Origin of the sequence: Streptomyces sp. NPDC086549 (genome assembly GCF_044746205.1) — a bacterium.
Classification (GTDB): Bacteria; Actinomycetota; Actinomycetes; order Streptomycetales; family Streptomycetaceae; genus Streptomyces.
This window is the reverse complement of the sequence record NZ_JBIVBS010000012.1, coordinates 1-55,803: the sequence shown is the minus strand read 5'-3', so window position 1 is coordinate 55,803 and position 55,803 is coordinate 1. Positions and strand designations below refer to the sequence as shown.

Here is a 55,803-nt window from a genome sequence, read left to right as displayed (position 1 = left end):
TCGAGAGTAGGTTGAGCGAAGGGCGCCTGACGGGTGAAAACCCAGTTCAGGCGCCTTTTCGCATGCGCCTAGAAGAAGCCCAGCTTCTTCGGCGAGTACGACACCAGGAGGTTCTTGGTCTGCTGGTAGTGCTCCAGCATCATCTTGTGCGTCTCGCGGCCGATCCCGGACTGCTTGTACCCGCCGAACGCCGCGTGCGCGGGATACGCGTGGTAGCAGTTCGTCCAGACGCGGCCCGCCTGGATGGCCCGGCCGGCGCGGTACGCGGCGTTGATGTCGCGGGTCCACACGCCGGCCCCGAGGCCGTACAGCGTGTCGTTGGCGATCTTGATGGCGTCGTCGAAGTCGTCGAAGGAGGCCACCGAGACGACCGGGCCGAAGATCTCCTCCTGGAAGATCCGCATGCGGTTGTCGCCCTCGAAGATGGTCGGCTGGACGTAGTACCCGCCCTTCAACTCGCCGTCGTGCTCGATGCGTTCTCCGCCCGTGAGGACCTTGGCGCCCTCCTGGCGGCCGATGTCCAGGTACGAGAGGATCTTCTCCAACTGGTCGTTGGATGCCTGGGCGCCGACCATCGTGTCGGTGTCGAGGGGATGTCCCGTCTTGATCAGCCGGGTGCGGGCGACCGCCGCTTCGAGGAACTCGGCGTAGTGGCCGCGCTGGACCAGTGCCCGGGACGGGCAGGTGCAGACCTCGCCCTGGTTTAGCGCGAACATCGTGAAGCCTTCGAGGGCCTTGTCCCGGAAGTCGTCGTCCTGTGCCCAGACGTCGTCGAAGAAGATGTTGGGCGACTTGCCGCCGAGCTCCAGTGTGACCGGCTTGATGTTCTCGGAGGCGTACTGCATGATCAGCCGCCCCGTCGTGGTCTCGCCGGTGAAGGCGATCTTCGCCACCCGCGGGCTGGACGCGAGCGGCTTGCCCGCCTCCACGCCGAAGCCGTTGACGATGTTCACCACGCCCGGCGGCAGCAGGTCCGCGATCAGACTCATCCAGTAGTGGATGGAGGCCGGGGTCTGCTCGGCCGGCTTGATGACCACCGCGTTGCCCGCGGCGAGGGCAGGCGCCAGCTTCCAGGTCGCCATCAGGATCGGGAAGTTCCACGGGATGATCTGCGCCACGACACCGAGCGGCTCGTGGAAGTGGTACGCCACCGTGTCGTCGTCGACCTGGCTGAGCGAGCCCTCCTGCGCCCGGATCGCGCCCGCGAAGTACCGGAAGTGGTCGATGGCGAGCGGGATGTCGGCCGCCAGTGTCTCGCGCACCGGCTTGCCGTTCTCCCAGCTCTCGGCCACCGCCAGGGGTTCGAGATACGCCTCCATGCGGTCGGCGATCTTGAGGAGGATGTCGGACCGCTCCGTCATCGATGTACGGCCCCAGGCGGGAGCGGCCGCGTGCGCCGCGTCGAGCGCCCGCTCCACGTCCTCGGCGGTGCCGCGCGCGATCTCGGTGAACGGCTGCCCGTTCACCGGGGACGGGTTCTCGAAGTACTGTCCGCGGGCCGGCGGTACGTACTCGCCGCCGATGAAGTGGTCGTAGCGCGCCTGATAGGAGACGATCGCGCCCTCGGTACCGGGCGCCGCGTAACGGGTCATGCTGGTCTGCCTCCTTCAGAAGCGCTGCCCGCCGTTGGGCAGCTCTCGCCGGGAGGGTAGGAAGGCGGACGTTGCAACCACGTTGCGCGGTGGCTCGGTATCAGTGCCGTGTCGGGTGGCCGGGCATGGCCAGCTCGGACTCCAGGGCCGCCAGGCGCGCGAGTACCGCCGCTGTCGGCCGCACCGCGGCGAGCGCCCGCCATACCTGGAGGTCGTCCTCGCCCCAGGGTGCATGCGCCCAGTCCGCCAGCAGATCCGGATCGCGGCGGGCGATCAGCGCCGTGCGCAGACCGTCGGCGAGCCGCCGCCTGAGCCGCACCACCGCCGGGGCCTGTGAGGCGGGCAGCAGCGGACCGGAGTAGGCCGCCGCGGCCGCGGTGACCGCTCCCGCCTCCAGACGCCGTTCCACCACGGCGAGGTCGGAGTCGATCGGAGCGGTCAGCCGATACGGCCTCGACGCGAGCAGCCCGGGACCGAGCAGTCTGCGCAGCCGGGCCAGCTCGGCGCGCAGTGTCACCGGCGGCACCGACTCGTCCTCGTACAGGGCGCACAGAAACTCGTCGCCGGTCAGCCCCTCCGGGTGGCGGGCCAGCAGCACCAGGAGCTCGCTGTGCCGAGGGCTGAGCCTGATCCGGCGGCCGTTCAGCACGAGCTGGGCCTCGTCACGGCCCAGCGCCGTCAGACCCGGCGTCTCGCCCGCGGGCCTCGGCGGGGCGAGCAGCGCAAGGTGCGCCTCGGCGGCACGCGCCACCGCCTGCACGAACCCGAGGCTGTGCGGATGGGCCAGCTCGTCGCCGCCGGTGATGTCCACGGCGCCGAGTACCCGACCGGTGTGTGGATCGTGCACCGGTGCGGCCGCACAGGTCCACGGTTGCACCCGGCGGATGAAGTGCTCCGCCGCGAAGACCTGCACCGGTCGGCCGACGGCGACCGCCGTGCCCGGCGCGTTCGTCCCGACCGCGGTCTCCGCCCAGCGCGCGCCCGGAACGAAGTTCATCCGGTCGGCCCTGCGCCGGGTACTCGGGTGGCCCTCGACCCACAGCAGCCTGCCGTGCGCGTCGCACACCGCGAGCAGATGCTCGCCGTCGGCCGCGAACGTGCCCAGCAGCTCGCGGAACAGCGGCATCACCCGGGCCAGCGGATGCTCCGCGCGGTAGGTTCCGAGCTCCCCGTCCATGAGCTCCACGCTCGCGGTCCCGTCCGGCCCCACGCCCGCCCGAGCGGAGCGCCGCCACGAGTCCGCCACCACCGACCGCACCGGCCGTGGCACCGTGCCGGCCGTGGTGAACGTCTCGTGCGCGCGGCGCAGCACACGGATATGTTCGGCAGGGTCGGCCCCGGGCTCCAGGGCCACCCACGGATCGGACACCTCGGCCTCCCCGGACGGCGATGCGGCTGAGGACATCGTCACTCGGGGTGTTCGCGAGGACAACCGTTTCGACCTCGGCCTAGGAGAGATTGACCAGTCTGATGTAGCGGGGCCAGTCCCAGTTCGGTCCCGGATCGGTGTGATCCGATCCGGGCACCTGGTAGTGCCCGATGATGTGGTCCCGGTCCCTGGGGATGCCGTACTTGGCGCAGATCGCCGCGGTCAGCTTCGCCGACTCCTCGTACAGGGCGTCGGTGAAGTAGGCGGGCTGATCCACCCAGCCCTCGTGTTCGATGCCGACGCTGCGGGTGTTGTAGTCCCAGTTCCCCGCGTGCCAGGCGACGTCTGCCTCGCGTACGCACTGCGCCACGTGCCCGTCGGCGGAGCGCACGACGTAGTGCGCGGACACCTGCTTCTTCGGGTTCTGGAAGATGGGCAGCGTCTCGTCGTACTTCTCCTGCGTGACGTGGATGACCACGCGGTCGACGCGATAACTGTCGGGGCGGTCGGACTCCGTGTAGTTGGAGGTGCTGGCCGGCTGCCACTCGGCGAGCGGGTAGTCGACGGCCTGGGACTGCGCACCGGCCCGCGCGTCGGGGAGCAGCGCGTACGGGACGGCGGCGAGGGCCGCGCCCTTGAGGAACCGTCGCCTGCTGCAGAGCGGTCTTGCCCGGTCCATGGTCGGTTGCCTTTCACGAGTGAGGGGGTGTGCGGCGGGCACCGAGGTCGATGGTGCCCGGGAGCAGAGCGTCACGGTCAGCCCCGGGGGGTCTGTGCCGTCTCACGCGGCCGGGCGTGCAGCCCGCGGTAAGTCTCGCGCTCCCACGGCCCGTCCTTGCGGAGCCTGGCCAGGCACGTGTAGTTGGTGTCGCACACGGTGGCCAACGGCGATCACACCGTCTGGGTTGCGAGTCGGCGGCGTCCGCCACCGCGACCTCCCGGCGGCTGCGCCTCGCATGAATCACCGTACGACGCCGTCGGGTTGGGCGGAGGGGAGCCTCCTGGTTCGGTGGACGACGCCGCCACTGTGGACAACTCGGCCACCCGAACGGGTGCGGTGGCCCCGGGATCAGGCCGAGGGCGTCGGCCCTGTGACGCCCTTGTGACCGGAGGAGTGGCCTCCGCCACAGCCGTGCCCGGTCGCATGCTGATCGACTCGGCGGATGATGCGAGCCACCGCCGTCCGCCTGTCCGCCGCCCTCACCGGCCTTCTGCTCCTGACGGCCTGCGGTCAGGGTCTCGGCTCGGCCCGCCGGTCCGGCAGTTCCGCGTGCGGCGCCGGGTTCTCATCACGGCCTGCCGCCTCCCGTACGCCCTCCGCCGCGGAGACGGGTGGCGTCAGCATCACCGACCCGGGCGGCGGATCCCACGAGTGCGCCACCTTCCAGGTGACCAACCACGGGACAGAGCCCTTCACGTACACCATCACCTTCAAACTCCTTTCCGACGCGGGAGCCGCGCCACAGCTCAGCTCCCGGACGGTGCCGTCGGTCGGGCCCGGCCGGACCGTGACAGGCACCGTCGATCCGCGTACGGATCCGCAGGACGCACCGGAATGGTCGCGCGCGGAGATCATGAAGGTGAGGAGCGTCCCCGTCGACGAGGTGCCGGTCGAAGGGGGTCACTGCCCGTCCTCGGGGGTGCGTCTGTACGCCGACGAGGGCGACGCCGCGATGGGGCTCCGCGTGGTGACACTCCATCTGGAGAACTGCGGGGCGGACACCTATCGAGTCGATGGCTACCCCCGGGCGAGCCCGCTCGGCGAGGACCACCAGCCGGTGAACGGTGTGCGGGTGCTCCACGACGGCTCCTCCATCGCCGGCGGCACCGGAGCCGACGGTCCGCCCCGGCCGCTGGATCTGAAGCCCGGTGAGCGCGCGTACGCCGGTCTCGTATGGCGCAACACCGTCCTCTCCGGCACGCCGGTGAACGCCCCCTACGTCAGGGTGTGGGCCAAGCCGGGTGCCGCGCCGGTGATGGTGACACCGGAGCTGGACCTGGGGACGACGGGGAAGATGGCCGTCGGCCCGTGGAAGAAGGGCGCGCAGTAGGCCGCGTAGAAAGGCACGTCGAGGCGCGCGGACGGGGACGTCGGGGATGCCGAGGTGCGGACAGAGGGGCGCGCGGAGGGGTACGCGCCCGGTGTCACAAGGGTGTCCCTTCCCGGAAGTACACGGGCGTCCCGGACAGAGCGGCCGCGTGCACCGCGGTGAGCGTGGACAGCCGGGCGGTGAGCCGCACACCGGCCAACTACTCGTGCCTCCACTCGCCTCCCGGGTCGAACGACGGATCCTTCCCGCATCCCACCGGGCAGGAACCCCGTGGCGCGGTCCCCGTGTCAGACGTGCTCGGCCACCGCCGCCGGATCGTCGAGGACGGCCCGGACCACCGAGTGCGCGGCGCCCAGCAGCGGTCCCTCGGGGCCCAGCCGTGACACCGACACGGGACAGGCGGGACCCGCCGTCCGGCCGGCCAACTCGTGCTCCAGCGACGGCAGGAGCCAGGGTGAGAGCCCGGCCAGCGCGCCGCCCAGCACCACGGACTCGGGGTCGAGCAGGTTGACCGCACCGGTCAGGGCGATCCCGAGCGCCGTACCGGCGTCCCGCAGGGCTCGCCGTACGCCCTCGTCGCCTTCCTCCGCGCGCTGGGCCAGCAGACCGACGAGGTCCTCACCGGGTTCCAGGCCGGCCGCGCGCAGGACCGCCTCCTCGCCGGCGTACTGCTCCAGGCACCCGCGCCCGCCGCACGGGCACGGCGGTCCGTCGGGCCGGACGGGCACATGCCCCAGTTCTCCGGCGAAGCCGCGTGTGCCGCGCAGCAGCTGCCCGTTCACGACGACCGCGGCACCGATGCCGATCTCGGCCGACACGTGCAGGAAGTCGCCGGGCGTGCCCTCGCCGAGCCAGAGCTCGGCGAGGGCGCCGAAGTTGGCCTCGTTGTCCACGGTCAGCGGGACGCCGGTGGACAGCAGGGCGCCGAGGTCCGTGTCGTTCCAGTCGAGGTTCGGGGCGCGTACGACGGTACGGGCGTCCCGGGCCACCAGACCGGGCACGGCGACGGCGAGCCCGGCGGGCCACAGCCCCGCCTGCTCCGCCTCGGCCACGACCCGGCGGACCAGCGCGGTGAGCTCCTGGATCACCGGTCCGGGAGCGCGTCCCCGGTTCGCGCCGTGCCGCACGGCCCGCGCGCGGACCTTGCCGCGCAGGTCGACCGCGCACACCGCGAGATGGTCGACCCCGACCTCCGCCCCGATCCCGGCCGGACCGTGCCCGCTGACGGCGAGCGCCGATCCCGGCCGGCCCACCCGGCCGGGCCGCTCGGGGCCCAGCTCCTCCAGCAGCCCGGTGCGTATCAGCTCGTCCACGAGGGTCGACACCGCCGCACGTGTCAGACCGATGCGCGAGGCGACCGTGGCACGCGAGAGCGGCCCCTCGGCACTGACGGTGTGCATCACCCGGGCGAGGTTGCGGCGGCGCATGCCCTGCTGGGTGTCGGGCAGAGCGGGTCCGGAACCGGCCGGGCGGGCCTCGTGCAGCGGTGCGGTCATGCCTCGGTCAGTCCTCGCTCCGTGTCCCCGACAGGCGTCCCCTGCCGGTGTCCGTCGGTCGGTGCCGGTCAGTGGGCGTCCGTCCCCCGCTCCAGCAGCGGGGCCGCGTCGGAGAGTACCCCGGTGATCCGGGCCAGTGTCTCCTCGTCCCGCTCCACGGCGTCCAGCACCGGCCCGGCGGCCGTGTTCCAGCGGCGGGCGACCGCTGCCGGGTCCTCGCCGGTCAGCAGACCGGCCGCCTGGGCCGCGGCGCCGAGCGCGACCAGCTCCTTGGCCTCGGGTACCTGTACCGGCCGCCCCGAAAGCCTGCGTACGGTCTGCTGCCAGGCCGTGCCGCGGGCCCCGCCACCGATCAGCAGCAGTGGTGCGCTCCGGTCCGCGTCCTCGTCGAGCACCAGGTCCAGGGCGCCGAGCAGCGAGTGGACGGCGCCGTCGTAAGCGGCCTGGAGGAGCTGCCCGGCCGTCGTGTCGTGGCGCAGCCCGTGCAGCAGACCGGAGGCGTTCGGCAGGTTCGGGGTGCGCTCGCCGTCCAGGTACGGCAGGAGGGTGACCGCGGTGCCGGGCTCGACGGCCTCGCGGTCCAGGCCCAGCAGGGCCGCGACGCGGTCGACGGCGAGGGTGCAGTTCAGGGTGCAGGCCAGCGGCAGCCAGTCCCCGTGCGCGTCGGCGAAGCCCGCGACCGTGCCCGTCGGGTCGACGGGGCGGTGCTTCGAGACGGCGTACACCGTGCCCGAGGTGCCGAGGCTCAGCACCGGGGTGCCCGGGCGCAGCCCGAGGCCCAGCGCGGCCGCCGCGTTGTCGCCGGTGCCCGGCGCGACTAGGGTGCCCTTGGAGAACGGCAGGTCATGGCTGTCGCGCACCGTCCCGGCCACCTCGCCCGGCCGCACGACCCGGGGCAGCAGCGCGGGGTCGAGCCCAACGTGCCGGAGGATCTCCTCGTCGTACGACTCGCTCGCGGACGCCCACCAGCCGGTGCCGGAGGCGTCGCCGCGGTCGGTCGTGCCCTGACCGGTGAGGCGCTCGGTGAGGTAGTCGTGGGGGAGCCGCACGGCCTTGGTGGCGCGGACCGCGTCCGGCTCGTTCTCGGCGAGCCAGGCCCACTTCGTGACCGTGAAGGAGGCGCCGGGGACGCTGCCGGTGTGCTCCGCCCAGGTCTTGGGGCCGCCCAGTTCCTCGACCAGACGGCGGGCCTGGGGTGCCGAGCGCACGTCGTTCCACAGCAGGGCGGGGCGAACCGGTTCGCCCCGGTCGTCCAGGGTGACCAGGCCGTGCTGCTGGCCGCCGATCGACACCGCGGCCGCCTCGTGGGCCGCGTCACCGCACTGGCGCAGCGCCTCGCACAGCGCGTCCCACCACTGACGCGGGTCGCTCTCCCGGCCGGCGCCGGAGGAGACGGTGTGCGGTGCCTGGCCGCTCGCCACGACCTGCCCGGTGGACGCGTCGACGACCAGCGCCTTCGTGGACTGGGTGGACGTGTCCACGCCGACGACGAGCGGACCCTCGGCTGCTGACATCGGGCTCTCCCTTTTCCGCGGCTCGCGGGATCTGACCTGGTGTTTTCTGATGTTCCCAGGGAGTGGCGACCGGTACGTCACCCCTTCGAGGACATCTTGTCCCTTCCCAGGGACGCGACCGCATACTAATTTGTAAACGGCCATGACGAAATAGTCGAAGCAAGCAAGGAGCCGCGGCATGAACTACCAGCCCACCCCCGAGGACAGGTTCACCTTCGGCCTGTGGACCGTCGGCTGGCAGGGAAGGGACCCGTTCGGCGACGCCACCCGGCGCGCCCTCGACCCGGTCGAGACGGTGCAGCGCCTGGCGGAACTCGGTGCCTACGGCGTGACCTTCCACGACGACGACCTGATCCCCTTCGGGTCCTCGGACACCGAGCGCGAGTCCCACATCAAGCGTTTCCGCCAGGCCCTGGACGCGACCGGCCTGACCGTGCCGATGGCCACGACCAACCTCTTCACCCACCCGGTCTTCAAGGACGGCGCGTTCACCGCCAACGACCGCGACGTACGCCGTTACGCGCTGCGCAAGACGATCCGCAACATCGACCTGGCGGTCGAGCTGGGCGCGAAGACGTACGTCGCCTGGGGCGGCCGCGAGGGTGCCGAGTCCGGCGCCGCCAAGGACGTGCGCGTCGCCCTCGACCGCATGAAGGAGGCCTTCGACCTCCTCGGCGAGTACGTCACCTCGCAGGGCTACGACCTGCGCTTCGCCATCGAGCCCAAGCCGAACGAGCCGCGCGGCGACATCCTCCTGCCCACCGTCGGCCACGCGCTCGCGTTCATCGAGCGCCTGGAGCGGCCGGAACTGTACGGCGTCAACCCCGAGGTCGGTCACGAGCAGATGGCCGGGCTGAACTTCCCGCACGGCATCGCGCAGGCCCTGTGGGCGGGCAAGCTCTTCCACATCGACCTCAACGGCCAGTCCGGCATCAAGTACGACCAGGACCTCCGCTTCGGCGCCGGTGACCTCCGGTCCGCCTTCTGGCTGGTCGACCTCCTGGAGAGCGCCGGCTACGACGGTCCCCGGCACTTCGACTTCAAGCCGCCGCGGACCGAGGACTTCGACGGCGTGTGGGCGTCGGCCGCCGGCTGCATGCGCAACTACCTCGTCCTGAAGGAGCGTTCGGCCGCCTTCCGTGCCGACCCGGAGGTCCAGGAGGCGCTGCGCGCCTCGCGACTCGACCAGTTGGCGCAGCCCACCGCGGCGGACGGCCTGCAGGCACTGCTCGCCGACCGCGCGGCCTTCGAGGACTTCGACGCGGAGGCGGCCGCCGCGCGCGGAATGGCCTTCGAGCAGCTCGACCAGCTGGCCATGGATCATCTGCTGGGCGCGCGGGGCTGAACGCACGCGCGCGTGCGGCGTCCGGGCTCACGGCTCCGTACCCGCGTGGTCCGCTCCACGCGCGTGTGCCGCTGAGCGACCCTCGCGCGGAATGCTCCGGAATCATGCGATCCATGGCATGAGTCCGTATCAACTTCCGCGCGGGGGTCGCGTCATGCCCGGTACGAGGCGAGTCTTGGCGGTATGGCCATGCCGCCCGTACCGCCCCACCCGCCGGACGACACCCCGTCTCCGGGCGGTGGCTTCGGACCCCCGCCCGGAAGCTATGGCCCACCGACCGTCGTCGGCGGGACCGAACCTCCGATGAGGCGCCGGGGCCCGCTGTTCGCGCTGCTGGCCGTGCTCGTGGTCGCCGCGGCCGTCGCCGCGGTCGTGCTGATGGCCTCCGGGGGCGACGGCTCACCGGACAAGAAGCCGCCCGCGCAGAGCGGCGCGAGCACGAGCGGCTCTCCCCGGCCCTCCTTCAGCCTCCCCACTCAACTGCCCAGCAGGCTGCCGACGAAGCTGCCGAGCGGGCTGCCGTCGCAGTTCCCCACCGAGGTGCCCAGCGACCTCGAATCGATCCTGCCGTCCCTCGTGGGTGAACTTCCCTGACGGTCAGGGCCGGTCCTGGACGCCTTCGGGCAGCCGGACGTACGTCACCGTCGTCTCGATGCCGCTGTCGACCAGGCGGCCCTGTGCGTCGAAGGCGCCGGTGCCGTCCGTCATCCCGAAGTCGTTGTCGTTGATGAGGGCGAGCGTGTCGTGGTCCACGCGCGCGACGCCCTCGATCTTCCCCGGCACACCGCTCACCGTGCCCAGGTCGACGACGAGCCGCTTGCCGAGCACCGGGACACCCGCGGCCGCCGGGTCCGCCAGCTGCTCCAGTGACGGGGACGTCGTGTCGTCGTCCCAGGGACCGCCGAGGATGTCCGCCTCGCGCCCCAGCTTCACCAGCTGCAGCCGGGCCGCCTTGTCCGTGCGCTCTTCGACCAGCAGCCGGTCACCGCCCACGGCGACCACCGACGAGATCTTGAGTTCGGACGTGTCGTCCTCGCTCGGGTCGACCACGTTCACCGGGTCGAACCGGTAGGCGTACTCGGCGGTGACCGCCTTCTTCTTCGGTGAGAACCGCAGCAGACGCGTGGTGCGCGAGGCGTCCCCGGCGTTCGCGTCCGGCAGGGAGAGCGGGCTCTGCAGGGCCATCACCAGGTCTCCGCACGGCAGTTGGGCCAGTCCCTCGAACCCACGGTTGATCTTCCGGTGCAGCAGCACGGACGGCAGTGCCTCCACCACCGGGTAGTCGGTTCCCGTCAGGTTCAGTCCCTTGGGCACGTAACGCGTGAGCACCTCCCCGCGCGCGGAGACGTGGATCAGCGACGGACCGTACTCGTCGACGAGCCAGAAGCTCCCGTCCCCGGCCCGCACGATGCCCTCGGTGTCCAGACCGTTCGGGTTGTACGGCAGCGCCGTCTTCGCGTCATAGGTGTACGGCGCCTCGTCGCGGCCCCGCAGGTTCGGCAGCCCGGTGACGGCCTTCCCGGACGAGGTGGTGACCGGGATCGCGTCGAGCACCTCGACACGGTCTCCGGACACCCGGATCTTCACGATCGCCGGGTCGAAGCCCGGCACCGGGAACGTACGGCGCTTCTTGCCGTCCACCTTGATCTGGCCGTTGGGGCCTCGGTCGGTGACCGTCCAGTACTCGCCCTTGCGGCCCGCCGGGTAGATGTCGCTGCCGATGCCGCCGAGGTCCACACCCCGGTCGTCGTCCACGCTGCCGGGCAGCAGGGCGTTGCTGAACGCGCCGAGCGGGATGTCCCCGAGCGTCGCCGTGCGGATGACGTGCGCGGTGTCCCCGGACGGTGCCGCGGCGGCGGTGCCGGCGGCCACGAGCGCGGCCGCGAGGACAAGGGGCAGGCATGTCGCGACGGAACGGTTGACGCGGCGCCGGTCGGTGGCGTGCGGGGACATCGGGCCTCCTGGGAACAAGTGCGTTGACAGCGGACACATTTGGGTCCCTTGCGGAACGCGGTGCGACCGACGGGTGAACGGAGAGCGTCGTCCACTCGTCGGTCGCGGGCTCGGGGCGTGACGGACAATCAGATCCGATGGAGCGTCAGAGGCCTTTGCGCATTCCGGACTTCTGCGCGACTCACGGCATCGCGGGCTCGCCAGTGCCTCGGGATTAGCTCGCGGCGCTCAGGCCTGTTCCGACGGCTCTTCCTCACGTGCGAGCCGGGCCGTCGCCAGTGCCGTCGCCGGATCCCGTACCGCGCCTCCCGCGGGCATCCAGAGGCCGCCCTCCTCGTCGTACGGCCACCAGTGGCCGTCCCGCCCCAGGCGCAACTGAATGCCCGCTCCCAGGACCGTCCACCAGTTGCCCGACGCCCGCAGGGACGGCCGGTCGTCCTTCTCCCAGGCCGCTTCGAGGGCGGCACGCGCCCGTGCGAGCGTTTCCCCCGCCACCTGCCACTCCTCGTCGAGCACGGTCAGCGCGGCCGCGCCACCGTGGCGCCAGGCGCGCACGGCCGTCGTCAGCCCGTCCCGGCCGCGCCCCGACCCGTCGGCGAGCCGCTCCGCGACGGCCCCCGGAGCGCCGACGGCCAGGCGCACCGCGTCCTGGGCAGGCGTCAACTCTGCCGCGGAGCAAACCGGTTCCCGCTCGGCGCGCAGTGCCTCCGCGAGCAACCGGTGTGCCTCCTCGGCGGTGCGCGCGGCCAGGTGCTCCAGCGCCACCGGGTCGACTCCCGGGGCGGGCGGTGTCCCGGCGCCCAGGGACGGCGGTGCTCCGGGCGTGTCAGGGAGGCCCGGCAGCCCGGGCAATCGGGGCAGGATGTCTCCGGCCGCCCAGGCTTCCGCGGCATCCACCCCGTCCGGTTCGGCGGCCTGCTCCCCGGACGCGGCGCCACGCATCCGCAGGGCGTCGAAAAAGGCGCCTTTCCCCCGGCCCCGCATCAGCAGCAGGACGAACGGATCCTCGTCCAGCAGCCGCGCCACCTGGTGGCAGAGCGCGGCCGTGTGCCCGCAGTGGTCCCAGGCACCGCAGCCGCACTCCGGCTCGAGGTCGCCCAGGGCCGGTAGCAGTTCGATCCCCATGGCCGCCGCGTCCTCGACCAGGTGCGGGGGCAGCTCCCGGTCGAGCAGTGCCGCGACGTGCCCGGCACGCTCGACGGCCAGGTCCAGGAAACGGGTCCACTGCTCCTGCGGCAGCTCCGGCAGCAGGACATCGGCCCGGTGCGTCGTGCGGCCCGGCTCCCGCACCACCGCCGTCACCCGTCCCGGGCGCACCGACACCGCGCCCACCGCGCCCACGCGCGCGAGCCTGCGCCCCGTCCTGACCTGTGCCGCGTCCAGCGCCGTGTCCTCCAGTGCCCGCAACCAGGCCCGGCCCCACCATGTCCGCGCGAAGCCCCGCCCGCGCGCGGGCGGCAGCGGGGGGAACGTGCGCTCCGTGTCGGTGTCGTACGGGCTCATCGCGCCTCCCCGCGCAGCTCCACCAGATCGGCCAGTTCCGCGTCCGTCAGTTCCGTGAGCGCCGCCTCACCGGATCCGAGCACCGCGTCGGCCAGCTCCCGTTTGCGGCTCAGCAGCTCCGCGATGCGGTCCTCGACCGTTCCCTCGGCGATCAGCCGGTGCACCTGCACGGGCCGGGTCTGGCCGATGCGATACGCGCGGTCGGTGGCCTGCGCTTCCACGGCGGGGTTCCACCAGCGGTCGTAGTGCACCACGTGCTCGGCCCGGGTGAGGTTCAGGCCCGTGCCAGCGGCTTTCAACGACAGCAGGAAGACCGGCACCCCACCGTCCTGGAACCGCCGCACCAGCGCCTCGCGTGCGGTGACAGGCGTGCCCCCGTGCAGCAGCTGCGACGCCACCCCGCGGGCCGTCAGATGCCGTTCGAGGAGGCGGGCCATCCGCACGTACTGCGTGAAGACCAGAACGCCCGCTCCCTCGGAGAGGATCGCGTCGAGCAGCTCGTCCAGGAGCTCCAGCTTCCCCGAGCGACCCGCGATCCTCGGCCCGTCCTCCTTGAGGAACTGCGCCGGGTGGTTGCAGATCTGCTTCAGGCTGGTCAGCAGCTTCATGATCAGACCCCGCCGCGCCATGTCGTCGGCAGCCCGGATCCGCTCCAGCGTCTCGCGCACCAGGGCCTCGTACAGGCCTGTCTGTTCCTCGGTCAGTGCCACGGGGTGATCGGTCTCGGTCTTCGGCGGCAGCTCGGGCGCGATACCGGGGTCGGACTTGTGGCGCCGCAGCAGGAACGGCCGCACGAGCCGGGAGAGCCGTTCCGCGGCGGCAGGGTCCCCGCCGCCTTCGACGGACCGCGCGTACCGGGCACGGAAGGTGCCGAGGCGGCCCAGCAGCCCGGGGGTCGTCCAGTCGAGGATCGCCCACAGCTCCGACAGGTTGTTCTCCACCGGGGTGCCGGTGAGTGCCACACGCGCGCGTGCGTGGATGGAGCACAGGGCCCGCGCGGTCGCCGAGTACGGGTTCTTCACGTGCTGGGCCTCGTCGGCGACAGCCATGCCCCAGGGCACCTCGCCGAGTCGCCCGGCGTCCAGGCGCATGGTGCCGTACGTCGTGAGGACGAACTCTCCGTCGGCCACCGCGTCGAGGCTGCGCCGGGGGCCGTGGAACCGGCGCACCGGTGTGCCGGGCGCGAACCTCTCGATCTCGCGCTGCCAGTTGCCGAGGAGGGACGCCGGACAGACGACGAGCGCGGGACCGGCGGCCGACGCGTCCGTCTGCCGGTGCAGATGCAGCGCGATCAGCGTGACCGTCTTGCCGAGGCCCATGTCGTCCGCCAGACAGCAGCCCAGGCCCAGGGAGGTCATCCGGGCCAGCCAGCCGAGGCCCCTCAGCTGGTAGTCGCGCAGGGTGGCGTCGAGGGCGGCGGGAGGGACGACCGGTTCCCGCGTCTCCGGGTCCGCGAGACGTTCCCGCAGTTCCGCAAGCCGTCCCGTGGCCCGTACGCCGACACGGATGCCGTCGACCTCCGCCGAGCCGGTCAGCGCGGTGCCGAGCGCCTCGATCGGGGTGACCTTACGGTCCTGCAGCTCGTGGGCGCGGCGTGCTTCCCGGGGGTCGACCAGGACCCAGCGGTCGCGCAGCCGCACCAACGGGCGCTTCGCCTCCGCGAGACGGTCCAGTTCCTCACGCGTCAGTTCCCGCCCGTCCAGCGCGAACCGCCAGCTGAAGGTGAGCAGAGCGTCGGCGGACAGGAACGACGGCAGCTCCGCCGGGCCGTTGTCCCGCCCGCTCCCGCCGTCCGGCGCACCGATGTCCGCATGCGTGGACAGCTCCCGCGACAGCTCCTTCGGCCAGTGCACGTCGACACCCGCCGTGGCGAGGGCGCGGGTGCCCTCCCCGAGGAGCTCGGCCACCTCGTCGTCCGCGAGTTTCACGGCGTCGGGCACGCCCGCCGAGAGCAGGGGCGTCAACGGCGGCCAGGCGCGCGCCGCACGGCGCAGCGCGAGCAGCGCGTCCATCCGCGCACGCGGGCCGAAGGCAGTGGCGGAAGGACCGGATTCCGTCCACACCTCGACGGCGTCCGCGACGGCCGGCGGCCCGCTCACGGTGTGCACCTGGAGCACGGCACGGAACCGCACAGGAGCATCGTCGGGGACCTGTACGTCGTCGTGTACGGCGTCGCCGAGACCGTGCGCTTCGACGCGGAGCGAGAGGCGTACCCCCGCGTCGTGGCCCGCGGCGACGTCGTCGGCCCAGGCACGCTGTCCGGGCAGGTGCTGTGGCTGGGGCGCCGCGTAGGCCGGGCCGCCCGTCACCAGCGGCGCGGCGGGGGAGCGGGGGAGCGTGTCGGCCACCGCGTCCAGGAAGGCGCGCAGCAGCCGCTCGGGGTCCGGCAACAGGGGCGGCCCGGCGGTGCCGGGCACCGGCACGGCATGGGCTTCGGGCGGCATGGCGGCGGCGAGTTCACCGACGAGCTCGGCGTCCCGGGCGGACAGGGGTCCCACCCGCCAGGTGTCCTGATCAACCGGGGACAGGCCCGGCAGCAGCAGACCGCGTGCCAGGAGGTGCAGGGCCAGCACGCCTGCCGTGCCCCAGAAGACCGTGGCGCGGTGTCCCTCCGGGGCGGCACGCGCGCGCGTGAGGAACGGCAGTGCGGCGCGCACGGGTAGCCGCACCGCGGGCACGCGCACCGGCTGGACCCCGTCCCTGCCGGGCAACAGGACGGTCAGGTCCGCGTCGGATCCCGACGCCACGGCCGGAGGAGCCTGGCCGTCGGGCCGCCAGAAGCAGACGCTGCCCGTACGTGCGGGGTCGGCCGGGACGAAGACGGCGCAGCAGCGGGCCAGTTGGGACATCTCGGAGGACGGTGCCGTGGGAATCCTCTGCACAGCTCTGTTGCACTCCTCAAATTTGACTACTTGGCTCGGGGTCGCCGAGGCTACAACACGGCGACGGACGATCCGGAATGGCTAGGCTGTGATCTGAGCCACTTCACCGAGTGTTCGATCCGCCGGGTGGCTGCCGGCACTCAGGGACGAGTAAGGGGCGCGTCTCAGGGACGTCTCAGGGTTGCGGTCCGGAACCGCGGGAAGCGCGGCCCCGTTTTCAGTGCAGAGAGTGGCAGTGGCCGCGAAGGAGGCGACGCTCATGTCGAAGAACGCGAAGATCGCCGCAGGGGGTGTGGCGGTCGGGCTCATCCTGTGGTTCTGGCTGCCCTGGTGGGTGGCGTTCCTGATCGTGGTGGGAGTCCCGGCGGCGGCGTACCTCACGCTGGACCCCTCACAGCGCCGCAGGCTGCGCCGCGTCGCGCGCAAGGAGCTGGGCCGCTGAGGAGCTGGGGCCCCGGAGTGTCCCCGTCCGGCGCGCAGGAGCCGGTCACGTCGCCGCCCTCGGGTCTGCCGACAGCACGGTCCGGGGGCGGCGCGGTGCCGGGCTGACCTCGTCGGCGCCGCCGACGGACGCCACGAAGCGCCGGAGACGCCGTTCTGACCCCCCTGGCCCGACGCGAGGTGCACGTGCCCGTGGCGCCCGGACGCTGTCCCGGTGCCCTCGTCGTCCCCCTGGACCGGCGCGGTCGACCCCGCGGGGTGACGACGGTGGCTCAGGACCGACGAGGGAGGCTCCGGCCTCGCACTGGCGACTCCGGCCCGGCCGCCGCGGAGATCGGCCCGTGGCGGCTCAACTGGGTCGTACAGCCATCTTGTCGAGTGCCTCCAGGAGGCCGGGGAGCTCCGGGCCCCGGCCGATCGGCAGGACCTCGCCGGGCTCCTCGTCCAGCAGCACGAACGCGATGTCGTCGGTACGGGCGACCATCGACCAGCCGGGGCCGTCGGCGCGCAGTGTCCGGGCGTCGCCGGGCGCGAACGACGAGCGGACCCGGCCGAGAGGCGGCGGCGTGTCCACATACGCGTGCGCTTCCGCCAGGACCCGCCGGACTCCGCGGTGGCCCTTCGGCGTGTCCTTCTCGCCGTCGGGCTCCGCATCCCCCGTATCCGCCGACGCGCTCCCCGCCGCCAGGAAGTCGGCGTCGCCGATCTGCTCCCGCCACACGGCCCACTGCAGCGCGATCTCGTCGGCACCCAGGCGCCGCTGGGCCGGGCCCCAGTTGCTGGTGTCCGGCGGGGCCAGCGGGGCCCGTTCCGCGACATCGGGGCCGGGATCGTGCGGCGCAGGCACGCCCGGAGCCGCGACGGCGACCGCGAGGGGCCAGCCCGGCAGCGCTGCGACGACCGTGCGCTCGTCCGGCGACAGGTCGTACTCCATCCCGCAGTCCCAGGACGCGATCGCGACCGCGACCAGCGAGACGTCGTCGATGACGACCGTCCAGCGTGCCCCGTCGCCGTCCTGGCCCAGCACCAGGCCGTACCCGTCCGCGCGCGGCGCGAGCTCCAGTGCCGCGCAGGCCTCCGGATAGTCGTCGCCCAGCACGCTCGGGAACTGCGCCGGCGTCAGCAGCACCGCCGTGAGCACGTACAGCGCATCGTCCGCGGCGGCGACGGTCACCTCGTCCGTCCCGGCCATCCCAGCCTCCCCAGTGGTTCGTCCATCGGCGCGCACCCTAGTGCGAGCGGAAGGCGCTTGTCACGGCTCCCCCTCACACCCGGAGCTGCAGTTTTCCGCCAGGAGGGGGCGAAACGCCCGGATCGGCGGCTCAGGACACGGGCAGACCGAGGAGGTCACGGGCCACCGTGCGCGGCGACTCGTCGCGCTCGCGGGCCAGCGCGATCACGGCTCGGCAGGCCAGCTCGTTCACCCCGAACGACAGCGCCTCCGGCGACACCCAGGCCGCCGCCTCGTCGATCCGGTCCTGATCGTCCTCCGCGCAGGCCGACACATAGGCGGCCGCGGCCTCGAACAAGTTGTGTGCGCGTCTCTCGCTGCCGTCGGCCGCCTGCGCGCGCGTGGAGGAGCGGAATCCGGCGACGTACGTACGGATCCTGTCAAGCATGCGGACCACCTTCCCCCTGCGTGGTTTCGACTCCGATCGTTCATCTGCTCCTATTCAACACAGAGTTGGAGCCTCGACGGTAGGAGGGGACGAAAAGGTGAACTGCTGTGGCGCGACAGGGCTCTCGGTGGCCGGCAACATCGAGTGAGGCGATGGTGTCGCGCAGCCGTGCGCCGGGCGCAGGACAGGGGGCGTGCTCAGCTCTCCCGGATCGCCAGCGCGAGGAAGCGGGTGTCCTCGTCGGCATACGACGTCATACGCCAACCGGAACCGGCCAGCAGAGGACGGAGGTTGGCTTCCGCGCGCAGGTCGTCCGGGGTGGTCTGCCGCCCCTGGCGCGCCGCCAGGGCCGCCCGGCCGATCGGATGGAACAACGCCAGCGCGCCGCCGGGCCGCACCACGCGCGCCAACTCCCGCAGGTTCTCGGTGGGATGGGGCAGATGCGCGATGAGGCCCGCCGCGAACACGGCGTCGAGGGACTCCGACCGCAGCGGCAGCGCGGCGACGTCGGCGAGCAACAGCAGGCCGTCGCGGTCCCTTCCGGCGCGTACGGCTGCCTGGAGCATCTCCGGGGTCAGATCGACCCCCACGACCACGCCGGAGGGTCCCACGGCCGCGCGCAGCGGGGGCAGGCCCCGCCCCGTGCCGCAGCCGGCGTCGAGCACCCGGTCTCCCGCGCGCAGTCCGAGGTCGGCCACGGCAGCCGCATAGGCGGGGCCGTCGTCGGGGAACCGGCTGTCCCAGTCGGCCGCACGGGCGCCGAAGAACTCCTGGACGTGTGTGTGGTCGTCACTCATGTTCCGCATGATCCCTCACCAGCACGGATGGCGTCTCGGCGTACACGTTCGAGCGTGACGCGATCGTTCCAGCTCACCGGTGTGTCATATTCCGACAGTTTTCGAAATGCGCCCCCTTTGTGCACCCGTGCTCCCACTAGCGTCCCGGGGTCATGGGACACCTGGACCACGCCGCCCTCGGCTGGCTGACGCCCGTGCTGTCATACGTGATGGCCTGCATCGGCGCCGCACTGGGACTGCGCTGCACCGTCCGTGCGCTGGGCACCACGGGGCGCTCGCGCCGCAACTGGCTCGTCACCGCGGCCTCCGCCATCGGTACCGGCATCTGGACCATGCACTTCGTGGCCATGCTCGGCTTCAGCGTCGGCGGCACCGACATCCGTTACGACGTGCCGCTGACCATCCTCAGCCTGCTCGTCGCCATGGTCGTCGTCTGCGCCGGCGTCTTCGCCGTCGGCTACAGCCAGGACCGCACCCGGGCGCTCTTCCTCGGCGGCCTCACCACCGGGCTGGGTGTCGCGAGCATGCACTACCTGGGGATGGCGGCGGTACGGCTGCACGGCGCCATCACCTACGACCCGGCGCTCGTCGCGCTCTCCGTCCTGATCGCCGTGGTCGCGGCCACCGCGGCCCTGTGGGCGGGGCTGAACATCAAGTCGCCCGTCGCGGTCACCGTCGCCTCCCTCGTCATGGGGGCGGCCGTCAGCAGCATGCACTACACGGCGATGTTCGCGGTGAGCGTGCGCGTCATGCCCTCCGGCTCGGTCCTGCCCGGGGCCACGGCGATGCAGTTCATCTTCCCCCTCGCCGTCGGCCTCGGGTCCTACCTGTTCCTCACCTCGGCCTTCGTCGCGCTCTCGCCGACGGCGGGCGAGCGCGAGGCGTCCGCCTCGGCCCAACGGCCGGTCGAGAGCGCCGCCGCCCGTTAGCGGGATCCGGCAGGGCGTGCCCCGAACCACAACCGAGCGAGGAGGCCATGCGTACATCCCGTAGGACCCCCCCAGAAGGCGCGGAGGCACAGTCCCCGCCGCCCGCGCGCGGCCGCCGAGCGCATGCCGGACCGCCCGCCGACGAAGGCACGGACGACTTCGCTGGCACGGTGCCGGATCACGCGCCCGCGGGCCCCGGGCGATGGCGAATACGGCCCCGGACCGTGCGGGCCAAGGTCGTCTGCCTGCTGATGGTGCCCGTCGTCTCCCTGCTCGCCCTGTGGGCGTACGCCACCGTCAGCACCGCCCAGGACGTCTCCCGGCTGCGGCAGTCCCAGCGCGTCGACTCCGAGCTGCGGGCCCCGATCTCCGCCGCCGTCACCGCCCTGCAGGCCGAGCGCGCGGCCGCGGTGCGATACGCGACCGAACCGGCCGCCGGACAGGGCGGCAGCCTCCGGGAACTCGCCGCGCGCACCGACCGGGCCGTGGCCGGACTGCGGCTCGGGAGCGACCACACGGTCGCCGACAGCGAGGAACTGCCCCGCGTCGTCGCGCAGCGGCTGGAGACTTTCGTCACCGGAGCCGAGCATCTGCGGACGCTGCGTGCGGCGGTGCTCGACCGCCGCGCCGGCTGGGACGAGGCGTACGGACAGTACACGCAGACCATCGCGACGGCCTTCGGCGTGGACGGCGCCCTCACCGGCATCCAGGCGGACGACCTCGGCTCCGACGCGCGCGTGCTGCTCGAGTTCTCCCGCGCGGGGGAGGCGTTGGCACAGGAGGACACGGTGCTCGCCGGCGCCCGCCTCACCGGCGGTCTCGCGGGCGAGCGGCTGCGGCTGTTCACCGGCGCCGTCTACACGCGCCGTACGCTCACCGCGTCGGCCGTCGCGGACCTGCCCGAGGCCCAGCGTGCCGCCTGGCGGGACCTCGCCGGCAGCAGCGCCTACACGGCGGTCGGCGCCGTCGAGGACAAGGTCCTCGCCAGTGCCTCCGGGGCCCGCGCTGTCGACGCCGCTCCGGCCGCCACCTGGGACGCGGCCCACGCGCGTGTGCGGGACGGCATGCGGGCGATCGAGACGGACGCGGCCCGCACCGTCGCGGGCCGTGCCGACCCGTTCGGGCGGGGTCTGCTCACCCCGGCCGGCGCCGCCGTTCTCTTCGGGCTCGCCGCCGTCGCCGCCTCGCTCGTCATCTCCGTCCGTATCGGGCGCGCTCTCGTGGTCGAACTGGTGAGTCTGCGCAACAGCGCTCTGGAGATCGCCCGCCGCAAACTTCCCGAGGCGATGAGGAAACTGCGCGCGGGCGAGGAGATCGACATCCAGGCCGAGGCGCCGTCCGGACCCTCCGCGGAGGACGAGACCGGCCAGGTCGCCGAGGCCCTGGGCACCGTGCACCGCGCCGCCCTGCGCGCCGCCGTGGAACGTGCCGAACTCGCCAGCGGCATCTCCGGGGTGTTCGTCAACCTGGCCCGCCGCAGTCAGGTCCTGGTCCACCGTCAGCTGAGCCTGCTGGACAGCATGGAACGCCGTTCCGAGGACCCCAACGAGCTCAGCGATCTCTTCCGGCTCGACCATCTCACCACCCGCATGCGACGCCACGCCGAGAGCCTGATCATCCTCTCCGGAGCGGCACCCGGACGGGCCTGGCGCATGCCGGTGTCCCTGATCAACGTGGTGCGCGCGGCCGTGTCCGAAGTCGAGGACTACGCGCGCGTGGAGGTACGCCAGCTCCCCGAGGCCTCCGTCATCGGCACGGCCGTCGCCGACCTCACCCACCTGCTCGCCGAGATCGTGGAGAACGCCGCCCAGTTCTCGCCGCCCCACACGCGCGTGCGCATCACCGGCGAACCCGTCGGCAACGGCTACGCCGTGGAGGTAGAGGACCGGGGCCTGGGCATGGGGCAGGAGACGCTCGCCGAGGCGAACCGGCGCATCGAGCAGTCCGAGGCACTCGACCTGTTCGACAGCGACCGCCTCGGGCTCTTCGTGGTCAGCAGGCTCGCCGCGCGCCACGGCATCAAGGTCCACCTGCGGACCTCGCCCTACGGCGGCACCACCGCCGTGGTCCTGCTGCCCACCGCGCTCCTGCACGGCGTGGCGGCGGAACGTTCCCCCCGCTCGTCGGCGGACGTGGAACGGGCGGCGGAACACGAGTACGCACGCGTGTCCGGTGCCGCCCCGGTCCAGGAGGCCGTCGTCGCGTCGAACGACCGGCCCGCTCTGGCGGTAACCGCCCCGGCCCCCGAGCACACCCCGACCGAGGACCCACCCCCCGGAGTGACCACCTTGCGGCTGCACCGCCCACCGAACGACTCCGAGGGCTCCGACAACCTCCCCCGCCGAGTACGGCAGGCGAACCTCGCCCCCCAATTGCGCACGCAGCGCGCCGAGGAGCCGGACCGCCCACCGGCCTCCCACGACGACCGACGCACCCCCGAACTCGTCCGGGACCGCATGACGGCCTACCGCGACGGCTGGGCGCGCGGCGGCGGCAGGCAACCGGGCCGGGGTGCCGCCCCGGATTCAGCATCGGGCACCGACAGCAGCGAAGGAGACCCCGCATGATCCAGGACCCGAACATGAGGGCCGCCCAGCGATCCGGCGAACTCGACTGGCTGCTGGACGACCTGGTGGTGCGCGTGAGCGAGGTACGGCACGCCGTGGTGCTCTCCAACGACGGCCTGGCCGTCGGCGCCTCGACCGATCTCCGGCGCGAGGACGCCGAACACCTCGCCGCAGTCGCCTCCGGATTCCACAGCCTCGCCAAGGGCACGGGCCGGCACTTCGGAGCCGGCGGCGTGCGTCAGACCATGGTGGAGATGGACGACGCCTTCCTCTTCGTGGCCGCCGCGGGGGACGGCTCCTGCCTGGCCCTCCTCACCGCCGTGACGGCCGACATCGGACTGGTCGGGTACGAGATGGCACGGCTCGTCAAGCGCGTCGGCGAGCACCTCTACGCGCCGCCGCGCATCGCCGCACGGCCGCCGGCCGCCGGATGAACCGAAACGGCGGTCGGCACCGATGACCCAGGACATGAAGGGCGACCCGCAGGAGCCGGGCAGTCAGTGGTACGACGGCGAGGCCGGCCCCCTGGTCCGCCCGTACGCCATGACCGGCGGCCGTACCCGACCCGGCCCCACCGGAGTGCGGTTCGACCTGATCGCACTCGTCACGCTCGACTCCGGCGCGCCCGCCGTCGACGACCACGCCACGCTCGGGCCCGAGCACCGGGCGCTCATCGACCTGTGCCGCACGGAAACGCAGTCCGTCGCCGAACTCTCCGCGGGCGCCGACCTCCCCGTAGGGGTCGTCAGGGTGCTTCTCGGCGACCTCCTGGAACTGGGCTGTGTCACGGTGAGCCGCCCGGTTCCTCCGGCACAGCTGCCCGACGAGCGGATCCTGCGCGAGGTCATCGAGGGACTGCGGGCGCTGTAGATGAAAAGTCAGAACCCATCGCGACGCGGCAGCGGGCCGCACCCCGTTCCGTCATCAATCGGGCGGGAGTCGGTCACTTCATGACGGTACCGATGCAATCCCCCGTAATGGAGCGGAAGTTGTCATGATGCTGACTTCGCGCACAGACGTCGACCACAGCCGGCACTCCCGAGAGAAGTGATCATGGTCTCCGAGCACTCCGACGCCACGGAAGGCGACACGTCCGCCCTGGCGCTGAAGATACTGGTCGCCGGCGGATTCGGCGTCGGCAAGACCACCCTGGTGGGCGCGGTCAGCGAGATCAGGCCGCTGCGTACCGAGGAACTGCTCAGTGAGGCAGGCCAGTTGGTGGACGACACCGACGGGGTGGAGCGCAAGGTCACCACGACCGTCGCCATGGACTTCGGGCGCATCACCATCCGCGAGGGCCTCTCCCTGTACCTCTTCGGCACGCCGGGCCAGGACCGCTTCTGGTTCCTGTGGGACGAGCTGTCCCAGGGAGCCCTCGGCGCCGTGGTCCTCGCGGACACCCGGCGACTGGAGGACTGTTTCCCGGCGGTGGACTACTTCGAGCACCGGCGCATCCCGTTCGTCGTGGCCGTCAACTGCTTCGTCGGCGCGCGCGCCTACGGCGCCCACGACGTCTGCCGCGCCCTCGACCTCGACCGGGGAACACCCGTGGTCCTCTGCGACGCCCGCGACCGGGACTCGGGCAAGGAAGTGCTGATCCGCCTCGTCGAATACGCCGGGCGGATGCACACCGCCCGGCTCCTCGACTCCGTGGGCTGACCGGCCGGCGGCCTCAGTCCGACACGTCCGTCTGCGCCACCACCTTGTCGATGGTGACGCGGACCACGAGTTCGCCCGGAACGCCGTTGCGGGCGCCGAACTCCTCCGCGCGCTCCTCACCCATGTACCGCGCCCCGATCCGGGTCGCCCAGTGCCGTACCTCGTCGAGGTCCTCCGACAGCCGGGCGCGGCCGTTCAGGACCACGAAGTGGAACGGCGGCCGGTCGTCGTCCACGCACAGGGCGACCCGCCCGTCACGGGCGAGATTGCGCCCCTTCACGGTCTCCTTGCCGGTGTTGAACACCACCTCGTCCCCGTCCAGCAGAAACCAGATCGGTGCCACATGCGGGCTCCCGTCGGCCCGTACGGTCGACAGCTTGCCGGTGCGGGTGCCGTCCGAGACGAAGGCCCGCCATTCCTCGTCGGTCATCTTCTGTGCCATGCCCCCATCCTCCTTGCCCGGACGGCGGTCGTGGGGAAGGCTGGCGAGGAGATCCTCCGGCCAGGGGGAGACATCACACGGGGAGACGGAGCATGGCGCAGAACCAGGGACTCGGCTGGCTGCTCGACGACCTGACCGAGCGCGTGGAACACGTACGGCACGCGCTGGTCCTGTCGAACGACGGGCTGGTGACGGGAGCGAGCACGGGCCTGCGCCGCGAGGACGCGGAGCATCTCGCCGCCGTCGCCTCCGGACTGCACAGCCTGGCCAAGGGGTCGGGGCGCCACTTCGGCGCGGGCAGGGTGCGCCAGACGATGATCGAGTACGACGACGCCGTCCTGTTCGTCACCGCGGCCGGCACCGGCAGCTGTCTGTGCGTGCTCAGCGGCGCGGAGTCCGACATCGGTCAGATCGCGTACGAGATGACCCTGCTCGTCAGCCGGGTCGGCGAGCACCTCGGCGTGGACGCCCGGCACCCCGAGCGAACTTCTGCCGCAGACCTCTGACCTGCTCATTCGTCGTTCCCCGTGGAGTTATCCACAGGCTCGCCACGCGAATCGCCGGACCGGCTACGGTTTTTTCACGGCGAACGCACACGGCGCGAGCCACCGACTCCACGGGGGAGTACGACCATGTCGGGCACCACCATCACGCAACCCCACCCCCTTACCTGCGCGCCGAGCCGGGCCGCACGCGAGCTGAGCCTGAAGCGGGGCGAATTCGACCTCGGCGTACACCTCGGTCGTATCCGGACCGTGCCCGACGAGGGAGGGGGCGGGGGCCGCCGGGTCGAGCGCGCCGAGATCGACCGGCTGCGCTCGCAGGAGGGCTTCCCCGAAGCGCTCCGTGAGGGCGTCAAGGCCGTGGGCACCACGGAGGGGGCGAACATCATGGATGTGCCGGTCACCAGGTTCACCCGCTTCGCGCGCCTGGGCCTGATCGTGCCGGTGAAATTCTATTTGAACCGCTATCGAGCCGTGGTCTGGCTCTATCTGGCAGAGGAACTGCGGCAGTTCGCGGCCGACGAGAAGAACGCGCGCCTGCTGACCGGCCGTATGCCCGAGGTGCTGTGTTCCCAACTGGGGACGGGACTGGATCTGCGCGCCCGCAACTGGCGCGGACGTCACCTCGGCTTTCTGCTGCGGCAGGCGCAGAACCCATGGGAACGCGCGGGGGCTGTCGCCGCCTTCCTCGACCTCGCCCACATCGCGGACGTGGTCAAGGACCCGTACGAGCGCTCCCATCTGAACCGGTTCCGCCCGGCGCCGCCCGCGCACGGGACACCGGGATCGCCCGCCGCGCACCTCGCCGAGAAGATCATGACGGCGGACGACCTGGACGAGATCGGCTGGTTGAGGAACGACCTGGCCCGAGGCGTGGAGGAGGCCCGTGCGTATGGTCCCGCACCGCGCCCCGCACCCCGAAACCTCCCACCGACCGTCCGGCCTGCCCCGTCGGCGCCCCGATGTGACGCACCCGCGGCCGAGGCGCGGGAGCGGCCCCGCGGGCTGCTCGGTCGGCTGCGCCGCGGAAGGGCTACAGCGCTCTGAACAGACCTTCCTGGACCACCGAGACGAGCAGGCGCCCCTTCAGGTCGTAGATGCGCCCACGTGCCAGACCGAGGCCTCCCGTAGCGATCGGGGACTCCTGGTCGTACAGGAACCACTCGTCCGCGCGGAACGGCCGGTGGAACCACATGGCGTGGTCCAGCGAGGCCATGTCGAAGTTCCGCGGGCCCCACAGGGGTTCGACGGGAATGCGGACCGCGTCCAGGAGAGTCATGTCGCTGGCGTACGTGAGCGCGCAGGTGTGCTCCAGCGGGTCGTCGCCCAGGGGGCCGACCGCGCGCATCCACACCGCGCTGCGCGGCTCGGCGCCCTTGATCTCGTGGTCGTTCCACCGCAGTCGGTCGACGTAACGGATGTCGAAGGGCTGGCGGCGCGCCATCCGCTCCAGTTGCTCGGGCAGGGCACCCAGATGCTTCCGGATCTCCTCCGTGACCGTCGGCAGGGACTCCGGGTCCGGCACCTCGCGGGCGGGCGGCAGCTGGTGCTCGAAAGGTCCTTCCTCAGGCTTGTGGAAGGAGGCGGTCAGATTGAAGATCGTGCGGCCCTGCTGCACCGCGGTGACGCGGCGGGTCGTGAACGACAGCCCGTCCCGGACCCGCTCCACCTGGTACACGATCGGCACGCCCGGCCGGCCCGGCCGCAGGAAGTACGCGTGCAGCGAGTGCACCGGGCGGTCACCGTCCGTGGTGCGCCCGGCGGCGACCAGCGCCTGGCCCGCCACCTGGCCGCCGAAGACCCGCTGGAGGGACTCCTGGGGACTGCGGCCACGGAAGATGTTGACTTCGATCTGCTCCAGGTCGAGCAGGTCGACGAGTCTCTCGGCCGGGTTCGTCATGGGTGGGATTCTCCTGTGTTCACAGCTGGCCGACGTCGGTCACGCGGACGACCGCGCGGCCCTCCGCGTCGGAGGCCGCGAGGTCGACCTCCGCGCTGATGCCCCAGTCGTGGTCGTCGTTCGGGTCGTCGAAGATCTGACGGACGCGCCACAGCCCGTTCTGCGGCTCCTCCTGGATCACGAGCAGCTTGGGGCCGCGGGCGTCGGGGCCGGTGCCCAGGTCCTCGTACTCGTCCCAGTACTTGTCCATCGCCTCGCCCCAGGCCTGCGCGTCCCAGCCGGACTCGGCGTCCATCTCGCCCAGCTCGTCGACCTGGTCGAGGGCGGCGAGCTCGACGCGGCGGAACATCGCGTTGCGGACCAGCACGCGGAAGGCACGTGCGTTGGTGGTGACCGGCTTCACCTCGTCGGCCCTCTCCTGGGCCTCCTCGGCGGTCATCTCCTCCGGGTTGGCCAGCTGTTCCCACTCGTCCAGCAGGCTGGAGTCGACCTGGCGCACCATTTCGCCGAGCCATTCGATCAGGTCCTGGAGGTCCTCCGACTTGATGTCGTCGGGGACGGTGTGGTCCAGGGTCTTGTAGGCGCTGGCCAGGTAGCGCAGCACGATGCCCTCGATGCGGGCCAGCTCGTAGAAGGACACCAATTCCGTGAAGGACAGAGCCCGTTCGTACATGTCACGGATGACGGACTTCGGCGACAGCGGATGGTCGCCGACCCAGGGGTGACTCTTCCGGTAGGTGTCGTACGCGTGGAAGAGCAGTTCTTCCAGCGGCTTCGGGTAGGTGACGTCCTGGAGGCGCTCCATGCGCTCCTCGTACTCGACGCCGTCGGCCTTCATCGCGGCGACCGCCTCGCCGCGCGCCTTGTTCTGCTGGGCGACCAGGATCTGCCGCGGGTCGTCCAGCGTGGATTCCACGACGGACACCATGTCCAGGGCGTAGGACGGCGACTCCGGGTCCAGCAGTTCGAACGCGGCGAGCGCGAACGTGGACAGCGGCTGGTTGAGCGCGAAGTCCTGCTGCAGGTCGACCGTGAGACGGACGATGCGCCCCTCGGCGTCCGGTTCGTCGAGCTTCTCGACGATGCCGCCGTCCAGCAGGGAACGGTAGATGGCGATCGCGCGCCGGATGTGCCTGAGCTGCTGCTTGCGCGGCTCGTGGTTGTCCTCCAGGAGGTGCCGCATCGCCTCGAAGGCGTTGCCGGGCCGGGCGATCACCGACAGCAGCATCGTGTGCGTCACGCGGAAGCGGGATGTCAGCGGCTCGGGCTCAGACGCGATCAGCTTCTCGAAGGTGTTGTCCGTCCAGCCGACGAAACCCTCGGGAGCCTTCTTGCGGACGACCTTGCGGCGCTTCTTCGGGTCGTCGCCGGCCTTCGCGAGCGCCTTCTCGTTCTCGATGACGTGCTCGGGCGCCTGCGCGACGACGAGCCCGGCCGTGTCGAACCCGGCCCGGCCGGCCCGGCCCGCGATCTGGTGGAACTCACGGGCGCGCAGGGTGCGCACGCGGTTGCCGTCGTACTTGGTCAGGGCGGTGAACAGCACGGTCCGGATGGGGACGTTGACGCCCACGCCGAGGGTGTCGGTGCCGCAGATGACCTTCAGCAGACCTGCCTGTGCGAGCTTCTCCACCAGGCGCCGGTACTTGGGAAGCATGCCGGCGTGGTGGACGCCGATGCCGTGGCGGACGTACCGGGACAGGTTGCGGCCGAACTTGGTGGTGAAGCGGAAGTTGCCGATCAGCTCGGCGATCTTGTCCTTCTCCTCGCGCGAGCACATGTTGATGCTCATGAGCGCCTGCGCCCGCTCCACGGCCTGTGCCTGGGTGAAGTGGACGATGTAGACGGGCGCCTGCCTGGTCTCCAGCAGGTCGGTGAGCGTCTCCGTGAGGGGGGTGAGCTCGTACTCGTAGGAGAGGGGCACCGGGCGGGTCGCCGAGCGGACCACCGAGGTGGGGCGGCCCGTGCGGCGGGTGAGGTCCTTCTCGAAGAAGGAGACGTCGCCGAGCGTGGCCGACATCAGGATGAACTGCGCCTGCGGCAGTTCGAGCAGGGGGATCTGCCAGGCCCAGCCGCGGTCGCCCTCCGCGTAGAAGTGGAACTCGTCCATGACGACCTGCCCGACGTCCGCGTTCTTGCCGTCGCGCAGCGCGATGGACGCGAGCACCTCGGCGGTGCAGCAGATGACGGGCGCGTCGGCGTTGACGGACGCGTCGCCGGTCAGCATGCCGACGTTCTCGGTGCCGAAGAGCTTGCACAGTTCGAAGAACTTCTCCGACACGAGCGCCTTGATCGGGGCCGTGTAGAAGGTGACCTCGTCCCGGGCCAGGGCGGCGAAGTGGGCGCCCGCGGCGATCATGCTCTTGCCGGAGCCGGTGGGCGTCGACACGATCACGTTCGCCCCGGAGACCACCTCGATCAGCGCCTCCTCCTGATGGGGGTAGAGCGTGAGACCGCGCTCCTGGGCCCACGACTCGAAGGCTTCGTAGAGGGCGTCGGGGTCGGCGGTCGGCGGCAGCTGATCGATGAGGGTCACGCACCCATCTTGCCTGGCCTCCCGGCCGATGGGGGAATCGGCTGCGAGTGCGAAGATCACGGCAGCTACGCTGTGGCGCCGACGGAGCGTCAATGCACCCGGTCAACTGGACAGCGGCACACGAGGAATGGGGCGGGGAACGGCCATGATGGGACCAGCACACTCACTGTCGGGAGCAGCCGCCTGGCTCGGCGTCGGAGCGGCTGCCGCCGCGGCCGGGCATCCGATGCCCTGGCCGGTCGTCCTGGTCGGTGCCCTGATCTGCGCCGGCGCGGCGCTCGCCCCGGACCTCGACCACAAGGCGGCCACGATCTCGCGCGCCTTCGGGCCGCTGTCGCGCTGGCTCTGCGAGGTCGTCGACAAGCTGTCGTACGCCGTCTACAAGGCGACGAGGAAGCAGGGCGACCCGCGCCGCTCCGGGGGGCACCGCACGCTGACGCACACCTGGCTGTGGGCGGTACTGATCGGTGCGGGCTGCTCGGTGGCGGCCATCGCGGGAGGCCGCTGGGCGGTGCTGGCGATCCTGTTCGCGCACATGGTGCTGGCGATCGAGGGCCTGCTGTGGCGGGCGGCCCGCGGTTCCAGCAGCGACGTCCTGGTCTGGCTGCTGGCCGCGACCAGTGCGTGGATCCTCGCGGGCATCCTGGACAAGCCGGGGAACGGCTCGGACTGGCTGTTCACGGCGCCCGGCCAGGAGTACCTGTGGCTGGGGCTGCCGGTGGTGCTCGGGGCGCTGGTGCACGACATCGGGGACGCGCTGACCGTCTCCGGCTGCCCGATCCTGTGGCCGATCCCGGTGGGCCGCAAGCGCTGGTACCCGCTGGGGCCGCCGAAGGCCATGCGGTTCCGGGCGGGCAGCTGGGTGGAGCTCAAGGTGCTGATGCCGGTGTTCATGCTGCTCGGGGGAGTGGGCTGCGCCGCCGCCCTCAATGTGATCTGACGGCCGGGCCGCGGTCAGGCAGCCCCTCCGCCCGGGCCGGAGTCCCGCTCTGCCCCGCCGTACCGCCGCTCGAAGGCTGCGACGCGGCCTTCCGAGTCGACCGTGCGGGCCTTGCCCGTGTAGAACGGGTGGCTCTCCGAGGAGATCTCGACGTCGACCACGGGGTACGTCTCGCCGTCGTCCCACTCGATGGTCTGGTCGCTGGTCGCGGTGGATCTGGTCAGGAAGGCGTATCCGGCGGAGCGGTCGCGGAAGACCACGGGGCGGTAGTCGGGGTGCTTGTCCTGCTGCATGGATGCTCCTCGCAGGGTGCGGTCGGTGGGCAGGGAGCACCGGGGTCACCCGTAGAAGGTGTCCTCGTCCACGATGTGCATCGCGGCCTCCTCGGCGGAGGCGCCCGCGCCGTCGATACCGACGTCCGTGGCGACCAGGGCGCTCTCCTCGTCCTCGTGCGCGCCCTCGTCGGGTGCCACGAGGCGGCCGGAGCGGAGGGCGCCGACCTCGTTGTCCAGGGCTTCGCCGTCGGTGCCCTGGATGTCGCCGATGCCGTCGTCGTCGGGCGCGGTGAGATCGGGCAGCTCCTCGGCGAGGCGCTGGTCGAGGGTCTCGCCCTGGTGGCGCTCCGCCGCTGTCACGCCGGTGTGCTCCACCGCCCACGGCCGCTCGGGAGGGGACCAGCCCCGGTCGAGGGGATCGCCGACACCGTCGTCGACCAGCGTGTCCTCCACGTCGAGCAGCCCCGAGTCCTCGCGGATCTCGGATCCATCGGGCTGGTAGACGTCATCTCCCCATCCGTCGGCGCTGTCCACGGGTACCTCCAGGTGACAGGGACGGCCCGTTCTCACCACGATCGGCAAAGGGCCGCCGGCACACGCGGCACGAATACCCGGCTCGAACCGGACGGTTCCCGGGCGTCCCCCGAACCGGTGCCGCTATCCAGCCTTCCACCCCTGTTCGGCACCGCGCAACGTCACGGGCCCTGGCCTGCGCGTGCGCATCCGCACCACGGTCCCGGGCGGCTCGCCGCACGGCCCCACACCGGGAGGACATCCTCCTGTCCGGGCCCGTCGCCCCCGCCTCGCAGCCCTGCTCGGGTACCTGCCCCGACCCCGGCCAGGTGTCGTGGGCTCCGGCGGCCTGGGCCGGGACTCGACAGTGCCGCTCCGGTCCTGGCGCGGCTTGCGGCAGCGCCCGGCGCCGGGAGTCCGTGTGCCCGGTCCGACCCGACCCGACCCGGCCAGGCCCGGCCCGGTCCGACCCGACCCGGCCAGGCCCGGCCCGGTCCGACCCGACCCGGCCAGGCCCGGCCCGGTCCGACCCGGCCAGGCAGGCCTGGCCGGGCGCGACTCGCGCTGCGGCCCGATGCGGGAAGCCCGAGTCCCCGCCCGGTCCTGTGCGGCTCGCTCCACAGTCCGGTGTCGGGAACGTGGTGCCGGAGGGCGCGGACGTGTGTCCTGGCCCGATCCTGTTCTGTCACCCCTCCCGCGGCCCGGAGCCGAGGGCGCGGCCACCGGGGCCGGTCGGGCACCGCTCAACCCCGGGCCCGGGGACCTGCCTCTTCGTTCACCCGTGCTCACCCGTGCCAGGACCGCCACAGTGCCGCGTAGGCGCCGTCCGCCGCGACCAGCTGGTCGTGGCTGCCGAGCTCGCTGATGCGGCCGTTCTCGACGACGGCGATGACGTCGGCGTCGTGGGCCGTGTGCAGACGGTGGGCGATGGCCACCACGGTGCGTCCGTCGAGGACGCGGGCCAGGGAGCGCTCCAGGTGACGGGCCGCACGCGGGTCGAGGAGCGAGGTGGCCTCGTCCAGGACCAGCGTGTGCGGGTCGGCCAGGACCAGCCGGGCCAGCGCGATCTGCTGGGCCTGGGCCGGAGTGAGCGCCAGCCCGCCCGAGCCGACCTCGGTGTCCAGGCCGTCGTCCAGTGCCCGTGCCCACGCGTTCGCGTCGACCGCGCCGAGGGCCGCCCACAGCTCGGCGTCCACGGCGTCCGTGCGGGCGAGCAGGAGGTTGTCGCGCAGGGAGCCCACGAACACGTGGTGCTCCTGGTTGACGAGGGCGACGTGCGAGCGGACCCGCTCCGCCGGCATCCGGGACAGCTCGGCCCCGCCCAGGGTGATCCGGCCGTCACGGGGTGCGTAGATGCCCGCGAGCAGCCTGCCCAGCGTGGACTTTCCCGCGCCCGAGGGGCCGACCAGGGCGAGCCGCATGCCTGGTGCGACCTGCAACGACACTTTGCGCAGGACGTCGACGCCCTCGCGATAGCCGAAGTGCACCCGGTCCGCGTGCAGGTCCCGGCCGTCGGGGGCGACGGAGGCGTCACCCGCGTCCGGCTCGATGTCCCGCACGCCGACCAGGCGGGCCAGCGACACCTGGGCCACCTGCACCTCGTCGTACCAGCGAAGGATCAGATTCACCGGGTCGACGAGCATCTGCGCGATCAGCGCGCCGGTCGTCAGCCGGCCCACGTCGATCCAGCCGTGGAGGACGAAGACACCGCCGACCATCAGGACCGAGCCGAGCACCAGCACATGCACGATGTTGATGACCGGGAAGAGCACGGAACGCAGCCACAGCGTGTACCGCTCCCAGGCCGTCCACTCCTTGATCCGGCGCTCCGACAGGGCGACACGGCGGTCGCCGAGGCGGTGGGCCTCGACGGTGTGTCCGGCGTCGACGGTCTCGGCGAGCGCGGCGGCCACGGCGGCGTACCCGGCGGCCTCCGAACGGTAGCCGGACGGCGCCCGCCGGAAGTACCAGCGGCACCCCACCACCAGGACCGGCACGGCGAGCAGCACGGCGGCGGCCAGCGGCGGCGCCGTGACGACCAGCCCGCCGAGCAGCAGCACGACCCACACGACACCGATCGCCAGCTGGGGCACCGCCTCGCGCATGGCGTTGCCGAGCCGGTCGATGTCCGTGGTGATGCGGGACAGCAGGTCACCGGTGCCCGCCCGCTCCAGGACGCCCGGGGGGAGCCCGACCGAGCGGACGAGGAAGTCCTCGCGCAGGTCGGCCAGCATCCGCTCGCCGAGCATCGCACCGCGCAGCCGCACTTCGCGTACGAACGCGGCCTGCACGATCAGCGCGAGCACGAAGAGCCCGGCGGTCAGGCCCAGATGGAGCTCCCGGGCCCCGTCGGAGACCCTTTCGACGAGCCCGCCCAGCAGATAGGGGCCCGCCATGGAGGCCACCACGGCCACGGTGTTGACGGCGATGAGGAGCAGGAAGGCACGGCGGTGCCGCCGGAACAGTTCGGCCACGTAGGCGCGTACGGTCGTGGTGGCGCCGACGGGCAGGGTGGTGGCCGTTGTCGGTGCCGCCGGATCGTACGCCGGTGGCGCAACGCCGATCATGCGCTCTCCTCGATCTCTTCCAACGCGCCCCGCAGGGCAGTCTCGTGGTCGTCCAACGCGGTCCGCACGGCTGTCTTGGCGACGTCCGGCGCGTCCTGCGGGACGGTCTCGTCGTCGGGTCCGCCGCGGGCGGTGGCCTCCTCCTCGGTCTCGCGGGTCACGACCGCCCGGTACCGGGGTTCCGTGAGCACCAGTTCGCGGTGCGCGCCGACTGCCACGACGTCGCCCTCGTGCACCAGGACGACCCGGTCCGCGCGGTCCAGGAGGAGAGGTGACGAGGTGAACACCACGGTCGTGCGTCCCGTCCGCAGCTGCCGCACCCCCTCCGCGATCCGCGCCTCGGTGTGCGAGTCGACGGCGGAGGTCGGCTCGTCCAGGACGAGCACCTCGGGGTCGGTGATCAGGGACCGAGCCAGCGCGAGCCGCTGGCGCTGGCCGCCCGACAGCGAGCGTCCGCGCTCGGTGATCCGCGCGTCCATCGGGTCGTCGGCGTCCAACGACCCCTGCGTGAGCGCGTCCAGCACGTCCCCGCACTGCGCGGCCGCCAGCGCCTCCTCGGCCCGTATGCCGCCGGACGCGGGTACGTCGAGCAGCTCACGCAGCGAGCCGGAGAGCAGCACCGGATCCTTGTCCTGGACGAGGACGGCGGTGCGGGCGGAGTCGAGGGGCAGTTCGTCGAGCGGCACGCCGCCGAGCAGAACCGACGGACCCGCCTCGGCGGGGTGGCCGCCGAGCCGTTCCGCGAGCCGTCCCGCCGCATCCGGGTCGCCGCACACCACGGCGGTGAACCGGCCGCTGCGCGCGAGCAGTCCGGTCGCCGGGTCGTACAGGTCACCCTCCGGCAGGGCGGCCTCACGTGACCCCACGGCGTCCGTGGCCCGCTCCAGGGACAGCACGCGCGCGGCCCGTTTGGCCGACGGGCGTGAGAAGGAGTAGGCCATCGCGATCTCTTCGAAGTGGCGTAGTGGATATGTGAGGACCATGACCGCGCTGTAGACGGTGACCAGTTCACCGACGGTGATCCGGCCCTGCCGGGCCAGGTGGACGCCGTGCCAGACGATCGCGATCAACAGCAGACCCGGCAGCATCACCTGGATCGCGGAGATCAGGGACCACATCCGGGCGCTGCGCACGGCCGCGTGCCGTACCTCCTGCGAGGCGCGACGGTAGCGGTCGAGGAACAGCTCCTCGCCGCCGATGCCGCGCAGTACGCGCAGACCGGCGACGGTGTCCGAGGCCAGCTCGGTGGCCCGGCCGGCCTTCTCCCGCTGGAAGTCGGCGCGCCGGGTCGCCCGGGGCAGCAGCGGCAGCACCGCGAGCGCCAGCACGGGCAGGCCCACCGCGACGACCACGCCGAGCGCCGGCTGGTAGACGAGCAGGCCGACGCAGACCACGACGACCGTGAGCGCGGCCGCGGTGAAGCGCGACGCGGCCTCGACGAACCAGCCGATCTTCTCCACGTCGCCGGTCGAGACGGCCACCACCTCGCCGGCCGCGACCCGCCGGGTCAGCGCCGAGCCCAGCTGGGCGGCCTTGCGGGCGAGCAACTGCTGGACGCGGGCGGCCGCCGTGATCCAGTTGGTGACGGCGGCCCGGTGCAGGAACGTGTCGCCCACGGCGATGCCCGTCCCGCACAGCACCATCAGGAAGCCGGTCAGGGCGAGCCGGGTGCCGGAGCGGTCGACGACGGCCTGGACGGCGAGGCCGACGCAGAACGGCAGCGCGGAGACGGACACGAAGTGCAGCAGGCCCCAGGCCAGCGACTTGAGTTGGCCGCCGAGTTGGTTCCGCCCCAGCCACCACAGGAATCGGGGACCCGAGCGTACGTCCGGTACGCCCGGGTCGGGATACGGAAGGTCTTGAATCTGCATGACGTCCCAGTGGCTCGTGTCAGGTGGGGAGGAGCGGTGACAAGCCGTGAAAGGTTCGCGTCGGAGCGTGGACGAAAGCAAACGGTTTTCCAGGGGGCCGTACAGAACCGGCAAGCCCTCCGCCTGCCCCCCTTTGTGGGACGGTGTCCGGAACATCGCGTAATCGGCCGGTACGTCGTGCCAGGATGGCTCGGTGCGGATCGACGGGGTGCGGCGTGTGGCGGTCGCGGTGGCGGCCCTCGGAACCTTCCTACCGGTTCTGGCCGCGTGCGGCACACCAGGAGGCGGTGACGGTGAACGGGAGCCCGCGGGCCGGGCCGGGCAGTCCCGCCCCGGTGGTCAGGACCCCACCCGCATCCCGGATGTCGGCGACCGTCTCCAGCGGCGGATTCCGGCCGATTCCCGCCAGGTGGTGGCGGTCTACGGCAATGGCGAGGACTCGGCGGACTCCACGGTCGTGCTCTACACCAGACGGGGCAACACCTGGCGCGTTGCCGGCAGTTGGCCGGCGCACAACGGCAAGCGCGGCTGGACCACCGATCACCGCTCGGGCGACCGCCGCAGCCCCGTCGGTGTGTTCACGCTCACCGACGCGGGCGGCGTGCTCGAGGATCCCGGTGCCAGGCTGCCGTACACGCGGGACCCTTCCTTTGCCGCCCCGCGCTGGTGGGCCGAGTCGCACTGGCACGACTTCGACTACGTCATCGCCATCGACTACAACCGTGTCCGGGGAACCCCGCCGAACGACCCGCGGCGCCCCGAGGGGGAGGTGAAGGGCGGGAGCATCTGGCTGCACATGGACCACGGCAGCGGTACCTCGGGATGCGTCGGCATGGCCAAGTCCGACATGGAGTTCCTGCTGCGCACGCTGGATCCGGACCGGCATCCCGTGGTGGTGATGGGCGACAGGGCCCACTTGGAGGCCTGATCCGGGCAGGGCCTCATTGCGGGGAGAGCCGCACGCGCCGTAGAACACCGGCCATGAGAAGCCGGATAGTCATGTCCATGCTCGCCGGAGGAGCCCTTCTGGCGAGCATCCTCCTCGGAGCGGGGGCCGCCCCCGCGCAATCCGCTGCCTCGCACTCCGCTCCCGCCGGATCCGCCGACGTCCCCGCCGAGTTCGGCACCGACTGGCACGATCCGGTCACCGCCGCCCCGCCGGTCACCGAGCCGGTCACCAAGTCCTGCCAAGTCACCCTCGCCGAGGTCCAGTTCCGCGACTTCACCCCGTACAAGGGCACCTATACGCCGCCGGACGGTTGCGGCGACCGCTGGAGCAAGGTCGTCCTGCGCCTCGACGGCAAGGTGAAGGGCCGCCAGTACGACCGGCTCGGCTATCTGCACGTCGGCGGTGTCGAGGTCTTCCGCACGTCCACACCGGAGCCGTCCCCGGACGGCATCGAATGGTCCGTCGAGAAGGACGTCACGCGCTACAGCGACACCTTCCGCCGCCCGCAGGACGTCGAGATGCTCATCGGCAACGTCGTCGACGACACGTACACGGGCGTCATCGACGTCAAGGTCACGCTGACCTTCTACACGGGCAGGTCCGCCACCGCGCCCGACCGCGTCCTCACCCTCACCGACACCGCCGACGGCACGACCGTCACCACCCCGCGCAACAGCGAGCGCATCGTCGCCGAGGTGTACGCCACCGGATCCGGCGGCGGCTGCGAGGAGTTCTGGTACCTGACGGTGGCCGACCCGGCACCGTACTCCTGCAAGGCCGACCACGGCCCCTACCGCGAGGTACAGATCAAGGTCGACGGCCGGCTCGCCGGGATCGCCGCGCCGTTCCCGAACGTGTGGACCGGCGGCTGGTCCAACCCCTTCCTCTGGTACGTCGTTCCGGGTCCGCGCGCCTTCGACGTCAAGCCGATCGAATACGACCTCACCCCGTTCGCCGGGCTCCTGAACGACGGCCGCCCGCACCGCGTAGAGGTCTCCGTCGCGGGCGTGCCCGAGGGGCAGGCGGGCTGGAGCGCCCCCGTGAACGTGCTGGTCTGGCAGGACCCGCACCGGGCGCACGTCACCGGCGGGCTCACCGTCGACAGGGGGGGCGACCTGGTCAACTCCTCGACGTACACACCCGGTTCCGAAGAGCACCGCGTGGACACCGAGGCCGGTCACCGGCTGACCGTCGCCGGATACGTCGACACCTCGCACGGACGTGTGACGACCACCGTCAGGCGGACGCTCGCCCATTCCTCCGCGCACCGCTGGACCGATGGTGAGACGACGGACGGACTCAACGCCACCTGGACGGACGACGAGTCCGTCACGGTCGACGGACGCGGGCCGGCCCGGACGACGCACACCCACCGGACGTACACGATGGACGGAACCACCACCCTCGGCACGGACGACCGCCTGCGCACCGTCCTGACACTGGGGGACCGGGCGGCGGTCGTGGCGACGCGCGAGGGCCGGCGCACGGCGTGGTCGAGGCTCGACGACACCTACACCGGCGATGCCACGTACACCGTGAACGTGCCCCGCGATCAGCGCCATGCGGTCGGCACGACGAGCGAGCGCTACCGGTGGTACGGCTCGGACGTCTGCTACGACCGCTCCCTGACGACCGTTCAGGGTGTGCTCACGCGGGACGACACCGGCTGCTGAACCACCTCTGTGCTCGACGCCTCTGTGCCCGACGGGCTCGTGCCTCGATCAGCAGCGCTTGACGGCTTCCCCGTCGATCAGCGTGTCCAGCAGCCCGCCGAGCATCTCGCGCTGCTCAACCGACAGCGGGGCCAGGATCTCCTCCGCGGCCGACCGGCGTGCGCGGCGCAGCTCCGTAAGTGTGCTGCGCCCGTCGTCGGTGAGCTCGATCCGTGTCACCCGGCGGTTCGTCGGGTCGGGCACCCGGCGCACCTTGCCACCCGCCTCCAGGCCGTCGACCAGCGTCGTCACCGCGCGCGGCACCACCTCCAGGCGCTCGGCGAGGTCGGCCATGCGCGGCGGCGAGCCGTAGTGCGCGAGGGTGCGCAGCAGCCGCGACTGCGCCGGGGTGATGCCCAGGTCGCGCTGGAGCAGATGGCGCTTCTGGATGCGGTGCACCCGGCGCGTGAGCCGCAGCAACTGTTCGGCGAGCAGGCCCTCGGGATCGGGGGTGGTCATGCGGGAACAATATCAGGACCGTGTGCATTGTTCATTGTGAGCATTGGTAACAATGAGCTATGCTCCGTCCGCCATCGTCGGCCGGCCTCCGTGCCGACGCCCGCACACCTCCGTAGGAGCCCATGCACCCCGACCGTGAACCCTCCTGGACGCCACCTGCCGAAGCGAAGGAACAGCCCCGGCAGGTGCGCCGCATCCTCGGACTCTTCCGCCCCTACCGCGGTCGGCTCGCGATCGTCGGCCTGCTGGTCGGCGCCTCGTCGCTCGTCTCGGTCGCCACGCCGTTCCTCCTCAAGGAGACCCTCGACGTCGCGATCCCCCAGGGCCGCACCGGCCTGCTGAGTCTGCTCGCGCTGGGCATGATCCTGAGCGCCGTCCTGACCAGCGTCTTCGGTGTGTTGCAGACGCTGATCTCCACGACCGTCGGCCAGCGCGTCATGCATGACCTGCGCACCGCCGTCTACGGCCGCCTGCAGCGCATGTCACTCGCCTTCTTCACCCGCACCCGCACCGGCGAGGTGCAGTCCCGGATAGCCAACGACATCGGCGGCATGCAGGCCACCGTCACCTCTACCGCCACCTCCCTGGTCTCCAACGTCACCAGCGTGGTCGCCACGATCATCGCGATGATCGCCCTGGACTGGCGCCTGACCGTCGTCTCGCTGCTCCTGCTGCCCGTGTTCGTCTGGATCAGCCGCCGCGTCGGCAACGAACGCAAGAAGATCACCACCGAGCGCCAGAAGCAGATGGCCGCCATGGCCGCCACGGTCACCGAGTCGCTCTCCGTCAGCGGCATCCTGCTCGGGCGCACCATGGGCCGTTCCGGCTCGCTCACGGCGTCCTTCGCCGAGGAGTCGGAGGGCCTGGTCGAACTCGAAGTGAAGTCGAACATGGCCGGCCGCTGGCGGATGGCCGTCATCACGATCGTGATGGCCGCCATGCCCGCCGTCATCTACTGGACCGCGGGCGTCGCCCTCCAGATGGGCGGCCCCCAGGTCTCGCTCGGCACCATCGTCGCCTTCGTCTCGCTCCAGCAGGGTCTGTTCCGCCCGGCCGTCAGCCTGCTGTCGACCGGCGTCCAGATCCAGACCTCGCTCGCGCTCTTCCAGCGCATCTTCGAATACCTCGACCTGCCCGTCGACATCACCGAGCGGGACCTGCCCGTCCACCTCGACACCGTCAAGGGCGAGGTCCGCTTCGAAGGCGTCGAGTTCCGCTACGACACCGACAACGACACGGTCGCCCCGGTCATCGACGGCATCGACATCGCCGTCCCGGCGGGAAGCAGCCTGGCGGTCGTCGGCTCCACCGGCGCCGGCAAGTCCACGCTCGGCTACCTCGTGCCCCGGCTGTACGACGTCACCGGCGGCCGCGTCACCCTGGACGGTGTCGATGTCCGCGACCTCGACTTCGACACCCTCGCCCGCGCGGTCGGCGTCGTCTCGCAGGAGACGTACCTCTTCCACGCGTCGGTCGCCGACAACCTCCGTTTCGCCAAGCCGGACGCCACCGACGAGGAACTGCACGCGGCGGCCGAGGCGGCCCAGATCCACGACCACATAGCCGCGCTGCCCGACGGCTACGACACGGTCGTCGGCGAGCGCGGCCACCGCTTCTCCGGGGGCGAGAAGCAGCGCCTGGCCATCGCCCGCACCATCCTGCGGGACCCGCCGGTCCTCATCCTCGACGAGGCGACCAGTGCCCTGGACACCCGTACCGAGCACGCCGTCCAGGAGGCCATCGACGCCCTGTCGGCCAACCGGACGACGCTCACCATCGCGCACCGGCTGTCCACCGTCCGGGCCGCCGACCAGATCGTGGTCCTCGACTCCGGGCGCGTGGCCGAACGGGGCACGCACGACGAACTGCTGGAGCTCGACGGGCGGTACGCGGCCCTGGTCCGCCGGGACGCGCAACTGGAACCGGCAAGATGACGATATGCCAGGTTTGGTGAGATATGCGGGTTAACGTGCCCGCATGCAGATGAACACTCCGCCACGGAGCACGATTCGACTGACGCGCCGGGGCAAGCTCGTCCTCGTCGTGACCTGCGCCGTCGTGGCCGGCACCGCCGTGGCGGTGCCGCTGCTGAACCTGACCAGCGGCGGCGACACCAAGCCCAGGACCCTGGTGATCCCGGAGGGCTGGCGCGCGAGCCAGGTCTACGACGCCGTGGACAAGGTCCTCGCCCTGCCCGCGGGCAGCACCCTGAAGTCCCTCGGCAAGGCCGGTCTCAAGCTGCCGAGCGACGCCGAGGGCAACCCGGAGGGCTACCTCTTCCCGGCGACGTATCCGGTCCGGGACAAGGCGACCCCGCAGTCGCTGCTGCAGTACATGGTCGACACGGCGAACCAGCGGTTCAACGGGGCGCCGCTCGCGGCCGGTGCGCAACGCAACGCGATGAACGTCTACCAGGCGGTCACCATCGCGAGCATCGTCCAGGCCGAGGCGGCCTCGAAGGACGACATGGGGAAGGTGGCCCGGGTCATCTTCAACCGGCTGGCGCGCGGCATGCCGCTGCAGATGGACTCCACCATCAACTACGCGCTGAACCGGAACACGCTCACGACGAGCACGGACGACACCCGTGTCGAGAGCCCCTACAACTCCTACCAGCGCATGGGCCTGCCGCCCACGCCGATCGACAACCCCGGCGAGCAGGCTATGCGCGCCACGATCAACCCGCCGCCGGGGGACTGGCTGTACTTCGTCACGGTCAAGCCGGGCGACACCCGCTTCACCGCCGACTACGCGGAGCACGAGCGCAACGTGGCCGAGTTCAACGAGCAGCAGCGGACCAGGGCCTCGCAGCAGAACCAGAGCCCGCAGCAGAGCCAGAGCCCGCAGCAGAGCGGGACTTCGCAGCAGAGCGGGAGTTCCCAGGGGGAACCGAGTCCGGCGCAGGAGCCCTGGACCCCGCGGTCCTCGACGTGACCCGACGGAAGGCCAGGCGCACGACCCGACGGGACATCACGCGGCGACCGGCTCCGTGGCCAGTAGTCGCCTGATGTCCCGTACGGCCGCGCGCCCCGCCCGGTTGGCGCCGATGGTGCTCGCCGAGGGGCCGTAGCCGACGAGGTGGATCCGCGGATCGGCGACCGCGCGGGTCTCCTCGACCCGGATCCCGCCGCCCGGCTCGCGCAGCCGCAGCGGGGCCAGATGATCGAGGGCGGCCCGGAATCCGGTCGCCCACAGGATCACGTCGGCCGCGACATGTCGCTGGTCCCGCCACTCCACCCCGTCCGGAGTCACCCGGTCGAACATCGGCAGCCGGTCCAGGACCCCGTCCCGGAGCCCCTGCCGAATCGCGTCGTTGAGCGGCAGCCCCGTGACCGAGACCACACTCCTGGGCGGGAGGCCCTGCCGCACCCGCTCCTCCACGAGCGCGACCGCGGCCCGCCCCACGTTCTCGTCGAACGGCCCCTCGCGGAAGACCGGCGGCCGCCGGGTGACCCAGGTGGTGGCGGCCGCGTACGGGGCGATCTCCAGGAGGTGCTGGGTACCGGACGCGCCCCCGCCGACGACGACCACCCGCAGTCCGGCGAACTCCTCGGGCCCCGCGTACTGTGCGGTGTGCAACTGCCGCCCGCGGAACGTCTCCTGGCCGGGACAGCGCGGCCAGAACGGCCGGTCCCAGGTGCCGGTGGCGTTGATCAGCGCCCGCGTCGACCACGTCCCGTCCGAGGTCTCCACGAGCAGCCGCCCGTCCCCTCCCTCGCGCACGGCCGTGACGTCGACGGGGCGCCGTACCCGCAGGTCGAAGGTGCGCTCGTACGTGTCGAAGTACTCGGCGATGACCTCGGCCGACGGCCGCGCCGGATCGGCGTCCGTCAGCTCCATGCCCGGCAGCGAGTGCATACCGTGGACCTTGCCGTACGTCAGCGACGACCAGCGGAACTGCCAGGCACCGCCGGGGCCCGGGGAGTGGTCGAGCACCACGAAGTCGCGGTCCGGCTCGAAACCGGTGCGCCGCAGGTGATAGGCGCTGGACAGACCGGCCTGCCCAGCGCCTATGACGACTACCTCGACCTCGCGCGTGTTGTTCACGTTTCTACGAACAGCGGGGTGATCGTGGAACTTCCCGAAGCAACATGCGGCCGAAAGCAGCCAGGAGGCGAGGCCAACAAATCCGGGCGGCTGGGTCAGGATGGTGGCATGTCAGATGCCTTCACCACACGCGTGCTCAACGTCGCCACCGGTTCCCAGGAAAGGATCGTCGACCTCACCGGCGACTGCGCGGCCTTCCTGCGCGAGACGGCGGGCGGTCGCGACGGTCTGCTGAACATCTTCGTCCCGCACGCGACCGCCGGCATCGCCGTCATCGAGACGGGTGCCGGAAGCGACGACGACCTCCTGGCCGCCCTGCACACCCTTCTCCCCGCCGACGACCGCTGGCAGCACCGCCACGGCAGCCCCGGTCACGGCCGCGACCATGTCCTTCCGGCGATCGTCCCCCCGCACGCGACCCTGCCGGTGCTGGGCGGGCGCCTGGAACTGGGGACCTGGCAGTCGGTTTGCCTGGTGGACACCAACAAGGACAATGTCAACCGTCAGGTTCGACTGAGCTTCCTGGGCTGAGCACGATCGTCCAGTTCGGGCTCACCGGTCCTACGAATGCCGACGTGGGCCCGCGCTCGAACGGCAGGACGAGCTACCGGCCTTCAGCCGGGGCGAAGAGCGGAGGAACGCGGGCCTCGATGAGGTGGGGGCCGGGTTCGGTGAGGGCCTTGGCGAGCTGGGCGGCGAAGTCCTCGGCGGTGGCGGCGCGGGAGGCGGGCACCCCCATGCCCCGGGCGAGTCCGGTGAAGTCGAGGTCAGGCCGGGACAGGTCCAGCAGGTCCCGGCGGGCTTGCCGGTTACCCGGACCGGCCGGGGCCGCGATCAGGCGTTCGTACTCCATCTCCAGGACGGAGTACGACTGGTTGGCGTAGACGACGGTGGTGACGTCCAAGCCCTCGCGGGCCATCGTCCACAGCGCCTGGAGGGTGTACATGGAGCTGCCGTCGGCCTCCAGGCACACCACCGGCCGGCCGGGGCAGGCGATCGCGGCGCCGACGGCCAGCGGCAGGCCCTGGCCGATGGCGCCGCCGGTGAGGGTCAGCCAGTCGTGGGGCGGTGCCCCGGCGGTGGCCGTGGGCAGCCACAGGCCCGAGGTGTTGGCCTCGTCCACCACGATCGCCCCCTCCGGCAGCAGCGCCCCCACGGCTGCGGCCACCGTCTCACCGGTCAGCTCGCCCGCAGGCAGCTCCGGCCGGGCCCGGGCCGCCGTGGTCGCAGTCGCGCGCGGCAGCAGCGCGGCCAGCTGGGCGAGGGCGTCCGCGGCGTCGTCGCCCGGGGCGGCCAGGGAGTGGACGTGACAGTCGCGGGGGGCGAGGAGACCGGGTGTCTCCGGGTATGCGAAGAAGGACACCGGGGACCGGGCGCCGACCAGGACCAGATGCCGTAGGCCGCGGAGCTGGGCGCTTGCGCTCTCGGGCAGGTAACCGAGCCGCTCGACGGCGGGCAGGCCCGCGCCGCGTTCCAGGTCCGGGATCCCGGCCTCGCCGGCGATCCTGAGCACGTCCGCCACCTCGGCGGTCGCGGCGGGCCGGACCAGGTATGCGGGTGTCTGCCGTACGGCGGTCAGTGACTCGTCACCGGCGTACTCAGGGGGGATCTCCGTCCCGGCCAGAACGTTTCGTGCCCCTACGGCGTCGGCCAGCAGCGCCTCGGTGTCCGCCATCGCATCTCCTTCCTCTCTCCCTCCTCGGCCCGTGTCCGCCTCCGATCCTGGCCGTGTACCCACCCCGGGGGAGGGGGTCGTCCGGCCCTCGCCCCGGGGCCATGTGGACCGGCGTGTGTTCCGAACAGGTCCTCAAAGAGCGGCACAGGTGCGGGTTCTGCCCGTTAGGCCGTGCGCTGTCCTGCATCGGCCCGGCAGGAATTCCCGGCGGGCGGCTGTCTGCCGATGGCGGGGTGTGGCAGGATGCCGGCGACGGATGCGGAGGAACTCCGGTGCGGGCCCGAGGGCCCAACTCCGGGGCGGGCCCGCCACTGTGACCGGGGAGCCGCCTCCCGCTCATGGCCACTGGCAGCCGGTGCGAGCCGGCCGCTGGGAAGGCCGGGAGCCGGCGCCGGTGCCCGCGCCGTACAGCTCGGGTACCGAGATCCGGGAGCCAGGATATTCCGGCCGTCCCGCAGCCAGGCACTGTCCGCCTAGGCGCGGCTCGTTCACGGCGGCGTGGAGAACCGCCGACAGCGGAAGGACTTCCTTCATGGTGCCCTCGTCCGGCTCCGATCCCAACCGCCGGCCTGCTGCCGATCCCACGCGTCGGCCTGCGGCCGACCCCGCCGCCGGCCTGCGGCTGGAGCGCACCCTGGCCGCGATCACCGCCGCGGACCCCGGCGCCCTCACCGCGGCCCGTGACCGCCAGGACCACCTGACCAAGCCGCCCGGCTCGCTGGGCCTGTTGGAGGAGGTGTCGGTCCAGCTCGCGGGTCTGGCGGGAAGCTGTCCGCCGCCGATGCCGGAGCCGGCTGCGGTGGCCGTCTTCGCCGCGGATCACGGTGTCCACGCCCAGGGCGTCAGCGTCTGGCCGCAGGAGGTGACGGCCCAGATGGTCGCCAACTTCCTGGCCTCCGGCGCCGCCGTGAACGCCCTGGCCGCTCAGACCGGAGCCAGGGTGGTCGTGGTGGACGTGGGCGTCGCAACTCCGGTGCCGGACTCGGATGCGGCCCCGGACAGACTGCTGCGACGCCGGGTCCGGGCGGGCACCGCGGACATGACCCGTGCCCCGGCGATGACCCGCCAGGAGGCCATCCACGCCATCGAGGTCGGCATCGGTGTCGCCGCGGACCTCGTCGACGACGGCTGCCGCTGCCTGCTCACCGGCGACATGGGCATCGCCAACACCACCGCGTCCGCGGCACTGATCGCCGCGTTCACCGGCGCGGACCCGGACGACGTCACCGGTCACGGAGCGGGAATCGACGACACGACCCGGCAGCACAAGGCGGGCGTGGTGGGCAAGGCTCTCGACCTGCACCGGCCGGACCCGCACGACCCGGTCGGCGTGGTCGCGGCGGTCGGCGGCCTGGAACACGCCGCGATCGCCGGGTTCGTGCTGGGCGCCGCAGCCCGCAGGGTCCCGGTGATCCTGGACGGGGTGATCGCCTCGTCGGCGGCCCTGGTCGCGGCGGCGCTGTCACCGGATGCCTTGGCCGCCTGTCTGGCCGGACATCGGTCGGTCGAGCCCGGGCACAGCATCGCCCTGCGTCATCTCGGACTGCATCCCCTGGTCGACCTGGGGTTGCGGCTCGGTGAGGGCACCGGCGCCCTGCTGGCCCTGCCGCTGGTACAGGCGGCCGTCCGTGCCCTGCGCGACATGGCTACGTTCGACTCCGCCGGGGTCTCGGGCGAGAACGGCTGAACCGGCCCGCCGGACTCGGGCGCCGCAGGGGGCACCGGTCCGGCCGGCCTGTTGCTGCCGGGTGGTGTGGACAAACCGATCGGCGTCCTCACCACCCGGCTCGGGCCGCTCACCAAGATCGCCGACGAGGTGCTGTGCATGGCCCTGTCGCACCGAAGAGATCCACGAGGCGCTCGACGAGGTCTGCCGTCGGCGCCGGTATCGCCCCCGGTCATGGCGCCCAATTTGGTTACGGTAGCGTAAGTTACGGCACCGTAAGTACGGGCCCCGGACCCGGCGACCATCCCTGCGAGGACCCATGAGCACACCCCGGACGAGGACCGACCTGCCCTGGCTGATCCAAGGTGGAATGGGGGTGGGGGTGTCCGGCTGGCGCCTGGCTCGTGCCGTCGCGCGTACCGGGCAGTTGGGCGTCGTCTCCGGTACCGCCCTGGACACCCTGCTGATCCGGATGCTGCAGGGCGGGGACCCCGGCGGCCACCTGAGGCGAGCCCTGGCCGCCTTTCCCGTACCGGAACTCGCCGATTCCATACAGGAGCGCTACTTCGTCGAAGGAGGGATCGGCGCCGGCGAGCGGTACGCGGCCACACCCCGGCTGACGGCCGACGAGACGTGTCCGGCCCGAGGGCTGACGGTCGTCGCCAACTTCTGCGAGGTGTGGCTCGCCAAGGAAGGCCACGATGGACCCGTCGGCGTCAACTACCTGGAGAAAGTCCAACTCGCCACGGTTCCCGCCATGTTCGGCGCGATCCTGGCCGGCGTGGACTATGTGCTGGTCGGTGCCGGTATTCCCGCCCAGATCCCGGGCATCGCGACCCGGCTCGCCCAACTGCGCCCCGTCACCGCGCGATTGGACGTCGACGGTGACGACAAGCCCGTGGAGCTGAGCTTCGATCCGGCCTCGGTGCTGTGCGGTGCGCAGCCGGGGCCCCTGCGCCGTCCCGACGTCCTGGCCATCGTCTCGCTGCCGGCCCTGGCTTCGTATCTGAGCCGTTCCGAGCAGACCACGCCGGACGGCTTCGTCGTCGAAGGGCACCGCGCCGGCGGGCACAGCGCGCCGCCACGCGGACCGATGCGCCTGGACGAGCAGGGCGATCCCGTCTACGGCCCCCGGGACACCCCGGATCTCGCGAAGATGGCCGCCCTCGGCCTGCCTTTCTGGATCGCCGGCGGCCAGTGCGGACCGGAACATCTCCGCCGGGCACGGGCATTGGGTGCGGCGGGAGTCCAGCTCGGCAGTGTCTTCGCGCTCTGCGAGGAGTCCGGCCTTGAACCGCGGTTGCGGCGGGAGCTGGTCGAGCGTGAGCTTCACTCGGAACTGACCGTGCACAACGACCCTGCGGCCTCTCCGACCACGTTTCCGTTCAAGGTCGCCGACCTGCCGGGCACGTTGGCCGACCCCGGTGTGAGAGAGGCCCGCCGCCGGGTCTGCGACCTCGGCTATCTGCGCACTCCCTACCGCACGGAGCGAGGCGCCGTCGACTATCGCTGCCCGGCGGAGCCGGCCGCGTCGTACGTCCGCAAGGGCGGTGCCGCCGAGCAGACGGAAGGCCGGCAGTGCCTGTGCAACGGGCTGCTGGCTGCGGTCGGACTCGGCCAGCGCCGTCCGCGTGGCGTGGTCGAACCTCCGATCGTCACCATCGGCCAGGACCTCGGCTTCCTGCGGCGGATGACCCCCGAAGGCCGGCCGTACAGCGCGGAGTCGGTGGTGCGATGGCTGTCCGCGGGCCTGGTGGAAGCGTCCGTGTGAGCGGTGCCCCGGGAGTGTGGCCGGTCCCCGGTCCCCGGTCCGCAGCCGCTGACCGGGGACCGCGCTGGACCGGCGGAGGCCGTCCGGTCTCGCTGCAGATGCACTCGGTCATGACTTCGGTGACAGTCGGCTGATCGGTGGCCCGCCGCCGAGCGCGGTGTGGCCGACGGATTCGAACAGTTCGGCACCCAGCATTCCGGGCCCGTCCATCGCGGCAACAAACCGGGATAATCGAGGCGACGGATGCCGTTGACTTTCTTCGGGTAACGAACGATTCGTGGGGGCCGGGCCGAGGCCCAGCGTCATGGGTGAAAGTAGTGCGGATCTGCGTACCGTGCTAAACTTAGTGACAGTTGCAGTTGTGGTTCCCGAAACTTCAAGTGCCTCGGCGATCGTATATCGTCGGGCATTTTTGTATCTCCGGTGCTTATCCGGACGGGGTTCATTGTGGCAACGCAGGGGTTCACACGGTGTGGGCCCGCGGGCACTGCCCCAAGGGGATATGAAATGGCTACTGGCACCGTCAAGTGGTTCAACGCGGAAAAGGGCTTCGGCTTCATCGAGCAGGACGGTGGCGGCCCGGACGTCTTCGCCCACTACTCGAACATCGCCACCCAGGGCTACCGTGAGCTCCAGGAAGGCCAGAAGGTGAACTTCGACATCACGCAGGGCCAGAAGGGCCCGCAGGCGGAGAACATCACTCCCGCCTGACGTCGAAGCGTATGAGATATCTGGGGCCCCGCCTTATGGTGGGGTCCCAGATATTTGTTTTTGCATTCCGGTGGAATTTTATTAGTCTCACATCCGGCCCGTTCTTGCAATTCATCCGGCTCGTTGCTGTCGGGAATTCCTCGATGCGTGCCCTGTCGAGGAAGGTTCTCCATGAGCCGTTCAGCTCGCACGAATGACCGTTTCCGCCCACAGGGTCAGGGGCGCCCCGGCACCCGTCCGGGCGACACCGGGCGACGTCCCTCCGCACCACAGGGAGAGTTCGCGCTGCCGGTCACCGTCACCCCGGCCCTGCCCGCGGTCGCGAGCTTCGGTGAACTGGACATGCCAGCCGAACTGCTGAAGTTGCTCACCAGTCTCGGCCTGAACGAGCCGTTCCCGATCCAGGCCGCCACGTTGCCGAACTCCCTCGCGGGGCGCGACGTCCTGGGCCGCGGGCGCACCGGATCGGGCAAGACGCTCGCCTTCGGCCTGGCGCTCCTCGTGCGCACGAGCGGGCAGCGTGCCGAGGCGCGGAAGCCGCTGGCCCTGATCCTCGTCCCCACGCGCGAGCTGGCCCAGCAGGTCACCGATGATCTCACCCCGTACGCCCGGTTGCTGAAGCTGCGGCTGGCCACTGTGGTCGGCGGCATGTCGATCGGCAGGCAGGCCGGCGCACTGCGTGCCGGGGCCGAGGTGGTCGTCGCGACTCCTGGCCGCCTCGCGGATCTCATCGAGCGCAAGGACTGCCGCCTGGACCGGGTGAACATCACCGTCCTGGACGAGGCCGACCAGATGGCGGACATGGGTTTCCTGCCGCAGGTCACCGAACTGCTGGACCAGGTACGTCCCGACGGCCAGCGCATGCTGTTCTCGGCCACGCTGGACCGCAACATCGATCTCCTGGTCCGTCGTTACCTCCATGACCCGGTCGTCCATTCGGTCGACCCGTCGGCGGGCGCGGTCACCGCGATGGAGCATCACGTGCTGCATGTGCACGGCGCCGACAAGTACGCCACCGCCACCGAAATCGCTGCCCGCGACGGGCGCGTGATCATGTTCCTGGACACCAAGCACGCTGTCGACCAGTTCACCAAGCACCTGCTGAGCAGTGGCGTAAAGGCCGCGGCGCTGCACGGGGGCAAGTCACAGCCCCAGCGCACCCGCACCCTGGCACAGTTCAAGACCGGCGATGTCACGGCGCTGGTGGCCACCAACGTCGCGGCTCGGGGTATTCACGTCGACGACCTCGATCTCGTCGTCAACGTCGACCCGCCGGGCGACCACAAGGACTATCTGCACCGCGGTGGCCGAACGGCCCGCGCCGGTGAGTCCGGCAGTGTCGTCACGCTGGTCCTGCCCGGCCAGCGCCGGGACATGGCCCGTCTCATGTCCGACGCGGGCATCAGGCCGCAGATCACGCAGGTCCGCTCCGGCGAGGCCGAGCTGAGCCGCATCACCGGCGCCCAGGCTCCCTCCGGTGTCCCCGTCGCCGGCAGCGGGCCGGTCGCGGAGCGGCCGAAGCGCGGCGGTGCACCTTTCCGAGGTCTCGGCACCCGCCCGGGGCGGGCCGGCGGCGGCGAGTCCCGCCGGTCCGCTGAGGCCCGCCAGATCGCCGAGGCCCGCAAGGCCGCCCGGGTCCGTCGTGGCGCATAGGCCGGCAACGGTCCCCTCGTACGCTGTGTGCGCGACTCAGGCCGGCTTGCGCCACACGGAGATGTGCTTCGCGGAGTCCTGGGTGAACGGCGCCCCGTCCCAGTTCGCGACGCGTCGTTCCAGCTCGAGCCCCGCGATCCGTGCCATCAGGTCGAGCTCCGCCGGCCATGCGTACCGGTGGCGGGAGTTGCCGCGGCGGTAGCGGCCGTCGTCGCCGTCGCGGGTGAAGTGGTGCGAGACGAGAATCTGCTCGACCAGGTCGAAGGTGTCGAAGCCGAGATGCCGTTCGGAGACCTCGAACGGCACCGCGACCTGCCCGGGCGGCAGGAACCGCAGCGGTGGTACGCCCAGCTCGATGACGAATCGGCCGCCGGGCGCCAGGTGACGTGCGGCGTTTCGGAAGCACTCGACCTGCTCGTCCTGCGTGAGCAGGTTCGTGATGGTGTTGTACACGAGATAGACCAGGGTGAACTCGCCGGGGACGGCAGTCGTGGCCATGTCCCCGATGGCGACCGGGAGCGAGGCCTCGTCGATCTTGCGCCGCAGGACCGCCGCCATGTGCTCGGACAGTTCGATGCCCACCACCGGCACGCCGCGTTCCCGGAGCGGGACGCCCACGCGTCCGGTTCCGATGGCGAGCTCCAGTGCCCGTCCGTCTCCGGCGAGTTCGGCAAGGAAGGCGAGAGTCGGTCCGAGAACGGAGGCCGAGGACATCTCGGTCTCCTCGGCGTCGTAGCGGTCGGCGGTCGCACGGGTCCATAGCTCGCTGCTCGTCACGGGCGGCCACTTTGCCGGGCCCGGCGGGGCGCTGTCGACGCATTTACCGCAGCTGGTCGTCACGCTGCTGGTTGCCGGTCTGGATGCTCTTCGCCTGGATCGTGAGCCGGGCGCTGGACTTCGACGGGTCTTCGCCGTCGATGTGCGCACCGCCCTCGTACTGCTCGGACCGTCCGCGCACTCTGGTGCCCATCGTGTGCCGGGCGACGAAGCCGATCCGCGTACCGGAGGGGTCGAGGACGTGGTCGCCGGTCAGCTCGCTGAGTGTGGTCATGATTGACATGCCGGGCCGCTCCTGGTGGGAACGGGGTGGTTGATCGGCTGGTTGATCCTTCAGTTCCGAGCAGTTCCGAGACGGTCACGGTTCGCGGACAGATCCGGGCACTGTGCGGGGCGCCGAGCCGGCCAGCGGGGTGGTGTCGAGGTACCTGACCTCGTAGACGCGTTCGGTGAACTTCCAGCCGCTCGGGGTACGCCGGTAGCGGTCGTGGTACAGGGAGTGGTTCAGGTGCGAAGAGCCGTCGCGCATGCGCCCGAACTCCGTGACATGGGCACGGCCGGCCGCGGTGTCGCCCTCGATCCGGATCGTGCCCGGGTGCACGGTCTGCACGAAGTACTCCCAGTGGTCCTGCAGCCGCTCGATCGCGGCGCGGATCTCGCCCCTGCCGACGAACTCAGCGGGGATGTGGGGCATCCGCCACGCGCCGTCGTGGGTGAACAGCGACGCGAAGCGGTCGTGGTCGTGCATCATCCCCGCGTCGGTGAACTCGCCGCGCAGCGCCTCGATCTCGACGCGATCCGCGATGGCCTGAATGTCGGTCATGGTGTCGACTTGTCTTCCTGTTCGATGGCCGGCGTTGGTCTCAGCGGTCCGACGAGACGACCGCGCGGAATGTCAGGTCGAGGTGCCGCCTCACATTCCCAGGGGGTGGCTCGTCGTACTGGTGTGAGCCAGATGCGATCAAGGAAAGCCGGTAACTCCATGAACACTTCGTCCGAGCCGGGACTGGGCCGGCCCGATCCGGCCCTGAGCGCGATCATGAGCGAGCGGCGTCAGCTGATCGGCGTGGCGTACCGGCTCCTCGGCTCGCTGGCCGATGCGGAGGACGTCGTACAGGAGACCTACGCGCGCTGGTACGCGATGTCCCGGCAGGAGCAGGAGGCCGTCAACCATCCCGGCGCCTGGCTGACGAAGGTCGCCGGTCGTATCTGTCTCGACCTGCTCCGCTCTGCACGGGCACGGCGCGAGCGCTACACGGGCGAATGGATCCCCGAACCGCTGCCCGGACGTCCGGAGTGGATCGATGTGCGGCCGGGCGACACCACCGCCGACCCGGCCGACCGGGTCACCCTGGACGAGTCGGTCCACATGGCCTTTCTCGTCGTCCTCGACTCGATGACCCCGGCTGAGCGCGTCGCCTTCATCCTGCACGACGTCTTCCGCTACTCCTTCGCCGAAGTGTCCGAGATCGTCGGCCGCACTCCGGCGGCATGCCGCCAGCTGGCTTCCTCGGCCCGCCGACGCCTCCACGCGTCGCAGGCCCCCGCTGCTCCCGCAGCTCAACGTGCCGCCGTCGTCAGGCACTTCAAACGGGCCTGGGAAGCCAAGGACATCGACGCCCTCGTCGGCCTGCTCGCCTCCGACGCCACGGCGACCGGCGACGGCGGCGGCCTCGTCAGCGCCGCGCCGCGCCCCGTCGAAGGCGACGAGCACATCGCGCGCTACCTGGTCGATCTCGCCGGCAAGGTACCCGACCTGACGATCCAGGAGCGCACGGTCAATGCCCAGCCCGGTCTGATCGCCCAGCAAGCGGGAGTCACCGTCGCGGTGTTCGCGTTCGACATCGCAGGCGACCGGATCACGCGCATCTGGGCGGTCCGGAACCCGGAGAAGCTCCGGCCCTGGACGACCCGAACGGCGTAGCCGTCGATCCGGGCCGACGTGGAGCGCCACCCGCTCCCGCGTCCCGGGCCGGCACGGGATTCAGCTCCGTGGTCGGCGGGTGTGCTCCCGGCGGTGGCACGGAACCGATGCCGCCGGGCGGCTCGCCGGGAGGGCGCGGAACTACCTCGGCGTAACATGCCGATGTGGGAATTCGACGGGATGCCGACGGTGGGCAGCGCCGTCCGCGCTTGGGGCACACCGGGTTTCTCGACTGCGTGCCGTTGTTCTGGGGTCTGGCCCGGACAACGGCGCTCCTGGACGTCGAGTTGGTGGCCGACACCCCGGACCATCTCGCTCAACGACTGCTCGCGGGCGATCTCGATATCGCCGCGGTGCCTGCCGTCACCTATCTGCGGCACAGCGAATCGCTGCTCGCGTTGCCCGGTATCGCGGCCGGAAGCGACGGTCCGATGATGTCGTCCGTGCTGGTCAGCAGCGTGGGGTTGGACGAACTGCACGGCGGCGCCGTTGCGTTGGCCCCGGCCGGCCCGACGTCCCGTCGGCTGGCGCGGCTGCTGCTGGAGCAGCGGTACGGGGTCGTCGCGCGGTACGTCTCCGGCTCGTCCGACCCGGCGTCCGTGCTCCGCGGGGCGGACGCCGCGGTGCTGTTCGGGAATGCAGCGCTGGACGCCGCGGTGTACCGGGAACGGACGTCCGCCGGGCCGCGGGTCTACGACCTCGCCGGGCTGTGGCGCGACTGGACCGGTCTGCCGTTCGTCTTCGCGGTCTGGGCGGTACGCCGCGAGTTCGCCGGATGCCGACCGGACGCCGTGGCGGCCGCGCACCGCGGTCTCCTCGCCGCCCGCGACCTCGCCCGGGCCGAGAACTCCGAGCTCGCCGTGCGCACGGCCCGCTGGGAGCCGTTCGACGCGACGACACTGGAACGGTATTTCGGCCGCGCTCTGGACTACTCGTTCGGGCCGCGCCAGGTGGCAGGACTCGCGGAATTCGCCCGCCGCACGGAACACGGCGCACCGGCTCTGGCGTCGGGGGAGTGGTTCCCGGGGTGACGAGGACTCGGTGAGGTGAAGGCGCGCCGGGCGAGGCGCCGTGGTCCGCAGGGCGAGTCCGCGTCGTTCGAGGGGGCTCACCGCGGCTCCGGTCAGGAGACGGCCCGCGACCGGCTGTCGAAACCATCGCGAGCGCGGGAGCTAAGCCGCCTTGGACCGCGCCGCACGCGTGCCCGGCTGGGGCCCCTGTACCTCCTCGGGCAGGAAGGTTTCGTCTTCCCCGAAGTCCGGGGCTTGGAAGGGGTTGGTCGTCGGAGGCGGCACTGCCGCAGCGGAACAGCGGGTTTGCCCTTCCAGGGCGGAGAACAGCGACGTCGGATCGATGAGAGGGCTCTCTTTCGTTACAGGCCCCCGAGGGGGCCTGGTGGTGCCGTGACCGGGTACAGCGGTCCTACAACTTGGTCATCTTGGCGTACGGGCTCAAGATCCGCATTTGCGCCGATCCGAAATCCACGAGCGCCGCGATTCCGTCCTCGATGCCGATCACCCGGCCGAGGCCGTACACGTCGTGTGTGACCTGGTCGCCCACGACGAAGTGCTTGGGGGCAGGCGTGACCGGGGCCTTGAAGGGGCTGGTGGGCAAGTGACGCTTGGGTGCAGCAGGCTTTGTCATTGCCCCCATTATGCGCCTACGAACTGCGGTGGTGGTCGACTCTCAGGGGCGGGAGTAGTTGAACGTTGGACTCCACCTCGGCATGCGCCGAGCCTGCCGACCGGTCGGTAGACGGAAAGGGTCGGGCGGTTCGGCCTCGTGGGCGACCGAATCGCTCGTATCCTTGATGGTGTCTACGGCGTCACATAGCGGGCGCCAAACACTGGAGGCAATACCTCGTGCTGATCGCTCAGCGTCCGTCACTGACCGAAGAGGTCGTCGACGAGTTCCGCTCCCGGTTCGTGATCGAGCCGCTGGAGCCGGGCTTCGGCTACACCCTCGGCAACTCCCTTCGCCGCACCCTCCTGTCGTCGATCCCCGGCGCTGCTGTCACCAGCATCCGTGTCGACGGTGTCCTGCATGAGTTCACCACCGTGCCGGGCGTCAAGGAGGATGTCACCGACCTGATCCTCAACATCAAGCAGCTGGTCGTCTCCTCGGAGCACGACGAGCCGGTCGTGATGTACCTGCGCAAGCAGGGTCCGGGTCTGGTCACCGCCGCCGACATCGCGCCCCCGGCCGGTGTCGAGGTGCACAACCCCGACCTGGTCCTCGCCACGCTCAACGGCAAGGGCAAGCTGGAGATGGAGCTGACCGTCGAGCGCGGTCGCGGCTACGTCTCCGCCGTGCAGAACAAGCAGGTGGGCCAGGAGATCGGCCGTATCCCGGTCGACTCCATCTACTCGCCGGTGCTGAAGGTCACGTACAAGGTCGAGGCCACGCGTGTCGAGCAGCGGACCGACTTCGACAAGCTGATCGTCGACGTCGAGACGAAGCAGGCCATGCGTCCGCGTGACGCCATGGCGTCGGCCGGCAAGACCCTGGTCGAGCTGTTCGGTCTCGCCCGCGAGCTGAACATCGACGCCGAGGGCATCGACATGGGCCCGTCCCCCACGGACGCCGCCCTGGCCGCCGACCTCGCGCTGCCGATCGAGGAGCTGGAGCTCACGGTCCGCTCCTACAACTGCCTCAAGCGTGAGGGCGTGCACTCGGTGGGTGAGCTCCTGGCGCGCTCCGAGGCCGACCTCCTCGACATCCGCAACTTCGGTGCGAAGTCGATCGACGAGGTCAAGGCGAAGCTGGCCGGCCTGGGCCTGGCGCTCAAGGACAGCCCGCCCGGATTCGACCCCACCGCCGCTGCCTTCGACGCGGACGACAACGGGGGCACGGGTTTCATGGAGACCGAGCAGTACTGAACGCCGCGCCAGGTGATGTCACTCGTTGATGTCAGCTACTCAGGGGCCTGATCCACTCGCTGGATCAGGCCCCTGACCTGTTACTGCACTGTCGGGATGGCGGAATTCGAACACGCGACCGTACGGCCGGGCTTCCTCGGCCGACGCGGATGGGTCAGGCCGACGCCGGTCCGGTGTCGTCGATGGCCTCCGGCAGTGCTTGTTCGGCCCAGATGACTTTGCCGTGGGGGGTGTAGCGGGTGCCCCAGCGTTCGGCCATCTGGGAGACGAGGAAGAGGCCGCGGCCGCCTTCGTCGGTGGTGGCGGCGTAGCGCAGGTG

Annotated in this window: 50 protein-coding genes and 1 riboswitch; of the genes, 24 read left to right on the top strand and 26 right to left on the bottom strand. The window is 71.4% G+C overall.

Annotated features, from left to right (window positions below):
• Positions 1-68 precede the first annotated feature (68 nt).
• The 3 genes from adh to ACIPSA_RS31975 all read right to left on the bottom strand — a co-directional run bounded on the left by adh (position 69) and on the right by ACIPSA_RS31975 (position 3,640).
• The gene (adh, locus tag ACIPSA_RS31985; protein WP_402640670.1) at positions 69-1,592 is read right to left on the bottom strand and encodes an aldehyde dehydrogenase; all 1,524 of its coding nucleotides are present in this window, start codon (positions 1,590-1,592) and stop codon (positions 69-71) included.
• 100 nt (positions 1,593-1,692) lie between these two features.
• Positions 1,693-2,961 carry a GAF domain-containing protein gene (locus ACIPSA_RS31980; RefSeq protein ID WP_402640668.1) on the bottom strand — a complete coding sequence of 423 codons (1,269 nt, stop codon included), beginning with the start codon at positions 2,959-2,961 and terminating at the stop codon, positions 1,693-1,695.
• Between the two features lie 79 nt (positions 2,962-3,040).
• Positions 3,041-3,640 carry an N-acetylmuramoyl-L-alanine amidase gene (locus ACIPSA_RS31975; RefSeq protein ID WP_402640665.1) on the bottom strand — a complete coding sequence of 200 codons (600 nt, stop codon included), beginning with the start codon at positions 3,638-3,640 and terminating at the stop codon, positions 3,041-3,043.
• Positions 3,641-4,124: 484 nt separating this feature from the next.
• Here ACIPSA_RS31975 and ACIPSA_RS31970 point away from each other — a divergent pair, with 484 nt between their 5' ends.
• Entirely contained in the window at positions 4,125-5,012 is an 888-nt protein-coding gene (locus tag ACIPSA_RS31970) for a DUF4232 domain-containing protein (RefSeq protein ID WP_402640662.1), read from the top strand.
• A gap of 287 nt (positions 5,013-5,299) precedes the next feature.
• Here ACIPSA_RS31970 and ACIPSA_RS31965 read toward each other — a convergent pair whose 3' ends face one another.
• Positions 5,300-6,508, bottom strand: coding sequence for an ROK family protein (locus ACIPSA_RS31965; protein ID WP_402640660.1), 1,209 nt, complete (start codon positions 6,506-6,508; stop codon positions 5,300-5,302).
• 68 nt (positions 6,509-6,576) lie between these two features.
• Entirely contained in the window at positions 6,577-8,022 is a 1,446-nt protein-coding gene (gene xylB, locus ACIPSA_RS31960) for a xylulokinase (protein ID WP_402640658.1), read from the bottom strand.
• A 178-nt stretch (positions 8,023-8,200) separates the two neighbouring features.
• On the opposite strand from xylB, the gene xylA reads away from it, so the two are divergent.
• Positions 8,201-9,367 (top strand): xylose isomerase, encoded by a 1,167-nt coding sequence (gene xylA, locus ACIPSA_RS31955; RefSeq protein ID WP_402640655.1) that lies wholly within the window; start codon positions 8,201-8,203, stop codon positions 9,365-9,367.
• 303 nt (positions 9,368-9,670) lie between these two features.
• Positions 9,671-9,961 (top strand): hypothetical protein, encoded by a 291-nt coding sequence (locus ACIPSA_RS31950; RefSeq protein WP_402640653.1) that lies wholly within the window; start codon positions 9,671-9,673, stop codon positions 9,959-9,961.
• A 3-nt stretch (positions 9,962-9,964) separates the two neighbouring features.
• Here the strand turns inward: ACIPSA_RS31950 and ACIPSA_RS31945 are convergent, their stop codons facing one another.
• The 3 genes from ACIPSA_RS31945 to ACIPSA_RS31935 all read right to left on the bottom strand — a co-directional run bounded on the left by ACIPSA_RS31945 (position 9,965) and on the right by ACIPSA_RS31935 (position 15,705).
• Positions 9,965-11,320, bottom strand: a complete 1,356-nt coding sequence (locus ACIPSA_RS31945) for an esterase-like activity of phytase family protein (RefSeq protein WP_402640650.1) — start codon at positions 11,318-11,320, stop codon at positions 9,965-9,967.
• Positions 11,321-11,548: 228 nt separating this feature from the next.
• Positions 11,549-12,823: an SWF or SNF family helicase gene (locus ACIPSA_RS31940; protein ID WP_402640648.1), complete on the bottom strand. Its 1,275-nt coding sequence runs from the start codon at positions 12,821-12,823 to the stop codon at positions 11,549-11,551.
• A complete protein-coding gene (locus ACIPSA_RS31935; protein ID WP_402640645.1) occupies positions 12,820-15,705 on the bottom strand; it encodes a DEAD/DEAH box helicase in 2,886 nt (961 codons plus the stop codon). The genes ACIPSA_RS31940 and ACIPSA_RS31935 overlap by 4 nt, the downstream gene beginning before the upstream one ends.
• 259 nt (positions 15,706-15,964) lie before the next feature.
• Here ACIPSA_RS31935 and ACIPSA_RS31930 point away from each other — a divergent pair, with 259 nt between their 5' ends.
• Positions 15,965-16,147: a hypothetical protein gene (locus tag ACIPSA_RS31930; RefSeq protein ID WP_402640644.1), complete on the top strand. Its 183-nt coding sequence runs from the start codon at positions 15,965-15,967 to the stop codon at positions 16,145-16,147.
• A 348-nt stretch (positions 16,148-16,495) separates the two neighbouring features.
• Here ACIPSA_RS31930 and ACIPSA_RS31925 read toward each other — a convergent pair whose 3' ends face one another.
• From ACIPSA_RS31925 to ACIPSA_RS31915, 3 genes are all read right to left on the bottom strand, one after another.
• Positions 16,496-17,338 (bottom strand): hypothetical protein, encoded by an 843-nt coding sequence (locus ACIPSA_RS31925; RefSeq protein ID WP_402640641.1) that lies wholly within the window; start codon positions 17,336-17,338, stop codon positions 16,496-16,498.
• Positions 17,339-17,468: 130 nt separating this feature from the next.
• Complete coding sequence (locus tag ACIPSA_RS31920; RefSeq protein WP_402640639.1) at positions 17,469-17,765, bottom strand: hypothetical protein; 297 nt, start codon at positions 17,763-17,765, stop codon at positions 17,469-17,471.
• A gap of 197 nt (positions 17,766-17,962) precedes the next feature.
• Positions 17,963-18,562 carry a class I SAM-dependent methyltransferase gene (locus ACIPSA_RS31915; RefSeq protein ID WP_402640638.1) on the bottom strand — a complete coding sequence of 200 codons (600 nt, stop codon included), beginning with the start codon at positions 18,560-18,562 and terminating at the stop codon, positions 17,963-17,965.
• 152 nt (positions 18,563-18,714) lie between these two features.
• Here ACIPSA_RS31915 and ACIPSA_RS31910 point away from each other — a divergent pair, with 152 nt between their 5' ends.
• The 5 genes from ACIPSA_RS31910 to ACIPSA_RS31890 all read left to right on the top strand — a co-directional run bounded on the left by ACIPSA_RS31910 (position 18,715) and on the right by ACIPSA_RS31890 (position 23,717).
• Positions 18,715-19,491, top strand: coding sequence for an MHYT domain-containing protein (locus ACIPSA_RS31910; protein WP_402640636.1), 777 nt, complete (start codon positions 18,715-18,717; stop codon positions 19,489-19,491).
• A gap of 47 nt (positions 19,492-19,538) precedes the next feature.
• Positions 19,539-22,058: a nitrate- and nitrite sensing domain-containing protein gene (locus tag ACIPSA_RS31905; protein WP_402640633.1), complete on the top strand. Its 2,520-nt coding sequence runs from the start codon at positions 19,539-19,541 to the stop codon at positions 22,056-22,058.
• On the top strand, positions 22,055-22,492 hold the full coding sequence (locus tag ACIPSA_RS31900; RefSeq protein ID WP_402640631.1) for a roadblock/LC7 domain-containing protein: 438 nt from the start codon (positions 22,055-22,057) through the stop codon (positions 22,490-22,492). Before ACIPSA_RS31905 ends, ACIPSA_RS31900 begins: the two co-directional genes overlap by 4 nt.
• 22 nt (positions 22,493-22,514) lie before the next feature.
• Positions 22,515-22,928 carry a DUF742 domain-containing protein gene (locus tag ACIPSA_RS31895; RefSeq protein ID WP_402640628.1) on the top strand — a complete coding sequence of 138 codons (414 nt, stop codon included), beginning with the start codon at positions 22,515-22,517 and terminating at the stop codon, positions 22,926-22,928.
• Positions 22,929-23,111: 183 nt separating this feature from the next.
• Positions 23,112-23,717 (top strand): GTP-binding protein, encoded by a 606-nt coding sequence (locus ACIPSA_RS31890; protein ID WP_402640626.1) that lies wholly within the window; start codon positions 23,112-23,114, stop codon positions 23,715-23,717.
• Positions 23,718-23,730: 13 nt separating this feature from the next.
• Here the strand turns inward: ACIPSA_RS31890 and ACIPSA_RS31885 are convergent, their stop codons facing one another.
• Entirely contained in the window at positions 23,731-24,159 is a 429-nt protein-coding gene (locus ACIPSA_RS31885; RefSeq protein WP_402640624.1) for a PPOX class F420-dependent oxidoreductase, read from the bottom strand.
• A gap of 92 nt (positions 24,160-24,251) precedes the next feature.
• Here ACIPSA_RS31885 and ACIPSA_RS31880 point away from each other — a divergent pair, with 92 nt between their 5' ends.
• Together ACIPSA_RS31880 and ACIPSA_RS31875 are read left to right on the top strand one after the other, a co-directional pair.
• Complete coding sequence (locus ACIPSA_RS31880) at positions 24,252-24,665, top strand: roadblock/LC7 domain-containing protein (protein WP_402640621.1); 414 nt, start codon at positions 24,252-24,254, stop codon at positions 24,663-24,665.
• A 126-nt stretch (positions 24,666-24,791) separates the two neighbouring features.
• Positions 24,792-25,709 (top strand): DUF6397 family protein, encoded by a 918-nt coding sequence (locus tag ACIPSA_RS31875; protein WP_402640618.1) that lies wholly within the window; start codon positions 24,792-24,794, stop codon positions 25,707-25,709.
• Here the strand turns inward: ACIPSA_RS31875 and ACIPSA_RS31870 are convergent.
• Both ACIPSA_RS31870 and ACIPSA_RS31865 read right to left on the bottom strand, forming a co-directional pair.
• A complete protein-coding gene (locus tag ACIPSA_RS31870; RefSeq protein WP_402640615.1) occupies positions 25,696-26,562 on the bottom strand; it encodes an acyl-CoA thioesterase in 867 nt (288 codons plus the stop codon). The two genes, ACIPSA_RS31875 and ACIPSA_RS31870, sit on opposite strands and share 14 nt — an antisense overlap.
• Before the next feature lie 19 nt (positions 26,563-26,581).
• Positions 26,582-29,095: a DEAD/DEAH box helicase gene (locus tag ACIPSA_RS31865; RefSeq protein ID WP_402640612.1), complete on the bottom strand. Its 2,514-nt coding sequence runs from the start codon at positions 29,093-29,095 to the stop codon at positions 26,582-26,584.
• A gap of 145 nt (positions 29,096-29,240) precedes the next feature.
• Here ACIPSA_RS31865 and ACIPSA_RS31860 point away from each other — a divergent pair, with 145 nt between their 5' ends.
• On the top strand, positions 29,241-30,035 hold the full coding sequence (locus ACIPSA_RS31860; RefSeq protein WP_402640609.1) for a metal-dependent hydrolase: 795 nt from the start codon (positions 29,241-29,243) through the stop codon (positions 30,033-30,035).
• Positions 30,036-30,049: 14 nt separating this feature from the next.
• Here the strand turns inward: ACIPSA_RS31860 and ACIPSA_RS31855 are convergent, their stop codons facing one another.
• The 4 genes from ACIPSA_RS31855 to ACIPSA_RS31840 all read right to left on the bottom strand — a co-directional run bounded on the left by ACIPSA_RS31855 (position 30,050) and on the right by ACIPSA_RS31840 (position 35,261).
• A complete protein-coding gene (locus ACIPSA_RS31855) occupies positions 30,050-30,328 on the bottom strand; it encodes a type B 50S ribosomal protein L31 (RefSeq protein ID WP_402640606.1) in 279 nt (92 codons plus the stop codon).
• 45 nt (positions 30,329-30,373) lie between these two features.
• Positions 30,374-30,844: a DUF5709 domain-containing protein gene (locus tag ACIPSA_RS31850; RefSeq protein WP_402640603.1), complete on the bottom strand. Its 471-nt coding sequence runs from the start codon at positions 30,842-30,844 to the stop codon at positions 30,374-30,376.
• A 764-nt stretch (positions 30,845-31,608) separates the two neighbouring features.
• The gene (locus tag ACIPSA_RS31845) at positions 31,609-33,390 is read right to left on the bottom strand and encodes an ABC transporter ATP-binding protein (protein WP_402640602.1); all 1,782 of its coding nucleotides are present in this window, start codon (positions 33,388-33,390) and stop codon (positions 31,609-31,611) included.
• Complete coding sequence (locus tag ACIPSA_RS31840; protein ID WP_402640599.1) at positions 33,387-35,261, bottom strand: ABC transporter transmembrane domain-containing protein; 1,875 nt, start codon at positions 35,259-35,261, stop codon at positions 33,387-33,389. Before ACIPSA_RS31840 ends, ACIPSA_RS31845 begins: the two co-directional genes overlap by 4 nt.
• Positions 35,262-35,454: 193 nt before the next feature.
• Between ACIPSA_RS31840 and ACIPSA_RS31835 the strand changes: the two genes are divergently transcribed.
• The gene (locus tag ACIPSA_RS31835; protein WP_402640595.1) at positions 35,455-36,189 is read left to right on the top strand and encodes a L,D-transpeptidase family protein; all 735 of its coding nucleotides are present in this window, start codon (positions 35,455-35,457) and stop codon (positions 36,187-36,189) included.
• 53 nt (positions 36,190-36,242) lie between these two features.
• On the top strand, positions 36,243-37,883 hold the full coding sequence (locus tag ACIPSA_RS31830; RefSeq protein WP_402640592.1) for a peptide-N4-asparagine amidase: 1,641 nt from the start codon (positions 36,243-36,245) through the stop codon (positions 37,881-37,883).
• 48 nt (positions 37,884-37,931) lie between these two features.
• On the opposite strand, the gene ACIPSA_RS31825 is transcribed toward ACIPSA_RS31830, so the two are convergent.
• A complete protein-coding gene (locus ACIPSA_RS31825) occupies positions 37,932-38,381 on the bottom strand; it encodes a MarR family winged helix-turn-helix transcriptional regulator (protein ID WP_402640590.1) in 450 nt (149 codons plus the stop codon).
• A 122-nt stretch (positions 38,382-38,503) separates the two neighbouring features.
• Here ACIPSA_RS31825 and ACIPSA_RS31820 point away from each other — a divergent pair, with 122 nt between their 5' ends.
• Together ACIPSA_RS31820 and mltG are read left to right on the top strand one after the other, a co-directional pair.
• A complete protein-coding gene (locus ACIPSA_RS31820; RefSeq protein WP_402640588.1) occupies positions 38,504-40,315 on the top strand; it encodes an ABC transporter ATP-binding protein in 1,812 nt (603 codons plus the stop codon).
• A 43-nt stretch (positions 40,316-40,358) separates the two neighbouring features.
• The gene (mltG, locus tag ACIPSA_RS31815) at positions 40,359-41,315 is read left to right on the top strand and encodes an endolytic transglycosylase MltG (RefSeq protein WP_402640585.1); all 957 of its coding nucleotides are present in this window, start codon (positions 40,359-40,361) and stop codon (positions 41,313-41,315) included.
• A gap of 36 nt (positions 41,316-41,351) precedes the next feature.
• On the opposite strand, the gene ACIPSA_RS31810 is transcribed toward mltG, so the two are convergent.
• Positions 41,352-42,428, bottom strand: a complete 1,077-nt coding sequence (locus ACIPSA_RS31810; RefSeq protein WP_402640584.1) for an NAD(P)-binding domain-containing protein — start codon at positions 42,426-42,428, stop codon at positions 41,352-41,354.
• Between the two features lie 108 nt (positions 42,429-42,536).
• On the opposite strand from ACIPSA_RS31810, the gene ACIPSA_RS31805 reads away from it, so the two are divergent.
• Positions 42,537-42,959, top strand: a complete 423-nt coding sequence (locus ACIPSA_RS31805) for a YjbQ family protein (protein ID WP_402640581.1) — start codon at positions 42,537-42,539, stop codon at positions 42,957-42,959.
• Between the two features lie 73 nt (positions 42,960-43,032).
• Here the strand turns inward: ACIPSA_RS31805 and ACIPSA_RS31800 are convergent, their stop codons facing one another.
• Entirely contained in the window at positions 43,033-44,103 is a 1,071-nt protein-coding gene (locus ACIPSA_RS31800) for an acetolactate synthase large subunit (protein ID WP_402640579.1), read from the bottom strand.
• 261 nt (positions 44,104-44,364) lie between these two features.
• Positions 44,365-44,547: riboswitch (cobalamin riboswitch) on the top strand.
• 88 nt (positions 44,548-44,635) lie between these two features.
• Here ACIPSA_RS31800 and cobT point away from each other — a divergent pair.
• The 4 genes from cobT (at position 44,636) to ACIPSA_RS31780 (ending at position 49,904) form a co-directional block, all read left to right on the top strand.
• On the top strand, positions 44,636-45,790 hold the full coding sequence (gene cobT, locus ACIPSA_RS31795; protein ID WP_402640577.1) for a nicotinate-nucleotide--dimethylbenzimidazole phosphoribosyltransferase: 1,155 nt from the start codon (positions 44,636-44,638) through the stop codon (positions 45,788-45,790).
• 298 nt (positions 45,791-46,088) lie between these two features.
• Positions 46,089-47,540: a nitronate monooxygenase gene (locus ACIPSA_RS31790; RefSeq protein WP_402640574.1), complete on the top strand. Its 1,452-nt coding sequence runs from the start codon at positions 46,089-46,091 to the stop codon at positions 47,538-47,540.
• 507 nt (positions 47,541-48,047) lie between these two features.
• Complete coding sequence (locus ACIPSA_RS31785; RefSeq protein WP_311699250.1) at positions 48,048-48,251, top strand: cold-shock protein; 204 nt, start codon at positions 48,048-48,050, stop codon at positions 48,249-48,251.
• Between the two features lie 171 nt (positions 48,252-48,422).
• A complete protein-coding gene (locus ACIPSA_RS31780; RefSeq protein ID WP_402640572.1) occupies positions 48,423-49,904 on the top strand; it encodes a DEAD/DEAH box helicase in 1,482 nt (493 codons plus the stop codon).
• 36 nt (positions 49,905-49,940) lie between these two features.
• Here the strand turns inward: ACIPSA_RS31780 and ACIPSA_RS31775 are convergent, their stop codons facing one another.
• From ACIPSA_RS31775 to ACIPSA_RS31765, 3 genes are all read right to left on the bottom strand, one after another.
• Positions 49,941-50,681 (bottom strand): class I SAM-dependent DNA methyltransferase, encoded by a 741-nt coding sequence (locus ACIPSA_RS31775; protein WP_402640570.1) that lies wholly within the window; start codon positions 50,679-50,681, stop codon positions 49,941-49,943.
• Between the two features lie 43 nt (positions 50,682-50,724).
• The gene (locus ACIPSA_RS31770) at positions 50,725-50,955 is read right to left on the bottom strand and encodes a YceI family protein (RefSeq protein ID WP_402640567.1); all 231 of its coding nucleotides are present in this window, start codon (positions 50,953-50,955) and stop codon (positions 50,725-50,727) included.
• A gap of 84 nt (positions 50,956-51,039) precedes the next feature.
• Entirely contained in the window at positions 51,040-51,504 is a 465-nt protein-coding gene (locus tag ACIPSA_RS31765; protein ID WP_402640565.1) for a YybH family protein, read from the bottom strand.
• A 159-nt stretch (positions 51,505-51,663) separates the two neighbouring features.
• Between ACIPSA_RS31765 and sigJ the strand changes: the two genes are divergently transcribed.
• Complete coding sequence (gene sigJ / locus ACIPSA_RS31760) at positions 51,664-52,605, top strand: RNA polymerase sigma factor SigJ (protein WP_402640563.1); 942 nt, start codon at positions 51,664-51,666, stop codon at positions 52,603-52,605.
• A gap of 164 nt (positions 52,606-52,769) precedes the next feature.
• Complete coding sequence (locus tag ACIPSA_RS31755; protein ID WP_402640561.1) at positions 52,770-53,636, top strand: menaquinone biosynthetic enzyme MqnA/MqnD family protein; 867 nt, start codon at positions 52,770-52,772, stop codon at positions 53,634-53,636.
• A gap of 391 nt (positions 53,637-54,027) precedes the next feature.
• Here ACIPSA_RS31755 and ACIPSA_RS31750 read toward each other — a convergent pair whose 3' ends face one another.
• Complete coding sequence (locus ACIPSA_RS31750) at positions 54,028-54,249, bottom strand: hypothetical protein (RefSeq protein WP_402640560.1); 222 nt, start codon at positions 54,247-54,249, stop codon at positions 54,028-54,030.
• A 218-nt stretch (positions 54,250-54,467) separates the two neighbouring features.
• On the opposite strand from ACIPSA_RS31750, the gene ACIPSA_RS31745 reads away from it, so the two are divergent.
• A complete protein-coding gene (locus ACIPSA_RS31745; RefSeq protein ID WP_402640557.1) occupies positions 54,468-55,484 on the top strand; it encodes a DNA-directed RNA polymerase subunit alpha in 1,017 nt (338 codons plus the stop codon).
• Between the two features lie 154 nt (positions 55,485-55,638).
• Here ACIPSA_RS31745 and ACIPSA_RS31740 read toward each other — a convergent pair.
• Positions 55,639-55,803: ATP-binding protein (locus tag ACIPSA_RS31740; protein WP_402641339.1), on the bottom strand; the 165-nt coding region annotated here is incomplete at its 5' end.

Coding starts and splice junctions, on each gene's coding strand:
- adh (WP_402640670.1), bottom strand. CDS start 1,592: ATGACCCGTTACGCGGCGCCCGGTACCGAGGGCGCGATCGTCTCCTAT.
- ACIPSA_RS31975 (WP_402640665.1), bottom strand. CDS start 3,640: ATGGACCGGGCAAGACCGCTCTGCAGCAGGCGACGGTTCCTCAAGGGC.
- ACIPSA_RS31970 (WP_402640662.1), top strand. CDS start 4,125: ATGATGCGAGCCACCGCCGTCCGCCTGTCCGCCGCCCTCACCGGCCTT.
- ACIPSA_RS31965 (WP_402640660.1), bottom strand. CDS start 6,508: ATGACCGCACCGCTGCACGAGGCCCGCCCGGCCGGTTCCGGACCCGCT.
- xylB (WP_402640658.1), bottom strand. CDS start 8,022: ATGTCAGCAGCCGAGGGTCCGCTCGTCGTCGGCGTGGACACGTCCACC.
- xylA (WP_402640655.1), top strand. CDS start 8,201: ATGAACTACCAGCCCACCCCCGAGGACAGGTTCACCTTCGGCCTGTGG.
- ACIPSA_RS31950 (WP_402640653.1), top strand. CDS start 9,671: ATGAGGCGCCGGGGCCCGCTGTTCGCGCTGCTGGCCGTGCTCGTGGTC.
- ACIPSA_RS31945 (WP_402640650.1), bottom strand. CDS start 11,320: ATGTCCCCGCACGCCACCGACCGGCGCCGCGTCAACCGTTCCGTCGCG.
- ACIPSA_RS31940 (WP_402640648.1), bottom strand. CDS start 12,823: ATGAGCCCGTACGACACCGACACGGAGCGCACGTTCCCCCCGCTGCCG.
- ACIPSA_RS31930 (WP_402640644.1), top strand. CDS start 15,965: ATGTCGAAGAACGCGAAGATCGCCGCAGGGGGTGTGGCGGTCGGGCTC.
- ACIPSA_RS31925 (WP_402640641.1), bottom strand. CDS start 17,338: ATGGCCGGGACGGACGAGGTGACCGTCGCCGCCGCGGACGATGCGCTG.
- ACIPSA_RS31920 (WP_402640639.1), bottom strand. CDS start 17,765: ATGCTTGACAGGATCCGTACGTACGTCGCCGGATTCCGCTCCTCCACG.
- ACIPSA_RS31915 (WP_402640638.1), bottom strand. CDS start 18,562: ATGAGTGACGACCACACACACGTCCAGGAGTTCTTCGGCGCCCGTGCG.
- ACIPSA_RS31910 (WP_402640636.1), top strand. CDS start 18,715: ATGGGACACCTGGACCACGCCGCCCTCGGCTGGCTGACGCCCGTGCTG.
- ACIPSA_RS31905 (WP_402640633.1), top strand. CDS start 19,539: ATGCGTACATCCCGTAGGACCCCCCCAGAAGGCGCGGAGGCACAGTCC.
- ACIPSA_RS31900 (WP_402640631.1), top strand. CDS start 22,055: ATGATCCAGGACCCGAACATGAGGGCCGCCCAGCGATCCGGCGAACTC.
- ACIPSA_RS31895 (WP_402640628.1), top strand. CDS start 22,515: ATGACCCAGGACATGAAGGGCGACCCGCAGGAGCCGGGCAGTCAGTGG.
- ACIPSA_RS31890 (WP_402640626.1), top strand. CDS start 23,112: ATGGTCTCCGAGCACTCCGACGCCACGGAAGGCGACACGTCCGCCCTG.
- ACIPSA_RS31885 (WP_402640624.1), bottom strand. CDS start 24,159: ATGGCACAGAAGATGACCGACGAGGAATGGCGGGCCTTCGTCTCGGAC.
- ACIPSA_RS31880 (WP_402640621.1), top strand. CDS start 24,252: ATGGCGCAGAACCAGGGACTCGGCTGGCTGCTCGACGACCTGACCGAG.
- ACIPSA_RS31875 (WP_402640618.1), top strand. CDS start 24,792: ATGTCGGGCACCACCATCACGCAACCCCACCCCCTTACCTGCGCGCCG.
- ACIPSA_RS31870 (WP_402640615.1), bottom strand. CDS start 26,562: ATGACGAACCCGGCCGAGAGACTCGTCGACCTGCTCGACCTGGAGCAG.
- ACIPSA_RS31860 (WP_402640609.1), top strand. CDS start 29,241: ATGATGGGACCAGCACACTCACTGTCGGGAGCAGCCGCCTGGCTCGGC.
- ACIPSA_RS31855 (WP_402640606.1), bottom strand. CDS start 30,328: ATGCAGCAGGACAAGCACCCCGACTACCGCCCCGTGGTCTTCCGCGAC.
- ACIPSA_RS31845 (WP_402640602.1), bottom strand. CDS start 33,390: ATGATCGGCGTTGCGCCACCGGCGTACGATCCGGCGGCACCGACAACG.
- ACIPSA_RS31840 (WP_402640599.1), bottom strand. CDS start 35,261: ATGCAGATTCAAGACCTTCCGTATCCCGACCCGGGCGTACCGGACGTA.
- ACIPSA_RS31830 (WP_402640592.1), top strand. CDS start 36,243: ATGAGAAGCCGGATAGTCATGTCCATGCTCGCCGGAGGAGCCCTTCTG.
- ACIPSA_RS31825 (WP_402640590.1), bottom strand. CDS start 38,381: ATGACCACCCCCGATCCCGAGGGCCTGCTCGCCGAACAGTTGCTGCGG.
- ACIPSA_RS31820 (WP_402640588.1), top strand. CDS start 38,504: ATGCACCCCGACCGTGAACCCTCCTGGACGCCACCTGCCGAAGCGAAG.
- mltG (WP_402640585.1), top strand. CDS start 40,359: ATGCAGATGAACACTCCGCCACGGAGCACGATTCGACTGACGCGCCGG.
- ACIPSA_RS31805 (WP_402640581.1), top strand. CDS start 42,537: ATGTCAGATGCCTTCACCACACGCGTGCTCAACGTCGCCACCGGTTCC.
- ACIPSA_RS31800 (WP_402640579.1), bottom strand. CDS start 44,103: ATGGCGGACACCGAGGCGCTGCTGGCCGACGCCGTAGGGGCACGAAAC.
- cobT (WP_402640577.1), top strand. CDS start 44,636: ATGGTGCCCTCGTCCGGCTCCGATCCCAACCGCCGGCCTGCTGCCGAT.
- ACIPSA_RS31790 (WP_402640574.1), top strand. CDS start 46,089: ATGAGCACACCCCGGACGAGGACCGACCTGCCCTGGCTGATCCAAGGT.
- ACIPSA_RS31785 (WP_311699250.1), top strand. CDS start 48,048: ATGGCTACTGGCACCGTCAAGTGGTTCAACGCGGAAAAGGGCTTCGGC.
- ACIPSA_RS31780 (WP_402640572.1), top strand. CDS start 48,423: ATGAGCCGTTCAGCTCGCACGAATGACCGTTTCCGCCCACAGGGTCAG.
- ACIPSA_RS31770 (WP_402640567.1), bottom strand. CDS start 50,955: ATGACCACACTCAGCGAGCTGACCGGCGACCACGTCCTCGACCCCTCC.
- ACIPSA_RS31765 (WP_402640565.1), bottom strand. CDS start 51,504: ATGACCGACATTCAGGCCATCGCGGATCGCGTCGAGATCGAGGCGCTG.
- sigJ (WP_402640563.1), top strand. CDS start 51,664: ATGAACACTTCGTCCGAGCCGGGACTGGGCCGGCCCGATCCGGCCCTG.
- ACIPSA_RS31750 (WP_402640560.1), bottom strand. CDS start 54,249: ATGACAAAGCCTGCTGCACCCAAGCGTCACTTGCCCACCAGCCCCTTC.